Raw genomic sequence first — 56,880 nt, 5'->3', positions numbered from 1 at the left:
GCGGACCACCGGGGCCGTGTCGCCGCGGCCCAGGATGAGGTAGCGGAACAGGTGGCCCAGGGGGTTGCCCTCGGCCCACTCGAAGTACGCGTGCGGCCGCACACCCGTCGCGTCGCGCAGGGCGAGCAGGATCGCGGCGATGGCGTTCGGGGCGGCCGGGCTCTCGGTGCGCAGCACGCGGAAGCCGCCCACGTCGACGCCGTGGACCGTGAGGGTGCCGCTGAACGTCGACGGATCGACCACCGTCACCTCCAGGAACAGCACGTCGGCGCGGCCCGGGACCGGGTTGAGGCCGCGCTGCTCGGCCTCCTTCGTCTCATACTCGGCGGCGTCGCCGGCCTGCCGGCGGTTGGCGACGATGTTCAGCTCGCCGTCGTGCTCGATCGACTCGGTGACGAAGCGGCGCGCCTCGTCGTCGAGCTCGATGCCGTCGGCGCGCAGTTCGGTCGTGCGGGACGCCCGGGAGACGAGGGAGACGAGCACGATGCCGGCGATGAACACCGCCGAGATCGCGATGCCGTCGGGCTTCTCGACGACGTTGGCGCCCAGGGCGTACAGCAGGATCAGCGTCAGGACGGTGAACATCACCGTCGCCAGGCGCTGCTTCGCGCGGGCGGCCGAGATGGTGACCGCGACGGCGCCGGAGACCATCATGGCCAGGATGCCGGTCGCGTAGGCGCCGGCCTGCGCGTTGACGTCGGCGCCGAACGCGATCGTGATGCCGATGCTGATGGCCGTGTAGACGATGACGATCGGGCGGACGGCGCGGCCCCACTCCGGCGCCATGCCGTAGCTCGGGAGGTAGCGCGGAATGATGTTGATCAGTCCGGCCATCGCCGACGCGCCGGCGAACCAGAGGATCAGCACGCTGCTGATGTCGTAGACCGTGCCGAACATCTCGCCGAGCTTCTCGTGCGCCAGGTACGCCAGCGCGCGCCCGTTCGCCTCGCCGCCCGCCTCGAACTTCTCGTGCGGGATGAGCACGGTCGTGATGAAGCTCGTCGCCACGAGGTACACGGACATGATGGCGGCGGCCACGGTGAGCAGCTTCTTGGTGTTGCGCAGCCGGGAGGCGCGGCGCTCCTCGTCGGTCCGGCCGTCGGCGGCGACGAGCGGCATCATGCTGACCCCGGTCTCGAACCCGGACAGGCCCAGCACCAGCGACGGGAACGCGATCAGCGCGGGCAGGATCAGCGACCCCACGCCGCTGCCGTGCTCGGTGGTGAGCGCGTGCTGCCAGTTCGACAGCGCGCCGGCCGTGGTGAACACGTCGACGAACCCGACGACCACGATGACCGCGTTGAGCAGCAGGAACACCGCGACGAGCGGGATCGCGACGGCGACCGCCTCGCTGAAGCCGAGCAGGAACACGAAGCCGAGGATGAGCAGCAGCACGACCGTGACGAGCACCTCGTGGCCGTGCAGGAAGTGCGGGAACACCGGGTTCTCGATCATGTGGACCGAGGCGTCGGCGGCCGACAGGGTGATCGTGATGATCCACGAGGTGGCCACGAACCCGAGCAGGACCAGCACGAACAGCTTGCCGCGCCAGAACGGCAGCAGGTTCTCCAGCATCGCCACCGAGCCCTGGCCGTGCGGGCTCTCCTTGGCGACGCGGCGGTACATCGGGAGCATCCCGAGCAGCGTCAGCGCGACGATGAGCAGCGTCGCGAGCGGCGACAGCGCGCCGGCGGCCAGCGCGGCGATGGCCGGCAGGTAGGACAGGGTGGAGAAGTAGTCGACGCCGGTCAGCGTCATGACCTTCCACCAGGCCTGCGGCTTGGCGTGCGACTCGTCGCTCTCCGGGCCGACCGGTGCCACCCGGTTGGCCAGCAGCCAGCGGCCGACCGGCCCGCCGGGCCGTTCGCGGGGGGCCGGGCTGGGCAGCTTCGCCGGCAGCAGGTACTCGGGCGTCGTCGTCATCGCAGCGTCCTTACAGCCAGCCGGACCGGCGGAACAGCCGGTGGAGCACGAGCGCGCCGGTGAGCATCACCAGCAGTACCGTGGCAAACCCCCACTGCCAGTTCAGCCCGGGGATGTTGCCGAAGTTCATGCCGTAGATGCCGGCAATGGCAGTCTGCATGGCGGCGATGGCGGCCCACGCCGCGATCTTGCGCATGTCGTTGTTCTGGTCGAGGCCGACCTGGGCCAGCCGGGCCTGCAGGATCGAGTCGAGCAGCTCGTTGTACGACCCGACGCGCTCCACGACCTGGAGCAGCCGGCCGTGGACGTCCTGGAAGTACTGCTTGAGGGCGGGCGGCATGTCGACCGGGGTCTCCGTGGCGCGCTTCAGCGGCGGCTGCAGCGGCAGCACCGCGCGCTTGAACTCGACGAGCTCGCGCTTGAGCTGGTAGATCTGCTGGACGTCGCAGCCGCCGACGCGCAGGAACGCGGTCTCCTCGAGCTTCTCGACGTCGCGTTCGACGTGGGTGGCGACGTCGTGGTACAGCTCGACCATGCGCTCGATCACCGCGTAGCCGACCGCCCACGGTCCGTGCACGAGCAGCGCCGGCCGCCCCTGCAGCTGCTCGCGCACGTCGGCGAGCGCGCCGGCCGCGCCGTGCCGCACGCTTACCACGAAGTGCCGCCCGATGATCAGCGTCACCGCGCCGGTGTCGACGACCTCGGAGGTGGCCGTGAGCTCGGCGTGATCGACGTACCGCGCGGTGCGCACGGTCAGCACGGTCACGTCGCCGCGCTGCTCCAGGCCGGGCCGCCGGTCGGCCGCGAGGGTCTGCTCGACGGTCAGCTCGTCGATGCCGAGCAGGTCGGCGACCCCGGCGAACTGTGCCCAGCTCGGCTCGAACAGGCCCAGCCACACGAAGCCGTTGCGGCGGCGCCGGGCCGCCTCGACCGCCTCCGCGAACGTGGGCCGGCCGGGCTGCCGCACGCCGCGCACGTAGAGCGCACAGTCGACGATCGCTCCGTCACGGTCGGGGCTGGGCAGCATCTGCGGCAGGTGCTCCGGCGGCTGAAACGGCCGCAGCATGCGGCCGAGCGCCCGCCCGACCCGCCGGCCGACCCTGACCTGCTCCACGCCGGAACCCCTCTCGCGCCGCTCGTTCCGGCGACACGCTACCGCGTCGGTGCACGGCGGGGTCGAAGTCTATCGGCCATCCGCTTGCAGCGGCTGGTCATCCAGCTGTACCCAGAACAGGAACCCGAGCACCAGCAGTGCCCCGAGGAACACGGCCCAGCCGAGCGCGACGCCGGCGACGGTGACCACGACGCACTGCACGACCAGCGCGACCATGCTCAGCCGCCGGGCCGGCCGGTGGCGCAGCGCGGCCAGCCCGAGGAAGGCGCCGAGCGCGGCGAGGGCCAGGCCCAGGACGACGGCGGTGACCCGGAGCGCGACCTGGGCGTGGGCGGGGTCGGCGCCGTTGAGCGACATCGAGTAGGCGTCGATGACCCCGCCGAGCACGAACAGCAGACCACCGACGACCAGGCCCTCCGCGAGGATCCCGGCCGCCGCGAGGAGCTGGGCGACCATGCGCATCCGGTCAAGTTACTCCCGGGTAGCCGCGTCTTCAAGTCCTTCGATTTTGTCGTACCCCTGGTGCAGGATCGTGGCCACGAGGACGAGCGCGGCGCCCGCCGCCCCTGCCGCGACGAGCAGTGCCGCGCCCGCGCCCCACCACTGCCAGGCGACGCCGAAGAGGACCGAGGAGGCCAGATATGCCAGCGCCTGCCCGCTCTGCACGAGCGCGATGCCCGTCGTGCGCAGCCGCTGCGGGAGCAGCGGCCCGGCCAGGGCCATCAGCACGCCGTCGGTCGCGGCGTAGAACGCGCCGTAGAGCGCCACCGTGACCACGAGCGCGGCCCAGCCGCCGGGCCGCAGCGCCAGCAGCAGGTAGACGGCGGCGAGCGCGCCGAAGCCGCCGAGCCACACCCGCCGGCGGCCGATCCGGTCGGCGAGGGCGCCCATCGGCAGGGCCAGCAGGAGGTAGGCGAGGTTGGTGCCGACGGCGAGCAGCGGGAACCAGCCGGTGGCCAGGTCGTGGTGCTGCTGGAGCACCAGGTAGACGAAGCCGTCGCCGATCGTGGCCAGGCCCATGACGACGGCCGCGGCGACGACGAGCCGCACCTCGCGGCGGCGCAGCAGCCCGGCGGCGTCACGCACCGAGACGGGCGGCCGGCCGGTCGCGGCCGTGACGGGCGCCGGCATCGGTCGCGGGGCCTGTGGGGGTGCGGGCTCCGCTGTGGTCGGCGCGGGCTGCGGGGCCGGCGGAGGCGGTGCGGGCGGGGCCGGGGTGTGGCGGGGCTCGTGGACGAACAGGACCAGGACCAGGACGCCGAGGAGGGCGATGCAGAAGCTGGTGACGAAGACCGCGTCGAAGGCCTGACCGCCGGCCGCGGCCAGGACGGCGATCGCGACCAGCGGGCCGGCGAACGCGCCGACGCTGTCCATCGTGCGGTGGACGCCGAACGCGCGGCCCAGCCGGTCCGGCGGGGTCGACAGGGTGATCAGGGCGTCTCGCGGCGCGGTGCGCAGGCCCTTGCCGGCCCGGTCGGCGACGATCGCGGCGCCGATGCCGGGCACCGACGAGCCGGCGGCCAGCAGGCCGAGCTTCGCCACCGCCGACAGGGCGTAGCCGGCCCCGGCGACCGTCTTGCGGCGGCCGGCCCGGTCGGCGAGGTAGCCGCCGGCGAGGCGCAGCAGGGCCGTCGCGCCGGTGTACAGGCCGTCGACCACGCCGAACGCGGCCGGGCCCAGGTGCAGGCCGAGCACGAGGTACAGGGGGAGGACCGCGGTGACCATCTCGGACGACACGTCGGTGATCAGGCTGACCGCGCCGAGCGCGACGACCGTGCCGGCGATGCGGCCGCGGGCCGCGGACCCGGACGGCCCGCCGGGCTTGTCCACGGTGGACAGGTACACGCGGTGCCTCGTCTCGGAGCGCGGGGAGGGGGCTCCACATCGTGGGCAGCGGCCATGAGGCAGCGTTGACACCCACACGTGCGCGCGGTGAACAGTTCGGTACACATCGATACGCTGGAGTGCCGGGCGAGGTGCCACATCGCCGAGGGCCACCTGGACCTGGACCTTCGCGACATCGGGTACGTGCGGGCGGTGGTTCCGGGGTAGTGCGTCCGGCATGAGCCCCCGCCGGCGCGCGATGTTCGTCGTCCTCGCGGCGATCGCGGTGCTCGTCGCCGGGGCGGGCGGGGTGCGGTGGCTGGTGCTGCACGAGCCGCGGGGGGTGCCCGCGCAGGGCGATCCGGGTGCGGTACTGCTGGTGCCCGGCTACGGCGGCAACGCGGCCGCGCTCGACACGCTGGCCGTGGAGCTGCGCGCCACCGGGCGGGCCGTGCGCGTCGTGGAGCTGCCCGACGGCGGCACGGGCGACCTCAACGGGCAGGCCGACGCCCTCGACGACGCCGTCACCGACGCGCTGCGCCACGCCCCGTCCGTGGACCTGGTCGGGTACTCGGCCGGCGGGGTCGTGGCCCGGCTGTGGTTCGAGCGGTTCGACGGCGAGCACAAGGCCCGCCGCATCGTCACGCTCGGCTCACCCCACCACGGCGCCCGGCTCGCGGCGACGGGCGCCGCCGCGCTGCCGGGCGCCTGCCCGACCGCCTGCCAGCAGCTCGCCCCGGGCAGCGCCCTGCTCGACACGCTGCCCGAGCCGGTCCCGCGCCCGCCGCAGTGGCTGAGCATCTGGTCGGAGCAGGACCAGACGGTCGTCCCGCCGGACTCGGCCCGGCTGGCCGGCGCGGTGGACGCCGACATCCAGCGCCTCTGCCCGGGCCGCCAGGTCAGCCACGCCCAGCTCCCGACGGACGCCTACGTGACCGGCCTGGTCGCCGACGCACTGGGCCCGGCCGGCATCCAGCCGCCGATGCCCTGCTAGGTCGTGACGTCCTTGGTGGCGAAGTTGGCCCAGGCCAGGCCCAGGAAGACGGCCACGTACACGGCCTGGATGCCCAGGCCCCGCTCGATGTCGCGCCACAGGATCGGTTCGCGGAAGAAGTCGATCCAGGCCAGCCAGTAGCGCGTCGGCAGGTACGGGCGGATCGCCGACGCCGCGTCCAGGGCCACGAACAGCTGGCTCGCCACCAGCGCCGCGATCGCGCCCAGGGTCGCGCCCAGGGCCGAGTCGGTCACCGTGGACAGGAACAGCGCGATGGTGCCCACGCCGAGCATGGACAGCGCGATGTAGCCCGTCGCCGCGCAGATCCGCAGCGCCACCTGGCCGCCGCTCAGGGCCGGGCCGGAGACCGAGGTGACCACGTCGCCGCCGGGGCCGGTGGGGAGCAGCAGGACGCCGACGAGGTACCCGCTGACCACCACGGCGACGACGGCGGCGACGACGAAGGCGGTCAGCGCCACGAGCTTGGCGACGAGCAGCCGGGTGCGGCCGACCGGGCGCGCCACGAGGTACCGCAGCATCCCCACGCTCGCCTCGCCGGCCACCGAGTCGCCGCCCACGACCGCGACCGCCACCGGCAGGAACAGCGGCAGCACGATCGCGAGCGCCGCCGCGGGGAACAGCGACCCGTTGGCCAGCACGGCGGAGAGGAACGCGGGGCCCTCCCCGGCCGCGGTGCCGACCCGGGTGGTGGCGAGCAGGACGGCGACGGCCGCGGGCAGCAGGCAGAGCAGCCCGACGCTGACCCAGGTGCGCGGCCGCCGAGCGAGCTTCTCCAGCTCGACAAGGATCATTGCGACTCCGTGGCGATGTGGTCGGCGCCGGCGCCCGTGGCGGCCAGGACGACCTGTTCGAGGGTCCGCCGCTCGGGGGCCAGCTCGGTCACCCGCAGCCCCTCGCCGACCAGGTGCGCGTTGAGCGCGGCGGCGTCCGCGTGCCGGACCGCCAGGCGGTCGCCGGCCCGGTGCTCGACCCGGCCGTCGAGGAGCGCGACGACGCGGTCGGCGTCCGGGGTACGCAGGACGACCCGTCCCGTCAAGGCGCGCAGCGTGGCCAGTTCGTCCTGGCGGACCAGGCGGCCGTGGTCCATGATCCCGACCCAGGTGCACAGCTGCTCGACCTCCGCGAGGAGATGGCTGGAGACCAGCAGCGTGGTCCCGGCCGCGTTCACCTCGCGCAGCAGCTCGCGGATCTCGTGGATGCCCTGCGGGTCCAGGCCGTTCGTCGGCTCGTCGAGCACCAGCAGCCGCGGCGCGCGCAGGAGGGCCGCGGCCAGGCCGAGGCGCTGGCGCATGCCGAGCGAGTAGGCGCGGACCGGCCGGTGGTCGATGCCGCCGAGCCCGACCCGGTCGAGCGCCTCGTCGACGCGGCGGCGCCGGGTGGCCCGCGACGAGCGGCCGGCGGCGTCGAGGAGGCGCAGGTTGGCCCGGCCGGAGAGGTGGCCGTACGCGGCCGGGCCCTCGACCAGGGCACCGACGTCGGGCAGCACCTCGCGCAGCCGGCGGGGGACCGGGCGGCCGAGCAGGGTGATCTCGCCGCTGGTCGCGAACACCAGGCCGAGCAGCATCCGGATCAGCGTCGTCTTGCCGGAGCCGTTCGGCCCGAGCAGCCCGAAGCGCGACCCGTCGGGCACCGACAGGGCGACGTCGTCGACCGCCGTGAGGTGCCCGTACCGCTTCGTGAGCCCGCAGGTCTCGATCACCGCAGGTCCGCCTGGGCGCGGGTGAGCAGCGCCGGGGTGACGAACCCGGCGAGCAGGTAGGTCCGGCGGGACGGTCGGGTCACCAGCACCGTCAGCATCCCCGACCGCACGACGTCGCGGGCGGCGGCGAGGGTCCGCTCGCCGAGCCGCCCCGGCACCGCCACGACGACGAACCGGGACAGCCCCGCGCCGTAGACGGCGACCGCCTCGACCGGCCCGGGCACCCGGGCGCGCCCGGCCAGGCTGCCGGGCAGGCTCGCACCGGCGACGGTGTTCAGCGCCGACACGACGTCGGGCTGGGCGGTCGTGACGAACCCGGACGTCGGCGAGCCGCGCGGCCGGAGCACCGACGTGGGCGGCGCCGAGCGGCGCAGGTCCAGGAACCGCGACGTGAACGCCGACGCGACGTCGACCCGCAGCGGCAGCCCGGTCGCCGGGTCGGCCCACACGTCGACCCGCCGGATCGTGGTGTCCGGGTCGGCGGGCGTGAGGCGCAGCCCGGCGGCCGCGACCCCGGCGACCCGCCGCCCCGGCAGGGACCGCATCGGCACGCCGGGCCCGGCGTCGGTGAGCAGCCGCCGCGCGAGCTCCGGCGGCAGCAGGTCGGCCGCGCGGGGCAGCCGCACCACGGGCTCGCCGGTGAGTTCGGTCCACAGGTTCCGGCTGAAGTCCCAGGTGTACGTCCCGTCGGCGGTCCGGTAGGTGTCGCGCTCGCCGACGGGGTCGAGGACGGCGACCCGCCAGGCCTGCGGCGAGGCGTGCCACACGCGCATGCTCGTGGTCCCGCCGAGCAGCCCGGCGACGTCGCTGAGCTGCGGCAGGTCGGGCAGCACGACCGTCCCGCGCGTTTCGACGTACCCCTGGAACGCCGTCCCCGCGGAGTCGAGCATCCGCTGCCGCAGCGCCAGGGGCGGCACCCGTTCGGCCCCGGCGGGCGCGGCGGCGATCCCGGCCGGGACGGCGACGAGCACCGCCAGCGCCACGGCGACGACGATCCACCGCCGCCGCGCCTCGCGCCGGACCACGCTCACCGCTCCAACGGTAGGACGACCTCCGGCGCCGGACGGCGCGCTGGCGCCCGCCTCATCCGCACCCCTCACCCGTCGGCAAGGAGCGCATCGAGAGCACCATCAGCGTCACGAGCGTCTGCGACGAGTGGCCCGACACCGCCGCCACCTACTGGCAGGGTGAGGAGGGCAAGAAGGGCGACGTGCTCTGCCTGGGCGCGAACAGGAAGTAGCCGGCACGGTCAGATCGACCGCATGCACCAGACGGCCTTGCCGTCGGCCGTCGGGCGGGTGCCCCACCGGTCGCACAGCGACGCCACGAGCTGCAGGCCCCGGCCGTGCTCGTCGTCCGGGGCCGGCCGCTGCTTGCGCGGCAGGTAGGGCGCCGTGTCGTGCAGTTCGAGCACCACGTGCGTCGCCGTGCGGCGCAGCCGCAGCTGGATCGGCGGGCGGCCGTGCAGCACGGCGTTCGCCGCCAGCTCGCTCACGACCAGGGTCATGTCGTCGACGACCCGCGGCGGCGCCTCCCAGCGGCGCAGCGTCGTGCCGACCAGGCGCCGGGCGTCGCGCACGGCGCGCTCCTCGGCCGGGATGTGCTGGATGACCGACTGTTCGTCGCCGGGCTCGCCGACGACCCGGGTGAGCAGCAGCGTGATGTCGTCGTCGGGGCCGTCGGGCAGGAGCCGGGCGACGAGCTGGTCGGGCACGTCGCCGAGCGGCCCGGCGATGTCCCCGACGAGCGCGGCCAGGGCGAAGATGCCGCTGTCGAGGTCCCGGTCGCGGTGCTCGACCAGGCCGTCGGTGTACAGCGTGAGCAGCGACCCGACGGGCAGCTCGATCCGCTCCTCGGCCAGGGTGATCGGCCCGGTGCCCAGCGGCGGGCCGGACGACGTGAGGGGCCGCGGCGCCGTGCCCGGCAGGAGCAGCAGCGGCGGCAGGTGGCCGGCGTTGGCGTACGTCAGGCTGCGCTCGCCCGGGTCGTAGACGGCGTAGACGCAGGTGACGATCTGGTCCTCGCCCAGGTCGCGGACGACGCCGTCGAGGTACTCCAGGACGTCGGCCGGCGGCAGGTCGAGTCGCGCGTAGGCGCGCACCGCGGCCCGCAGCTGCCCCATCACCGCGGCGGCCCGCACCCCGCGGCCCATGACGTCGCCCATGACGAGGGCGGTGCGGTCGGCGCCGAGCTCGATGACGTCGTACCAGTCGCCGCCGACCTGCGTGCCGGCCACGCCCGGCCGGTAGTAGGCGGCGAGGTCGAGGTGCTCGGGGTTGAGCCGGACCGGCGGCATGAGGCTGCGCTGGAGCTCGTCGGCGATGCGGTGCTCGCGGGCGGCGGCCTCCTGCGCGGCCGCGGCGGCGGCGATCGCCTGCTCGGCCCGCCGCTGCTCGGTGATGTCCTGGTTGGAGCCGCGCAGGCGGGCCGGGTCGCCGGTGGCGTCGCGCTCCAGCTCGCCGATCGTGCGGAAGATCCGCTGCGACCCGTCCGGCAGGAACACCCGGGCCTCGTAGTCCAGCGGCGCCCCGGTCGCGGCGGCCGCGAGGGCCGCCTCGACGTGGGCCCGGTCGTCCGGGTGCAGGTGGTCGACGAAGAAGTCCCGATCGAGGGCGGTCACCCCGAACTGGCGCCGGAACTCGTCGGAGCCCTCGAGGTCGCCGGTGCGCAGGTCGAGCTCCCAGCTGCCGACCGAGGCCAGCCGCTGCGCCTGGTCGAGCAGCCCGCGGCTGCGCTCCAGCTCGTCGCGGGTGCGGCGGAGCCGGTCGAACTCCAGGTTGGAGCGCACCCGGGCGCGCAGCTCGCGCGGTGAGAACGGCTTGACGAGGTAGTCGTCGGCGCCGGCCTCGAGCCCCTCGACGGTCGCCTCGTCGCCGGCGCGGGCGGAGAGCACGATGACCGGCAGGTGCGCGGCCCCGGACTCGCGCAGCGCCGCGAGGAGGCCGAACCCGTCGAGGTTCGGCATCATCACGTCGGTGAGGACCAGGTCGGGCGGGTCGGCCCGGACCAGGGCCAGGGCCTCCACGCCGTCGGCGGCCTCCAGCACCCGGTAGTCGCCCTCCAGGATGCGCCGGATGTAGTCGCGCATGTCGGTGTTGTCGTCGACGACGAGCACGCGCGGGCCGGTCGCCGCCGGCGACACCGGGGCCGGCAGCGGCGCGCCGACCCAGCGGTCCACCTCGGCGACGTAGCCGCGCAGGTCGGGGGTCAGCGCCGGGTCGTCCGAGGAGGAGCCCACCGCCGGGCCGAACGGGATGCGGACGGTGAACGTGGTGCCCTCGCCGACCGCGGAGCGCACCCCGACCGTGCCGGCGTGCAGCGCGGTCAGCTCGGCGACCAGCGCCAGGCCGATGCCGGAGCCCTCGTGGGTGCGCGAGCGGGTGCCGGTGACCCGGTGGAACCGGTCGAACAGCGCGCCCTGGTCGGCCGGGTCGATGCCGACGCCGGTGTCGGTGACGCTCAGCTGCGCGAACCCGTCGCCGGCGTCGGCGAGCCGGACCGCGATCGTGCCGGTGAACGTGAACTTCAGCGCGTTCGACAGCAGGTTGAGGATGATCTTCGACCACATCTCGCGGTCGGCGGCGACCGGCCGGGGCAGCGGCGGGCAGTCCACCACGAGGGCCAGCCCGGCCCGCTCGGCCGCCGGGCGGAACATGCCGGCCAGCTCGGCGGTGAGCCGCGCCAGGTCGAGCGCCTCCAGCCGCGGTTCGAGCCGGCCCGACTCCAGCTGCGAGAAATCCAGCAGCGTGTTGACGAGCTTCAGCAGCCGCTCGGCGTTGCGGTGCACGACCTCGATCCGGTCCCGCTGGTCGGGGCGCAGCGGGGAGGCCAGCGCGTCCTCGGCCGGCCCGAGCAGCAGCGTCAGCGGGGTCCGGAACTCGTGGCTGACGTTGGTGAAGAACGCCGTCTTGGCCCGGTCGAGCTCGGCGAGCTGCTCGGCGCGCTGCCGCTCGGCGTCGTAGGCGCGCTCGGCGGCGATCCGGGCGGCGATCTGCCCGGCGAGCAGGTCGAGGAAGCCGCTGTACCCCTGGTCGAACGGCCGGTACCGGTTGAGCCCGACGGCGAGAAAGCCGTACGGCCGGCCGCCGCCCTCCCGGGCCAGCGGCACGAGCCGGACCTCGGCCGGCGGCTCCGGCCACGCACCGGCCGGCAGCCCGGTGAACCCGCCCAGGGTCAGCGGGACGGCCCGTTCGAGCTCGCCGAGCGGCCACGTCGCCGGCTCGCGCAGCGGGTGCCCGGCGGGCACGCCGGTGCTGGACGCCAGGTGCGCCCCGCCGTCGTCGTCGAACAGGAAGGTGAGGGTGAACGGCAGGTCGTCGTCGCGGGCGGCGAGGTGCCGCTCGGCGACCGCGAAGACGCCGCCCTCGCCGGCGTCGGAGCCCAGGTCGCGCAGGGTGGCCATGCGCCGCTCGGCGATGACCCGCTCGGTCTCCTCGCTGACGACGCACAGCATGCCGGTGATGGCGCCGTCGTCGTCGGTGAGCGGGCTGTAGGAGAACGTGTGGTACGTCTCCTCGGTGAAGCCGCTGCGGTTGAGGAACAGCCGCAGGGCCTCGTCCCAGGTCGCGACCCCGGTGTCGATGACGGTGCGGATGCGGGGGCCGATCTCGGGCCAGATCTCGGCCCAGACGTCGCTGGCCGGGCGGCCGAGTGCCCAGGGGTACTTCTTGCCGAGGGTGTCGCGCCGGTAGGCGTCGTTGCACAGGAACGTGAGCTGCGGCCCCCACGCCATCCACATGGAGAACCGCGAGCCGAGCAGGATGCGCACGACCGAGCGCAGGCTCTGCGGCCAGCCGCCGGGCGGGCCGAGCGGGGTGGCGGCCCAGTCGACGGCCGCCAGGTCACGGCTGACCTCGGTGTCACCGAAGAAGAGGTCAGTCATGACGCCCAGGGTACGGGCACGGGGCCCGGGCCGCCGATGTCCAGGGCGCGCATCCCTGGAGGAGCCGCGGGCCCGGTGGCATCGTGAGTCCATGTCGCTGTCATACGCCGTCGGCCTGGCCGGCGTCCCCCTGCTCGGCGAGACCATCGGCGCCAACCTCGACCGCACCGCCGCCCGCGTGCCCGGCGCCGACGCGCTGGTCGACGTGCCCACCGGCCGCCGCTGGACATACGCCGGGCTGCACGCCGACGTGGAGGCCGCCGCGCGCGGGCTGCTCGCCCGCGGGGTCGCGAAGGGCGACCGGGTCGGCATCTGGGCGCCGAACTGTCCGGAGTGGACCATCCTGCAGTACGCCACCGCCAAGATCGGCGCCATCCTGGTCAACATCAATCCCGCGTACCGCACCCACGAGCTGCGATACGTGCTCGAGCAGTCCGGCGCCGGCCTGCTGGTGGCCGCGGAGCGGCTGAAGACCTCCGACTACCGGGCGATGGTCACCGAGGTCCGCCCGTCGCTCGACGACGTGATCTTCATCGGTGACGGGCCGCTGTTCACCGACCTGGCCCCGGAGGCGGCCCTGCGGGAGCGCGAGGCGACGCTCACCTTCGACGACCCGATCAACCTCCAGTACACCTCGGGCACGACCGGCTTCCCCAAGGGAGCGACCCTGTCGCACCACAATATATTGAACAACGGCTATTTCGTCGCCGAGGCGCAGGGCTGGACCGAGCACGACCGGGTCTGCCTGCCGGTGCCGTTCTACCACTGCTTCGGCATGGTGATGGGCAACCTCGGCGCCACCACGCACGGCGCCTGCATGGTGATCCCTGAGCGCTCGTTCGACCCGGCCCCCACGCTGCGCGCGGTGCAGCAGGAGCGCTGCACCGTCCTGTACGGCGTGCCCACCATGTTCATCGCCGAGCTGGCGCTGCCCGACTTCGCCGGCTACGACCTGTCGAGCCTGCGCACCGGCGTGATGGCCGGCTCGCCGTGCCCCGTGCACGTGATGCAGCAGGTCATCGCCGACATGGGCATGGCCGAGGTGACGATCTGCTACGGGATGACCGAGACGTCGCCGGTGTCCACCCAGACCGGCCGCGACGACGACCTCGACCGGCGGGTGTCGACGGTCGGCCGGGTCGGGCCGCACCTCGAGGTCAAGGTGATCGACCCCGAGACCGGCCTGGTCGTACCGCGCGGCACCCCGGGCGAGCTGTGCACCCGCGGGTACAGCGTGATGCTGGGGTACTGGCGGCAGCCCGCCGAGACGGCCGAGGCGATCGACAGCGCCCGCTGGATGCACACCGGCGACCTCGCGACGATGGACGACGAGGGCTACCTGAACATCGTCGGCCGGATCAAGGACCTGGTCATCCGGGGCGGCGAGAACGTCTACCCGCGCGAGATCGAGGAGTTCCTCTACACCCACCCGGACATTGTCGACGTGCAGGTGATCGGCGTGCCCGACGCGCGCTACGGCGAGGAGCTGATGGCGTGGGTGCGGCTGCGGGAGGGCGCGGCGGCGCTCACCGCGCAGGCCGTGCGCGAGTTCTGCGCCGGGCGGCTGGCACACTACAAGATCCCACGGTACGTGAAGGTCGTGGACGGCTTCCCGATGACCGTCACCGGCAAGGTTCGGAAGGTGGAGATGCGTGAGACATCCATGCGTGAGCTGGGCCTGAGCACCGAACGGACCGCCTGACTTTCGCCATTCGCGGCGCGGTTGCCCCCGTCGACTCAGCCGCACCACGGATGGCGAACGTCCGATCGTATATGATTGTGGGGAGCCTCCGCCGATGTCAAGAGCGGAATTCGCACGTGCAACTTGAGCCTTCCAAGCCTTCTGAGCCCCCCGCGGCTTCCGTGCCCGCCAAGCCCTCCGCGGGGTCCGTGCCGTCCAAGCACGAGCTGGCCTACCGGGAGATCCGCGAGCGGATCCTCGACGGCCGCTACGGGCCGGGGCACCGGCTCGTCCTGAGCAGCCTCGCCCGCGAGCTCGACGTGAGCCCCGTGCCGGTCCGCGAGGCGATCCGCCGGCTGGAGGCGGAGGGCCTGGTCAGCTTCGCCCGCAACGTCGGGGCCCGGGTCGCCACGCTCGCGGACGAGCAGTGGGAGCAGCTGGTCGAGATGCTCGCACTGCTCGACGGCTACGCGTTCGCGGCGGCGGCCCGGCGCGTGACGAGCGCGCAGATCGCCGAGGCCCGGCAGCTCAACGCCGCACTGCGCACCGGCGCGGCGGCGAGCCGGCTCGACCACGGCGAGATCATGGCGCTGCACCGGCGGTTCCACCGCGCGCTGTACTGCCGCTGCGGCAACCAGTACATGATCGACGCCCTCGACGGGATCTGGGACCGCATCGACGCGTCGCGGGTGCTCGCCTCGCTCTACCCGCAGGTGCGCCTGAGCGCCGCCGTGGACGAGCACGACCGCCTGCTCGACCTGCTGGAGGCGGCGGAGGACCACCCGGAGGTGCTGGAGACGGCGGCGCGGGAGCACAACCTGAACGCGATCCGCACGATCCGCGGGAGCGTCGGGCGGGAGTCCGCCAAATAAGAAGACCGGCATCCACGGGGGAAGATGCCGGTCTCGCGTTCAACTATACGACGCCAATCCGTTTCCCGCCAGAGGCAGTTGCGCGATCAGCCGGTCACCGAGCGCCGACGGGGACCTTGGGGTCGCGCAGCCCGCGGGGCAGGGTCGGCTCGTGCGCGGCGATCTCGACCTCGAGCAGGCTGGTCTCGTGCCGCTCGGCCGCGTACGCGGCGTGCCCGCCGCGCAGCCCGAACAACCGCTTCGACAGCAGGATGTACAGCACGGCGGCGATGTTCACCACCAGCGCGCCGACACGCAGCCAGGTCACCTTCTCGGTGAGCTCGTAGATCTCGACCGGCAGGCCGAGCGAGGTGGCGACCACGGCGAAGTACTCACCCCAGCGCTTGAGCATCCACAGGCCGACGCCCTCGACGAGCTGGAGCACCCCGTACAGCGCGAGGCCGGCGGCGACCCACAGCAGCGTGCGCGACTCGGCCTCGATGACGGTCCGGATCGTGTGGATCATGGCGGAGTCCTCGAACCGCCAGCCGATCTTGTCGGCGAACGGCCGCAGCAGCGGCAGGTCCTCGTTGAACGCCCGCTCGACGCCGTCGCGGTGGCTGCGGAAGTGGAACACGCCGTACGCCGCGGCCAGCACGAGCAGGCCTTTCACGAACCGCTCGACCGACAGCACGCGCAGGATGAGCGCGTCGCGCAGGGCCCGGCCGCGCAGCACGATCGGCGCGTCCTCGGCCGGCCCCCTCGCCTGCGGCTCGCCGACGACGAAGTCGCCGCAGCGCAGGCACCGCCAGGCCGGGCCGACCGGCGTTGTCGCCTCCAGGCGCTCGCGGTAGGCGTCCTCGGCGGGAACGTACGTGACGTGTCCGCGCCGGGCGCAGGTGCGAAGGTTCCAGTCCACGTGACCTTGATAGCGCAGCCGCGCTCGTTGCGCGCGGGTCAGGTCGGCTTTCCGGCGCTGTGTGCCGTCTCGGCACGCTGCAGCTGCAGCGGTACTGCCGGAAGCTCAAGCTCGCGCTTGGCGGTCGCGGCCAGCAGGCCGGCCACCAGGCCCCCGGCGACGGCCCCGTCGAGCCAGTAGTGGTTGGCGGTGCCCACGACGACGATCATGGTCAGCACCGGGTGCGCCACCCACAGCCAGCGCCACTTCGTCCTCGTGGCCACGATGAGCCCGGCCGCGACGACGATGGCCCACCCGACGTGCAGCGACGGCATCGCCGCGTACTGGTTGCTGAGCGTGTCGGTCTCCGGCGGCCCGTACACCGAGGGCCCGTAGACGGCGGCGGTGTCGACCAGGCCGAGCCCACCCAGCATCCGCGGCGGTGCGAGGGGGAACGCGAAGTGGATCAGCAGCCCCATCGCGGTGAGCCAGGCGAGCATCCGCCGGAACCGCAGGTAGTGTTCGGGCCGGAAGAAGTACATGAACAGCAGGAACGCGATGGTCGCCGGGAAGTGCACGACCGCGTAGTAGAGGTTCGCGCCGCGCACGAGCGCCTCGGCGCTGAGCAGCAGGTGCTGGACGTCGGCCTCGCCGGGCAGGCGCAGCGCCCGCTCGAAGTCCCAGACCAGATCCGCGTTGGCGTAGGCGGCGCTCACCCGCCCGTCGACGACCAGGCGCCCCACCTTGTAGGCCAGGAACAGCCCGACGACCAGTAACAGCTCGGTCCATGCACGTGGTCGTATCCTCGTGGCGCTCTGGCGTTCACCCGATACGACCCCCGTGTTCATCAGCAGAACGTACCTGATGTTGCCAAGCAGGCAATATTGCTGATCGGGCAGTCTCCCCGAGTCGTGCGTCACAAGAATGTTTATGCTTCAAGTTGTTCCCCGTCTTGAGGAGTGCCATGACCACGCGAGCCGATCAAGCGATCGCCGCTCTCCGTAAGGGCCACGACGAGCTGACGGCGCTGGTGCGCGGGCTCACACCGGAGCAGCTGCGCGGCCCGTCCGCCGCCGCCGAGTGGGACGTCTCCCAGGTGGTCAGCCACCTGGGCAGCGGCGCCGAGATCAACCTGGAGGTCGTCCGCCGGTCCCTGGCCGGCGACCCGCCGCCGGACTTCGAGTTCAACAAGGGCGTGTGGGCCCGCTGGGACGGGATGACCCCGGAGGAGCGGCAGGCGTCGTTCCCGGTCGCGAACCAGCGCCTGGTCGAGGCGTACGAGGCGTTCACCCCGGAGCAGCGCGGGTCGCACCGCATCGACGTGGGCTGGATGCCGGAGCCGGTCGACGTGGCCACGTCGGCCGTGCTGCGCCTGACCGAGTTCGGGTACCACCAGTGGGACGTCCGGGTGGCGTTCGACCCGGCGGCGGCCCTGGACCCGGCCGCGGCCGCGCTGATGAACGACCGCATCGAGGGCATGTTCAACTGGATCGCCAAGCCGGACCGCCTCGACGGCCGCACCGGGACCCTGCTCGTGACCCTGACCGACCTTGACGAGCGGTTCGCGCTGCGCGTCGACGCCGACAAGGTCTCCCTCGTACCGTCGGACGCTGACGCTGACGCTGACGCTGACGCGGAGCTCTCGCTGCCGCTGGAGGCCTGGCTGCGCCTGGCCGCGGGGCGCCTCGGCGCGCCGTACACGCCCTCGTCGGTGAAGGCGACGGGCGTGTTCTCGCTCGACGACCTGCGGGCGCTGTTCCCCGGCTACTGACCGCTGCGGGCCACGGGGCAGCACGCGCCCCGGCGGTTCGCTAGGGTGCGCTCTCATGTTCTGGAGGATCTTCGGCAATCGATATGGCGCCGTCGCGATCGGCGTCCTGCTCCTGGTGTTGGTGTTCAGCCCCTGGGGCTCGGGCGGCAAGGCGCTCTGCGGCGGCGTCGAGATGCGGACGACCGACACGTGCGAGGAGACCCGCAACGGCAAGACCACGGTCTCCTCGTACGACGAGGAGAAGCGCAGCCAGAGCCTGGCCCGCTACGGCTTCATGGCCGCGGGCTTCCTGCTCGTGCTGGGCGGCGCGACGATGATCGTCGTCCGCGCCGTCCGCAAGCCCGCCGCCGCCTAGGTTGGCGTAAGCCGCAGCGCCATGAGCGGGCAGTGCTCCACGGCCAGCTTCGCGTGGCGCAGGACGGCGTCCGGGATCTCCCGGGCGCCGTCCCGGCTCAGGGGGTAGCCCCACTCGTCGGCGACGAGGACCTCGGGCAGGAGCTCCGAGCAGTGTCCCCGCCCGTCGCAGCGGGTCCAGTCGACGTGCAGGACGCTCATCCTTCGATGCACCAGCCTTCCCGGTGGGCCTCGATGTCGTCGGCGAAGGCGGCGAGCGCGCTGCGGACCAGCCGCACGGTGCCGTCCGGATGTGCGCAGGCGCCACGCCCGCTGACGATCCGCGCGATCCGCGCCACCTCCGCGGCCTGCGGGACGGCCTGCTCGGCGGCCTGCGGGACGGTTTGCTCGGCGGCCTGCTGGACGGCCTGGGCCAGGGCGGCCGCGAGGCGCGGCAGGCCGTTGCGGCACGGGCCGCACTGCCCGGCCGACTCCCGGGCCAGGTACGCCACGATCCGCGCCGTCTCGGCGAGCCCGCACCGGCCCGCCGCGAGCACCGCGACGACCCCGGCCCCGGGCGACGCCCCGAACGGCGCCAGCCCGGCGCGGCTGATCGGCAGCCCGGCCCGGGCCGGCACCCACGCACCGTGGAAGCCCCCGATCAGGACATGCCGCGCCGGTACCGCCAGGCCGCCCGCCCGCTCGATCGCGAGCCCCAGCGGGGCACCGCACGGCAGCTCGTACACGCCGGGCGACCGGACCGCGCCGGTGACGGTCGCCAGGAACGTTCCCGGCTCGTCGGCGGTGCCCACCGCGCGGAACCAGCGCGGCCCGTGGCGGGCCACGAGCGCCAGGTGCGCGAGCGTTTCGACGTTCTGCACCAGCGTGGGCGCGCCCCTGACGCCGGCCTCGGTGATCCGGCGGAACTTGTCGCGGGGAACCGCCCGGCGGCCCTCGATCGCGGCGACGACGGCCGACTCCTCGCCGGCCAGGAACGTCGGCGCGGCCGCCTGGAGGGTCACGGGCACCGGGTCCCGGCGCGCGGCCAGGAGCCGTTCCAGCCGCGGTACCGCCTGGTGCGCGACGTGCAGGTAGGCACGCGACGCGCCGACGGCGCCGGCGGCCAGCTGCAGGCCGTCGAGGACGAGCCCCGGGGACCGCTCCAGCAGGACCGCGTCCTTGGCGCTGGCCGGCTCACCCTCGGCGCCGTTACCGACGACCACCGCGTCCCGGCGCGCCTTGCCTTCCCGCCGCGCGTTGCGGACCGCTTCGAGCTTCCGGTACGTCGGGAATCCGGCGCCGCCGCGCCCGGTGAGGCCGGCGTCGCGGACGAGCTCGATGAGCCGCTCCGACGGCGCGTACGGCGGCGCGTCGTGCATGCCGTCGTGGGTTGCGAGCAGCCGCGCGGTCATCGCACACCGCTGCCGGCTCGGACCGACACGGGGATGCCGTTTCCCCGGGTGTCCGGTCGGGGCGTGCCGGGCGCGTCTCCCTGGGTCGCCCGGGTCGTTCCAGGCCCGTTTCCCCGGGCGGCTGGTCGGGTCGTTCCAGGTGCGTTTCCTTGGGCGGCTGGTCGGGGCGTTCCAGGTGCGTTTCCTTGGGCGGCGGGTCGGGGCGTGCCGAATGCGCGGACCGCGACGGCGGCCAGGACCGCAAGGAGGCTCACTCCGGCGACGGCCTGCAGCCACCAGGTGCCGGCGTCGGAGCCGGCGCCGAGCGCGTGCAGCCAGGCGGCGGGCCAGCAGGCGTAGGCGAGCCAGTGCACCGCGCGCCAGGCGCGGACCCCGAGCCGCTGCCGCAGCAGGCTGGTCACGACCACGGCGGCAAGGAGGTCGACGCCGAGCGTGCCCAGTCCGGTCCACAGTGGACGGTATTCGGCACCGAACGGCAGGACCAGGTCGGCCAGGCGCAGCTGCGCGTACGGGTCGAAGAACAGCGTCACGACGTGGACACCGACGAACGCGACCGCCAGCAGCGACGCGTTGCGGTGCACGAGCGCCACCCCGAACCGGGGCAGCCCGAATGCGGGCCGGCTGCGCCGGTTCGCGACGCCGAGCACGACGACCACGGTGAGCAGGACGAGCGCGGTGACGCCGGTGCCGCGGGCCAGGTACCACAGCGCGTCGCTCATGCGGGCCACCCGACCGTGGTCAGGACCGAGCCGTCGGCGGCGACGAGCCGCGCCGGGGCGCCCTGCCGGGCGAGCCAGCCGTGCCCGGCGACCCCGCGCACGACGGCGGCGGTGCTGAGCGTGTTGGCGAGCAGGCAGGTGCGGGCCGACACGGTCACCGTGCGCCACACCGGCTCGGCCGGCCGCGCGGTGCGCGGGTCGATGATGTGGTGCAGCCGCCGGCCACCGGCGCCGGCCCATCGCCGGCTGATCGTGCTGGACGTCGCGATCGCCGCTCCGCCCGGCAGCCGTACCGTGCACGCCGGCTGCCCCGGCCGGTCCTGCACGAGGACCCGCCAGCCCCCGGCGGGCGCGGCGCCGGCGGTGGCGATGTCACCGCCGAGCGAGACGAGCACCCCGCACCCGAGCATGTCGGCGACGAGCCGCGCGCACCGGTCGGCGGTCCAGGCCTTGGCCGTGGCCCCGAGGTCGAGCCGCACCCCGGGAGGCACCGTCAGCCGCCGCCCGTCGAGCCGGACGTGCCGCCAGTCGGCGGTCGGGTACACGATCAGCCGCACGGTCCCGGACCGCTCGTCCCCTTCCGTGCCCGGCCCGAGGTCAACGGGCCGCGCGGCGGCCATGCCGAAGTCGGTGGGGCCGGGCGGATCGACCCGGCGCCGGGCGAGCTCGAACGGCGCCGGCCCGAGCACGGTGGGCCAGCCGGCCCGCACCGCGATGGACCCGTTCCCGGCCGTCGGCGGGTTCCCGGATCGCGTGTTCCGGTGTCCGGCGGCGTTCCCGGCGGTTGGCTCGTTTCCGGATCGTGTGTTCCCGCGTGCGGCGGCGTTCCCGGTGGCCGGCCGGGGCGAGCTGGACAGCGCGGCGAAGTCGCGGTCATAGCCGAGGTCGGCCAGGGTCGCGGCCACGGTCGGGTCCACGTCGCCGTCGGTGTCCCGGGCCGCGCGCAGGGCGGCGCCGACGAGGTCGGCCAGCAGTGGGCTCACCATGACCGGGCGGCCGGCGGCGCGGTACACCCGCTCCAATTCGGTGTCCCGGCGGAACCGGCTGCACGCCACGTCGACCGCGGCGAGTTCCTGCCGGACGAGCCCGGCGGCGTCCTCGAGCGCGGCCGGGTCAGTGACCACGACCCGGACGGTCGTTCCCCAGGCCTGCCACTGCGCACAGCCGTCGCCGGTGGGGAGATGCTCCACAGTGGACATCACGAGCCCCCCGTCGTCGCGTGCCCGCCGGAGGTGCCGGTGTCACTGCTCGAATCGTCGGTGAGCTGCGGCCACGACGAGCCGCCGGAGGCGTCGTCCGTGGAGGTGACGGCCTGCTCGTTCCCGGTCTCCTGGTCCTCGGGGCGCGCCGCGTACGCCACCGTGGCCACCGCCAGCGTCCCGGCCACTCCCAGTGCTGCGAGCAGCCCCGTAATTCCCGTCGCGCGTCGTAGTCCGTGTTCCCGATCCACCCTGCGCCCCTTTCACTCGGCACGACCGAGTGTTCCGGCGCCGGCTCCGCGACCCTTGGCAACGGACTGGGAGACTCCTGGAAAGAGGGGTGCCCGAACGCAAGGAACCCGGGCGCCGAGGGGCGCCCGGGTCACCACCACCAGCAGAGGATCAGGGTTCCACGGGTCGGCGCAGGGAGTACGTGACCGCGTGCAGGCGGTGCGGCTGTCCGATGATCATCGCGGCCCGGTCGTAGGCCTGCCAGCCCTCGGCGCCGGCCCGGTTGAGGTGCCGGAGGTCGTTGAACCGCTCGTCCGTGCCCCAGCGCTGCACCCCGCCCGGGTGGTGGAACACGGCGTCCCAGTCTTCGAACTTGTCCGTGCCGAGCGTTCCCGCCGCACGGTACTCCAGTCGCGCGTACTCCCATTGCGTCACGCGTCCCATCATGCCGGACATCGAGCGCTGCCACCGTCCGGGGGCCTGCCGATGTGAGGAGCTCGTGACGTAGCGTGGGGAACGTGGAACGGGACCGGGATCTGAGCGGGAACGGCCGGGAGACGCGGGATCCGGACGAGCGCGGGCAGGCGGGGAACGGCTCGGAAATGCGCGATCGGGACGAGTTCGGGCGGGCGCGGAACGCACGGCCGCGGGACGGGCTCGGGCGGCCGTTGCCGCGGGGTGCCGCCGGGGTGCCCACCATGCCCGACGACCTCGGCGTGACCCCGGCGGAGGCGCTGGAGCAGGCCCAGCGGCTGCTCGACGCGGACCGGCCGTTCCACGCGCACGAGGTGTTGGAGGCGGCGTGGAAGGCCGCCCCGGAGCCCGAGCGGGAGCTGTGGCGCGGCCTCGCCCAGATCGCCGTCGGCGTGACCCACGCCCGGCGGGGCAACCCGACCGGCGCCGCGCGGCTGCTCGGGCGGGCGGCGGAGCGGCTGCGCGCGTACGCCGCCGACCCCCCGCACGGCATCGACATCGCCGGCCTGGTCCGCTTCTGTGCGACCGGCGAGGGCACGCCCCGCCTGCGGCTGGGGGAGAGCGCTCACCCGGCGGGCTAGGGCACCGCGCGAGCGCTGACACCGAAGCAAGCGGCGTCTGTCGATCACCCGGCGCATCCTGCCCACCGATCGGTCCACGCACCTCGCGGGCGCTGGCACCGGGGTCAGTGGCGTTCGTCGATCACTCGGCGCATCTTGCCCATCGAGCGTTCCACGCCGCCCGGGTTCAGGACCTGCACCTCCGCCGACACGCCGATCGTGTTCTTCACCAGTGCGCCGAGGCGGTCGGCGGCCGCCTCGGCCGTTTCGGGTGGCGTGTCGGTGCGGCGCTCCGCCAGTACCGTCAAGACATCCAACCGGTCCCGGCGGGACAGCACGCACTGGAAGTGCGGCGCCAGGGCCGGCTCGCGCAGGAGCAGCTCCTCGATCTGGGTTGGGAACACGTTCACCCCGCGCACGATCATCATGTCGTCGCTGCGGCCGGTCACCTTCTCCATCCGGCGCATCGTGCGGGCCGTTCCCGGCAGCAGGCGGGTCAGGTCGCGCGTGCGGTAGCGGATCACCGGCATCGCCTCCTTCGTCAGCGACGTGAAGACCAGCTCGCCGACCTCGCCGTCTGGCAGTGGCGCGCCCGTGAGCGGGTCCACGATCTCCGGGAAGAAGTGGTCCTCCCACACGTGCAGGCCGTCCTTCGTCTCCACGCACTCGTTCGCGACGCCGGGGCCCATCACCTCCGACAGGCCGTAGATGTCCACGGCGTGCATGTCGAGCCGGGCCTCGATCTCCGCGCGCATGTCGTTCGTCCACGGTTCGGCGCCGAGGATCCCGATCTGGAGCGCGCTCTCCCGCGGATCGAGGCCCTGGCGCTCCATCTCGTCGACGATCGCCAGGAGGTACGACGGCGTCACCATGATGACGTCCGGCCGGAAGTCCTGGATGAGCATGACCTGGCGCTCCGTCATGCCGCCGGACACCGGCACGACCGTGCAGCCGAGCCGCTCCGCGCCGTAGTGGGCGCCGAGGCCGCCGGTGAACAGGCCGTACCCGTAGGCGACGTGGACCACGTCGCCGGGCCGGCCGCCGGACGCCCGGATCGAGCGGGCCATGAGATCGGCCCAGGTGTCGACGTCGCGGCGGGTGTACCCGACGACGGTCGGTTTCCCGGTCGTTCCCGAGGAGGCGTGGACCCGGACCACCTCGGCGCGCGGGACCGCGAACATGCCGAACGGGTACCGCCGGCGCAGGTCGTCCTTGGTCGTGAACGGGAACCGCGCCAGGTCGGCCAGGTCGCGGCAGTCGTCGGGATGCACACCGGCGGCGTCGAACGCCTCCCGGTAGTGCGGCACGCTGCGGTACGCGTGCTGCAGGGTCTGGCGGAGGCGGGCGAGCTGCAGGGCGGTCAGCTCGTCGCGGGAGGCGGTCTCGATCGGCTCCAGGCCGGCGGGGTCAACGGTGACGTCGCGCACCTTTGCATCCTCCACCCCCAGCTCACGGCCTGCGTGCCCCGCGTCACCGCGGAATCAGCGGTGTGGATCTTTCTGAATCGATACAGTAGGGAGCGTCGGAAACACTCGGAAACACTCGGAAACACCAGGAACGAAGGAGCAAAGGAACCATGGAGACCGTTTCCCGCCGCGTGCGCGACGCTCTGACCAGCCGCGCCGGGGCCCGCAAGGCCCGCCGCCGCCTCGCTCGGGAGATCGCCGCGTACCGCACGCCGGCCGAGCGCCTCGAGCTCGACATGATCCTGTCGCGGCACACCGCCGAGCAGATCGCCGAGATCGACGAGATCCTCCGCGAGCAGTCGGCCGCCGAGCGCTCGACCCGCCACCACGCCCTGGTGGTGGATCAGACCTAGCTGTACCAGCGGGGCTGTACCTACTAGTATGTACGCGTGAACGCCGCTGACCGGCTCGTGACGAGCACCCAGGAGCTGCTCTGGGAGCGCGGGTACACCGGCACCAGCCCGCGGGCGATCCAGGAGCGGGCCGGTGCCGGCCAGGGCAGCATGTATCACCACTTCCGCGGCAAGCCCGACCTCGCGGCGGCCGCGATCCGGCGCACGGCCGCCGACCTGCGGGACCGCGCCGAGGCGTCGCTCGACACGCCCGGGACCGGCGTGGAGCGCGTCGCCGCTTACCTGCGCCGGTCCCGCGAGGTGCTCAAGGGCTGCCCGGTCGGCCGGCTCGCCCAGGATCCCGGCGTCGTCGACGACCCGGTGCTGCGCGAGCCGCTCGACGCCACGTTCACCTGGCTGCGCGGCCGGATCGCGGAGCTGCTCGCCGACGACCTGCCGCCCGGCGTCGACGCCGCGGCCACCGCCGCGACCGTGGTCGCGGCCCTGCAGGGCGGGTATGTGCTGGCCCGGGCGGCCGGCACCACCGAGCCGTTCGACCAGGCCGTCGCCGGGGTGCTCGGCCTGCTCACCGCTGTCGCCGGAAGGGCGTGACGAGCATGTATGCCATGCAGTACGAGCTGACGCTGCCGACCGACTACGACATGGCGATCATCCGGCACCGGGTGAAGACCCGCGGCCACGCGCTCGACGACCGGGCCGGGCTCGGCCTGAAGGCGTACCTCATCCGCGAGGCCGGCGTCGACGGCTCACCCGTCAACCAGTACGCGCCGTTCTACCTGTGGACGTCGGTGCCCGCGATGGCGCATTTCCTGGTCGGCGGCGGCGGGTTCGAGAACATCGTGCGCGACTTCGGCCGCCCGCCCGTTCACCACTGGACCGGCCTGACCACGCTCGCCGGCGCCGCGCGGGCACGGCCGCCGCGGTATGCGACCCGCCTGGTCGCCGACTACACGCCCGAGCTGACGCACCTCGCGAGCCACCCGCAGCTGCACACCGCCGCCGTCGCCGTCGACCCGCGCGACTGGCGCCTGGTCCGGTTCGCGCTGTGGGGCGACGAGATCCCCGACGGTGAACCGTTCACCGAGCGCTACGAGGTGCTGCACCTCTCGGCGCCGGAGCTGGCCGCGCTGCCGACGCCGTGAGCCAGGGCCTAACCCAGGGCCTCCGCCGCCGACTCGACCGTGTCGCACAGGCGGAACACCTGGTCGAGGCCGGTGATGCGGAACACCCGCCGGATGCGGTCCGGGCACACCACGGCGAGCGAGCCGCCCGTGTCGCGCACCCGGTTGTACGCGCCGATGAGCACGCCCAGCGTGGTGGAGTCCATGAACGTCACCGCCGAGAGGTCGATGACGAGCGTGCCGTCGCCCTCGTCGAGGGCGGTGTTGACGGTGCGGCGGAACTCCGCCGACGTGCTCACGTCGAGCTCCCCGTCGGCCGTGACGAGGCCGTGCCCGCCGACGGTCGAGATCGAGAACGCCATGCCCGCTCCGCTCCGGAAACGCTCGGATGCTCGGAAAACCAGTAGCACGGTAGCGTGCCGCTGCTGAGGGCGGGTGGCCGGGACACGTTACTGTGGGCGCTGACCTGGTAGCGGGAGGGCGACGATGAGCGAGACGGCCGGCGACGATCCGGCGGTGCCGATCGAGATCCTGCTCGTCGAGGACGATCCCGGTGACGTGCTCATCACGCGCGAGGCGTTCGAGGAGCACAAGGTCCGCAACCGGATCTCGGTGTGCACCGACGGCGCCGACGCGCTGCGGTTCCTGCGCCGGGAGCCGCCCCACGCCGCCGCGCCCCGGCCCGACATCCTGCTGCTCGACCTCAACCTGCCCGGCGTCGACGGCCGGGCCGTGCTCGCGGCGGTCCACGCCGACCCGCAGCTCAACGCCATCCCGGTGGTGGTGCTGACCAGCTCCACCGCCGAGGAGGACGTGCTGCGCAGCCAGGAGCTGCGGGTCGACACGTACATCCGCAAGCCCGTCGACTTCGCGAGCCTCATGCACGTGGTGCGCCGGATCGAGACGTTCTACATCAGCGTCCGGCGCAGCCTCAGCGCTTAGACCGCCTACACAGCCTCGATCGCGCCGCGGGCGATCGCCGCGCGGTACCAGTGACCGCTCGCCTTGACGGTCCGCTCGAGCGTGTCGTAGTCGACGTGGATCAGCCCGAAGCGGCGGCTGAACCCGAACGCCCACTCGAAGTTGTCGAGCAGCGACCACACGAAGTACCCCCGGAGATCCACCCCCGTCGAAATCGCCTCGTGGACCGCGGCAAGGTGCCCGCGCAGGTACGCGATGCGCTCCGGGTCGTCGATGCCGCCGTCGGGCCCGACCCGGTCCTCGTAGGCGGCGCCGTTCTCGGTGACGTACAGCGGCCGGTCGCCGTAGTCGCGGCGGATGCGCAGCAGCAGGTCCCGCAGCCCGGTCGGGTCGACCGACCAGCCCATGTGCGTGACGGGCCCGGGCGTCGGGTGGAACCGCACGCCCTGCGCGGTCGGGTACGGGGTGCCGTGGTCGAGCTCGCCGGCGGGGGCCGCGCTGACCAGGTCCGGCTGGTAGTAGTTCACGCAGATCGCGTCGACCGGCGCGGAGATCGCGGCCAGGTCGCCGGGGCGGACGAAGTGCCAGTCGGTGAGCTGTTCGGTGTCGCGCAGCACGTCGGCCGGGTAGGCCCCGCGCAGGATCGGGTCGAAGAAGATCCGGTTCAGCAGGCCGTCGATCCGGCGGGCGGCGTCCACGTCGCCCGGATCGTCGGTCAGCGGGCGTACCGCGCCGGCGTTGAGCGCCACCGACACCTGCCCGGTCACGCCCGCGTCGCGCAGCGCGGCGACGGCCAGGCCGTGACCGAGCAGCAGGTGGTGGGTCGCGGTGAGCGCGCCGACGTGGCCGCGCCGGCCGGGCGCGTGCCCGCCGGTGCCGTAGCCGAGGAACGCCGAGCACCAGGGCTCGTTCAGCGTGTTCCACAGCGCCACCCGGTCGCCGAGCCGCGCCGCGACGACGGCGGCGTAGTCGGCGAAGCGCAGCGCGGTGTCCCGGTTCGTCCAGCCGCCGGCGTCCTCGAGCTCCTGCGGCAGGTCCCAGTGGTACAGCGTCGCGACCGGCCGGACGCCCGCGCCGAGGAGCTCGTCGACGAGCCGGTCGTAGAACCCGAGGCCGGCCTCGTTGACGCCGTGCCCGCCGGCCGGGCGGATCCGCGGCCAGGCGATCGAGAAGCGGTACGCCGACAGGCCGAGCGAGGCCATCAGCCCGACGTCCTCGCGGTAGCGCGTGTAGTGGCCGGTCGTGTGCGTGCCGGTGTCGCCGTTGTCGATCCGGCCGGGCTGGGCCGAGAACGTGTCCCAGATCGACGGGGTGCGACCGTCGGCGTCCACGGACCCCTCGATCTGGTACGCCGCCGTCGCCGCGCCCCACCAGAAGGTCGACGGAAAGGTCAGCAGACCCTCCGTGGTCCGTACCGCCGTCGTGCTCACAACCACCACTCCCCGTGCCCCTGAAGGTGAACCGGACAATAAGAACGGCTGGAGAGCGCTCTCCGAGCCGTGTGACCAGACTGCGGCGTCGCGGGCCGGGGTGTCAAGGTCCAGGGTCGCGCAGATCCCCAGGTACCAGATGAAAATGGGTCAAAAGATCTTGCCAAAGACATCGGCACTCTTGACATGCGGGAAACGGCGGAGCAAGACTGCGACCAATTGGAGAGCGCTCTCCAACTCCCGCCAGCCGCGCTCTCCCACACCCCTCAGCTAGGAGCCCCCGAGTGCAACCGGCCCTTCATCTCCGCGGGCGGCCCGCCGCCTGGCGCGGACCGACCAAGTGGCGGATCCTCCTGCTCGCCGCCATCGCCCTCGCCGTCGTCGCCGCCGTGGCCGTCGTGGTCGCGCCGCTCGCCCGCGCCGCCGACAGCCTGATCTCGCAAGGCAAGCCCGTCACCGCATCCTCGATCCAGGCCGACGACGTCGCCGCCAGCTTCGTCAACGACGGCAACGCGGGCACCCGCTGGGGCAGCCAGTGGAGCGACCCGCAATGGATCCGCATCGACCTCGGCGCGCCCGCCACCATCAGCCAGGTCGAACTGCAGTGGGAGGGCGCGTACGGCAAGTCGTTCCAGATCCAGACGTCCACCGATGACCAGAACTGGACGAACGTCTATTCCACCACCACCGGCACCGGTGGCACGCAGACGATCAACGTGACCGGCAGCGGCCGCTACGTGCGCATGTACGGCACGGTGCGCGGCTCCGGCTACGGCTACTCCCTCTACGAGTTCAAGGTCTACGGCTCGTTCGACGGCGGCACCGGGAACCCGGGCACCTGCGGTACCACCAATGCCGCCCAGGGCAGGACGGCCACGGCGTCGTCGGCGGAGGGCGCGGACACCGTCGCCGCCAACGCGGTCGACGGCAACGCGGGCACCCGCTGGGGCAGCCAGTTCTCCGACCCCCAGTGGATCCAGGTCGACCTCGGCAGCACCCAGTCGATCTGCCAGGTCGTGCTGCAGTGGGAGGCCGCCTACGGCAAGTCGTTCCAGATTCAGACGTCGACCAATGGCACGTCATGGACGGACATCTACTCCACCAGCAGCGGCACCGGCGGCACGCAGACGCTGAACATCACCGGCAGCGGCCGCTACGTGCGCATGTACGGCACCGCGCGGCCCGGCGGCTACGGGTACTCGCTGTGGGAGTTCAAGGTCTTCACCGGAGGCGGCCCGACGGGCTCGCCGAGCGCCAGCGTCTCGCCGAGCACGTCCACCCCGCCGACGCAGGAGCCCGGCTGGACCACGGTCTGGAGCGAGAACTTCGACGGCGCGGCGAACACCTCGCCGTCCGCCGCCAACTGGATCATGCGCACGGGAACGCAGTTCCCGGGCGGCGCGGCGAACTGGGGGACCGGCGAGGTCGAGACCGCCAGCAACTCGACCGCCAACGTGTACCTCGACGGTGCCGGCAAGCTGAACATCAAGGCGATCCGTGACGGCGCTGGAAACTGGACCTCCGGCCGGTTGGAGACGCAGCGCACCGATTTCCAGGCCGCTCCCGGCGAGCAGGTGAGGTTCACCGCGCTCATCAAGCAGCCCGACGTCGCCAACGCCGACGGGTACTGGCCGGCGTTCCGGGCCACCGGCGCCGCGTACCGCAACAACTGGAACAACTGGCCGGGCGTCGGCGAGACCGACATCATGATGGACGTCAACGGCCGCAGCCAGCTGTCGCAGACCCTGCACTGCGGCACCGCGCCCGACGGGCCGTGCGGCGAGTACAACGGCCGCACCTCCGGCCTCGCGTCGTGCGTCGGCTGCCAGACCGGCTACCACGAGTACACCCAGGTCATCGACCGCACCAAGACCGACGAGGAGATCCGCTTCTACCTCGACGGCAAGCAGTCGTGGGTCGTGCGGGAGAGCCAGGTCGGCGTCACCGCCTGGCAGGCGGCCGTCCAGCACGGCTTCTACCTGCGCTTCGACCTTTCGATGGGCGGCTCGCTGCCCAACGCGATCGCCGGCTACACCACGCCGACGCCGGACACGACGTCGGGCGGCGTGCTCTCCGTCGACTCCGTCACCGTTTCCAAGGCCACGGGAACCGTTCCCGCCGCGATGACCGACCCGGCGACGCCGACCGGTCCGAGCGTGGTGCGCGTCACCGGATCGCAGGGCAACTGGCAGTTGCAGGTCAACGGGGCCAACTGGGAGGTCAAGGGCCTGACCTACGGCCCGCCGCAGGCCGCCGCCGACGGGTACATGCGCGACCTGAAGAACATGGGCGTCAACACGATCCGCACGTGGGGCGTCGACGACGCCAACACGCCGACGCTGCTCAACCGGGCCGCGCAGCAGGGGATGAAGGTGATCGTCGGGCACTGGCTGAACCAGGGCGCCGACTACGTCAACGACACCACCTACAAGAACAACACCAAGACCGAGATCGTGAACCGGGTCAACACCCTGAAGAACCACCCGGGCGTGCTCATGTGGGACGTCGGCAACGAGGTCATCCTCACGATGCAGGACCACGGCCTGTCCGCGGCCGACGTCGAGGCGCGGCGCGTCGCCTACGCCAAGTACGTCAACGAGCTGGCGATCGCGATCCACGCCGCCGACCCGAACCACCCGGTGACATCGACGGACGCCTACACCGGCGCCTGGCCGTACTACAAGAACAACGCCCCGGCCCTGGACCTGCTCGCCGTCAACTCCTACGGCGCGATCGGCAACATCAAGCAGGACTGGATCAACGGCGGGTACACCAAGCCGTACGTGGTCACCGAGGCCGGCCCGTCCGGCGAGTGGGAGGTCCCCAACGACGTCAACGGGGTGCCGAACGAGCCGACCGACCTGCAGAAGCGCGACGGCTACACGGCCAGCTGGAACGCGATCAAGTCGCACCCGGGCGTCGCCCTCGGCGCGACCGAGTTCCACTACGGCCTGGAGAACGACTTCGGCGGCGTGTGGCTCAACACGTACCCCGGGGGCTGGCGGCGGCTCGGCTACGGTGCGCTGAAGCAGGCGTACACCGGAACCCCCCTCGCCAACACCGCACCGCAGGTCACCAGCATGACGGTCAGCAACCAGACGGCGGTGCCGGCCGGCAGCACGTTCACCGTGAACGTCGCCGCCACCGACCCGAACGGTGACGCGATCCGCTACAACCTGATGTACAGCGACAAGTACATCAGCGGCGGCACCGGCTTCCGCAACGTCGTGTTCACGCAGAACGGCAGCACGTTCACGGCTCGCGCGCCCGAAACGCTCGGCGTGTGGAAGGTCTACGTCTACGCGTTCGACGGCCAGGGCAACGTCGGCATCGAGACCCGCTCGTTCCGGGTCGTCCCGCCGTCGATCCCGGGCACGAACATCGCGCTGAACAAGACGGCGACGGCCTCGTCGTACCAGCCGACCGGGACCAACGGCCCGCAGCTGCCCTCCTACGCCGTGGACGGCAACTACGGCACCCGGTGGGCCAGCGAGTGGCTGGCGACGGCGTGGATCCAGGTCGACCTGGGCTCCAAGCAGACGTTCAACAAGGTGTTCCTGGCCTGGGAGGCGGCGTACGCGACCGGCTACCAGATCCAGACCTCGGACGACGGCAGCAATTGGACCACGATCTGGTCGACGACGACCGGCAACGGCGGCTTCGACGACGTCAACGTCAACGGCAACGCACGCTACGTGAGGATCAACGGTACCGCTCGCGCGACCACGTATGGTTACTCGCTGTGGGAGTTCGGGGTGTACCGCTCGTAGGTTCTGCTGCTGGGAACGCGCTCTCCAGGGTGTTGACGACCTTGGAGAGCGCTTTCCGCGCTCGTGCTATAAACGGCGCGTGATGAACGACAAACGCCGCCCAACCCTCGAAGACGTCGCGGCCGCCGCCGGGGTGTCCCGGGCGACCGTGTCGCGCGTCATCAACGGGGTGCGCAACGTGGACCCGACCCTGCACGAGATCGTGTGGGCGGCCGTCGGCCAGACCGGCTACGTCCCCAACCGTGCGGCCCGCTCGCTGGTCACCCGCCGCAGCGGCACGATCGCGCTGGTCGTCTCCGACGCGGTGACGCACGACGACGACCCGTTCATGGGCCGGTTCTTCGCCGACCCGTACTTCGGCCGCGTGGTCGGCGGGATGATGAGCGTGCTGCGGCCCAAGGGCATCCAGCTCGCCCTGCAGATCGTCGGCACCGACGAGGCCCGCAACCGGCTCGTCGGCGACCTCGGCCAGGGCCAGGCCGACGGCGCCGTGGTGCTCTCGCTGCACCCCGACGACGTCCTGCCGGGCTACATGTTCGAGGCGGGCGTCGCCGCGGCCCTGATCGGCCGCCCCGCCCACCCGCTGCCGATCTGCTACGTCGACGTGGCCAACGACGCCGGCGGCGCGCTCGCCGCCGAGCGCCTGGTCGCCCAGGGCTGCCGCCGCCCGGCGATGATCACCGGCCCCGACCACGTGCCCGCCAGCCAGGACCGCCTCACCGGCTTCCGCCAGGCGCTCGCCCGCCACGGCCACGCCTACTTCCCGACGATCGAGGGGGGTTTCACGTACCGCTCGGGCGAACAGGCCGCCCGCGAGCTGCTCGACCTGCACCCGGAGACCGACGGGGTGTTCGTGGCCAACGACCTCATGGCCCAGGGCGTCCTGGCGATCCTGCAGCACGACGGCCGGCGCGTCCCCGACGACGTGCGGGTGGTCGGCTTCGACGACAGCAGCGCCGCCCTCGACTCCCGCCCGGCCCTGACCACGGTCCGCCACCCCCTGGAGGACATGGCGGCGCGGGCGGCGACGATGGTCCTGGACCGCGTCGACACCCCGTCGATGCGCGTCGAGTCGGTCATCTTCGACCCCGAACTGGTCGTCCGCGAGTCGGGGTGATCACGCCTTCGCTGGTCCGCCGCCTGCTCGCCGCCCAGCACCCGGACCTCGACGGTCCGGTCCGCCTGGTGGCGTCGGGCTGGGACAACGACATCTATCGCCTGGGCTCGTCGCTGAGCGTCCGCCTGCCCCGCCGCATCGAGGCGGTCTCGCTGATGCACAACGAGCAGCGCTGGCTTCCGCTGCTGCGCCCGGTGCTGCCGGTGGCGGTTCCGGATCTGGTACGGCTGGGATCGCCGGACGCCGACTTTCCGTGGCCGTGGAGCGTCAACACCTGGCTGCCGGGCTCGCCGGCGACGACGGTCCCGGTGCCGGCGCGGCTGGCCTTCGCCGCGCAGCTGGCGTCGTTCATGACCGCACTGCACGTGCCGGCCCCGGCCTCCGCGCCGCGGAACCCGGTCCGGGGCGTGCCGCTGTCGACCCGTTCGCCGGCGATGGAGCGCCGCTTCGCGACCGGCCGCGTGCCGCTCGCCTTGCGTCCACTGTGGAACGATCTGGTCCGGGTCCCGGCCTGGGACGGCCCGCCGCTGTGGGTCCACGGCGACCCGCATCCGGCGAACCTGCTGGTCGGCGCCGATGGTCTCCTGTCGGGCGTGGTGGACTTCGGTGACCTGACGGCGGGTGACCCGGCCACGGACCTGGCGGCCGCGTGGCTGGTCTTCGACGCGCCGGCCCGGGCGGTGTTCCGCGGCGGCCTGGACGTCGACGAGGCGACGTGGGAACGGGCGAGGGGCTGGGCGCTGAACATCGGCGCCGCAATAGCGGCCGACGTGGACCCGACGCCTGAGATGGCGGCCATCGCGCACCACGCGCTGCACGAGGTCGAGCTCCCGTAGCCCGCTTCGCGCCGGTCCTCCCACGCTCCTACCTGTGTGCGGCGCCGTTTCCCGGGGCGTGGCCCTGCCCGGCCGCCGCCCGGAGGTCCGCGTCGTCATCGGGATGGGGTTAGGAGAGCGCTCTCCGGACGACCGTTCCCTTGGTGGAGGCTCTGCTTGGGCTTGGTGGAGGCTCTGCATGGGCTCGATCCGTGCGTTTGGGCTGGATGCCTTGTGCCTGAACGGCATCCGGCTTCCCGGCCCGAAGATCAGATTTCCGCATCGCGGGGCCTCCGGACGGTTGACACCCCTTTCGTCAGGCGGGAGACTCTGGTTGCGGAGAGCGCTCTCCAATGGGTCGGGTGCCGGCGGAAAGCGCGATCCGTGGCGGCCGGCCACGCGAAGCAGTGGGATCGACGGGGGCAGGCCGGGCCGCCTGACCGGGTACAACGGGGAACGGTCGCTCGGGTTGGTCGTCCAGGCGGGGGCTGCCCGAGCCGGTCGTCGCGGCGGTCGTTTCCGCGAGCCGCCGCGGCCGGTCAGGAGCGACATCCGGGCTGAGGAACGGATGTTCCGCCAGTCGCAGTGGCAAGGCGGTGACCGGGTTGGGGTCCCCGCCACCGGGAGCGTCGTCTCCCGTGCGCCGATCCTGCGGTTGCGGGGACGACCTAGCTCTGGGCGCCTGCGTCCCCGCAACCGCCGGACCGGCTCGTCGCCCGGAAGGAGCCCCTCCGTGCACCGTCGACCGCCATCGACGCCACCACCATTCACCGCGTCGCTGCCACCGCCCGCCCACCGGCCAGACACGCCAAGCCCCACCCACGCCACAGCGCAAGCCACGCCGCGCGGCGTGGACGTGTTGCGCGGCCCGCGCGCATTGTGCGTGTTGCGTCCCGTGCAGGTGTTGCGCGCGTTGCGCGGCCCGCACGCATTGCAGGGCCCGCAGGCATTGCAGGGCGTGCAGGCGTTGGGCCCCGTGCGCGCGTTGCGCGGTGTACGCGCATTGCGCGCGTTGCACGGCCCGCAGGCATTGCGCGGCTTGCGCGCGTTGCGCCCCGTGCACGTGTTGCGCGCGTTGCGCGGCCCGCGCGCATTGCAGGGCCCGCGCGCATTGCAGGGCGTGCAGGCGTCGCGCCCCGTGCGCGCGTTGCGCGGCGCGCAGGCGAGGCGCCGTCGGTTGCCGTTGCGCAGCCCGTGGACGACGAGCGGCGCAAACATCACGCGCAGCCCGCGGGCAACGCGCCGCTCGTGGGCGGCGACCGTGTCGCTGGCGCTCGTCGTCGGGTTCGGGCTGTTCCTCGGTGCGGCCGGTTGTGCGGCCGCCCCCGCCGAACCCCCGGCCGCGCCGGCCACGCCGGCCGCCTCGACGGTCGCGGTGACGGAGTTCGGCGGTACCGATCTGGCCTGGATCGAGCTCATGATCCCGATGGACGAGCAGCTCCTGCCGGTCCTGGACCTGTTGACACAGCGCGCCGCCGATCCGGGGCTGGCGCGGGCGGCGGGGGAGCTGCGGGCCGTGTACGACGCCGAGCTCCCCAAGCTTCGCGCCCTCGGCCAGCAGGCCGGCATCCCCGCCGAGAACCCGCACAAGGGCCACAAGATGCCCGGCCTCGTCGACGCGGACCGGCTTGCCGCCATCGGGGCCGCCCGCGGTACCGAATTCGATCAGAAAGCGACTGAGTGCCTCCGCGAGCATCTCGACCAGCTGGCCAGCCTCGCGAAGTCGGAGCTGCAGAACGGCACCAGCCCCGCGGTGAAGGCCCTCGCCCGGTCGGTGGCCGACACCCGCACCGCCTACAGTGCCCGGTTCAGAGCCTGACGGCGCAGCAGGAGGCGGGCCGCGCCCGCGATCACCAGGATCACCGCCGCCGCGAAGCCCAGCAGGGCCACGCGCGGGCTGACCAGCTGCGTCGCGATCCCGAGGCCGAGGACCGGGACGGCCAGCCCGAGGTACCCCCCGAGGAACAGGCCAGCAAGCGCCTCACCGCGCACGGCGGGAGGGGCCAGATCCACCGCTGTCGAGATCGCGCCCTTCAGCAGGGCGCCGGCGCCGCCGCCCGCCACGATGCCGCCGGCCAGGAACACGGCCAGGCTGGTGCCCCACACGCCCGCCGTGACGGTCACCAGCCCGAGCGCCATCAGCGTCAGGCCGGTCATGAGCTGGCGGCGGATCGGCTGGCGGCGCAGCAGCACCTGCACAACGGCGCCGCTCGCGAACACCAGCGACGCGACCAGACCGGCGAGTGCGCGCGACGGGTGGTGCAGTGTGCCGGAAACGAACGACGGCGCGAGCGACGTGAACAGTCCGAGCACCGACAGCGCCGCGAACGCGCCGGCCGCGGCCGCGAAGTAGCGCGGGCGGGTCGCCGCGGGAACGTTGACACGCTGCGGGCGGTACCGCCGCGGAAACGCGTCCACCGTCTCGGGAACGAGGGAAACGGCGAGCGCCGCGAGCAGCAGCAGCGCCAGGAAGACGAGGTACGGCGTGCGCAGCGGCGCGCTCACGTACTGCGCGAGCACGCCGGCGACCACCGGGCCGAACGCGAAGCCGCCCAGGTTGGCGACCGTGGACACCAGGTCGGCGCGGGCGCGGCCGGCGCCGGGACGCGCGGCGGTGTGCAGTTCGGACAGGTGCGCGGTCGCGGTGGCGGTGATCATGCCGATGCCCAGGCCGGACAGCACGCGGGCGACGATGACGACGCCGAGCGACGTCGACGTGATGAACAGTGTCGCCGCGATCGCCTCCAGCAGTACCGCCGGGAGAAGAATCCGGCGCCGGCCCAGCCAGTCGGAAACGTGTCCCGCGAGGAACAGGCTGGTCACGACGCCGACCGCGTACGCCGCGAACGCGATCGTCACCGCGATCGTGGAGTACCCGTCGTGACGCTGGTAGAGCGCCCAGAGCGGGGTCGGCACGACGGTGAACGCGAGCGACACCGCGAACGCGAACGCGATCGCCCAGAACCCCTGCTCGTGGCTGAGGCCCCGGACGCCGCGGCGCGCGGGAACGGCCCGGTGCCGGGTGGGCCGGGCGACGGACGGCAGTACCGAAGTCATGGCTGCACTGTCCCTCGCGAGCATCAGCACCAACCACGAATCTTCGTGCTGGCCACCATCACGATCTGCGATAGTTCACTGATGGAGCTGAGGCATCTCGTGTACTTCGTGAGCGTCGCGGAGGAGCGCAGTTTCACGCGGGCGGCGGAGCGGCTCCGCGTCGTGCAGTCCGGCGTGTCCGCCGCCGTGCGCGGCCTGGAGCGTGAGCTCGGCGTGCAGCTTTTTGAGCGAAGTTCGCAGCGGGTGGTGCTCACGGACGCGGGAACGGCGCTCCTGCCCGCGGCCAGGGCCACGATCGACGCCGCGCAGGCCGCCCGCGACGCCGTCGACGAGGTGCGCGGTGGGCTGCGTGGCACGCTGCGCATCGGCACGCTGACCTCGGTCGGTTTCGTCGACCTGCCTGCTCTGCTGGGCCGGTTCCACGCCGAGCACCCGCACGTCGACCTGCGACTGCGCACCGCGACCAGAGGCTCCGCCGGCCTGGCCGACGCGCTGCTCGACGGCGAGCTCGACGTCGCGTTCCTGTCCCTCTCCGGTCACCCACCGGCCGGCCTGTCGACGCGCACGCTCGTCGCCGAGCCGATTGTGGCGGTACTGCCGGCGTCCCATCCGCTCGCCGAGCGCGAGACGGTGTCGCTGGCGGACCTGGCCGGCGAGCCGTTCGTGGACTCGCCGCTCGGGTACGGCAACCGCACCGAGGTCGACCGCGGGTTCGCCGCCGCCGGCCTGCAGCGCCGCGTGGCGTTGGAGGTCGCCGACATCGCGACCGTTCCGCACTACGTCGGGCACGGCCTCGGCGTCGCGCTGATCCCGCGTTTCGCGGTCCGGCCCGGCTCGGACCTCGCGCTCCGCCCGGTGGCCGGCACCCGGCTGAACTGGACGTTCGACGTGGCGACCGCGTCCGCCCGCCGCCCGAGCGCCGCGGTCCGGGCGCTGCTCCGCCTCGTCGACGCCCACCGCCGCCCCTGACGAGCGGCGGTCAGCGGCGGCCGCGGAACGTGCGGCGCAGGTCGTCGATCCACGCGTCGGGGGCCTCCCACGGGATGAAATGCCCGCCGCGGTCGTGGGCAGTGAGGTTCACCAGGTTGTACCAAGGTGCGCGATCGCTCGCCAGGAAATGCCGCACCCGCTCATCCGTGGTGACGCCCGGCGGGTTCTCGAAGCCGACGAACGTGATCCCGGTCGGCGCCTCCACGACCGGCTGCCGATCGTGCGAGGGCGTCCACGGGTAGCGGTTGTTGTTCGAGTACGTCCGGATCGACCTGCCGATCGAGTTCCCGGCCCAGAAGATCGTCGCGTGCGTGAGCAGGTCGTCCTTGGTGAACACCGACTCGATGTCGTCGCCGTTGTCGCTCCACGCCACCCACCGCTGGAGGATCCAGGCGAGCATCCCGGCGGGGGAGTCCGACAGCCCGTAGGAGACCGTGCTCGGGTCGAGCACGTGCGCCGCCAGGTGCACCGCGAACCGCTTGTCCAGCGCCATGACCTGCGCGTGTACCTCAGCCGGCAGGCCGTCGGGGATCGGCCGGCCGCCGCTCAGGTCCCAGGCGCGGTCCCCGGTGAACAGCGTGAGCTTCTGGCCGGAGCCGATGTGGATGCCGTACAGCCGGTCCGCGTACTTGTGCCCGAGCTGCCCGGTCACCAGTGCACCGACGTCACATCCGGCCGCCGCGTACCGTTCGTTTCCGAGCGTTTCCGTCATCAGCGTGTGCAGTACGTCGGCGACTTTCCAGAAGTTCATGTCCGGTTGGCGCAGCGGCGTGGAGAAGCCGAACCCGGGAAACGACGGGACGATGACGTCGAACGCCTCCGCCGGGTCCTGTCCGAACGCGCCCGGGTCGGCGAGCCGGTCGACGACTTTCGACCAGTGCCAGAACGTCCACGGCCAGCCGTGCGTCAGGATCAGCGGCGTCGGCGCCGGCCCCACGCCGGCCCGGCGCATGAAGTGGACCGGAACGCCGTCGACGTCAACACGGTAGTGCTCGTACGCGTTGATCGCCGCCTCGGCCTTGCGCCAGTCGTAGGCGGTGTGCCAGTACCGGACGAGCTCCCGCAGGTAGTCACCGTTGACGCCGTAGTACCAGTCGTCGTTCCCGGCGTCGTCCGGGAACCGAGTCAGTTCGAGCCGCCGCCGCAGATCACTCAGGACCTCGTCGGAAACGTGGATCGGCGTGGGAACCAACGGAAACGCGCCGTCGCTCACGGCTTCAACTCCTTGGCGTCGATGTGGTCAGTTCGATGCGTGCAGAGGGCGGGCATTCCACGACGCCGGCGGCGGCCGTGGGCGGCGATGGCCGTGGGCGGCGATGGCCGTGGGCGGCGATGGCCGTGGGCGGCAGCGGCTGCGGTGGCGCTGGGTGGGAGCGGCCAGCGGTGGCCATCGGTGGCGAAGTCGCGGGTGACAGCGGTGGCTGTGGATGGCTGTGTCCGTGGGCGGCGGTCGCACTGGTTGGCAGCGGCGGCGATGGCGCTGGGCGGCAGCGGCCGGCGGTGGCCGTGGGCGGCGATGGCCGCGGGTGGGAGCGGCTGCGGTGGCACTGGGTGGGAGCGGTGGCGGTGGCACTGGGTGGGAGCGGTGGCGGTGGCGGTGGCACTGGGTGGCGATGGTCGTTGGTGGCAGCGGCCGTCGGTGGCAGCGGCCGTGGGTGGCAGCGGCGGCGATGGCGGAGGGTGGCATTGGCGTCAGCGGCCACGGGGCCAGGGGCGCGGTCGTGGCCTACGGGGCGGGCGGTGCGGAGCGGTGCGTGGTGGGCGGTGCGCTGAGCTCGACCAGGTGGGCCAGGGCTGGCAGGGCGGCCGCGATGGCTTCCTGTTCGGCCGGGGTGAGTCGCTCGGCGAGCGCGGTGAGGCGGCGGATGCGTTCGTCGCGGCGGCCGTCGATGACCGCGGTGCCGGCCGGGGTCGGGTGGACCAGGATCGCGCGGCCGTCGGTGGGGTCGGGCTCGCGGCGTACCAGGCCCTCGCGCTCCAGCTTGGTGACGATCTGCGTGATCGCGGACTGGGTGACCTGCTCGGTGGCGGTCAGCTCGGTCAGGCGCTTCGGGCCGCGGGTGGACAGGGTGTGCAGGACCGACAGGGTGGTGAAGCTCAGGCGCTGGGCCGCGGGGAGCCGGATCGACATCCGGGTGAACTCCTCCAGGACCCGCGTCAGCTCAGTGATGCGCAGTGTCACGCGATGAAGTATGACAGAAACTTAAGTAAGTTTCTCAAGTAAATTCCGGGGCAGGCCACCGCCGGCGGGCTTGCGGCGGGGGAGGCCAGTTCGAGGCGTGCGGCTGCTTGCGGAGCCTGGGCCGCGGTCAGGACGGCGGTGGAGCCCGGGCCGCGGTGAGAGGTGGCCGCGGGCAAGGCCGGCTCGCGAGGCATGACGGCGGCCGCGGAGCCCAGGCCGCGGTGGGGGAGGCCGGCTCGACGTGCGAGGGCGGCCGCGGTGAGGGCGGCCGCAGAGAGCGGGCCGCGGTGAGAGTGGCCGCAGCGAGCGGCCCGCGGCGAGGGCAGCCGCGGGCCGGGAGTGAGCTGGGAGGAGCGGAAGGCTAGACGCGGAAGCGGGCCACCAGGTCGTCCATCACCTTGTCGAGGCGTTCGTCGACGATCTGGCGGGCGGGGTCCTCGTCGTGCCAGGCCACGATCTCCCGGGCGCCCTGGTGGAACGGGATGGTGGCGACGAAGTCCGGGACCAGCTGGCGGACCTTCGAGTTGTCGAAGACCATCGAGTGGGCCTTGTCGCCGAGCATGCCGGCGCCCCACTCCGGGTCGGCGGCGGCGATCGCGTCCGATGGGACGTGGACCAGCTTGGCCGTCACGCCGAGGGCGGCGGCCAGGTGTTCGGCGATCTGGTTCCAGGTCAGCACGTCGTCGCCGGTGATGTGGAAGACGTCGCCGATCGCGCGGGGGTGGCCCAGCAGCGGGACGAACGCCTTCGCGAAGTCCTCGTGGTGGGTGAGCGTCCACAGCGACGTGCCGTCGCCGTGCACAACCACCTCCTTGCCCTGGCGCATCCGGCCCAGCACGGTCCAGCCGCCGTCGAACGGCACGAGAGTGCGGTCGTACGTGTGCGACGGGCGGATGATCGTCGCCGGGAAGCCCTTGTCGCGGTACACCTTGACGAGGAGGTCCTCGCAGGCGATCTTGTCGCGGCTGTACTGCCAGAAGGGGTTGCGCAGCGGGGACGACTCGACGACCGGGAGGCGGGCCGGCGGCGTCTGGTAGGCCGAGGCCGAGCTGATGAAGACGTACTGCCCGGTGCGCCCGCGGAACAGCTCGATGTCGGTGTGCACGTGCTCGGGCGTGAACGCGACCCAGTCGACGACCGCGTCGAACGTCAGGCCGGCCAGGGCGTCGCGCACCGACTGCGGGTCGCGGATGTCGGCCTGCAGGAGCCGCGCACCCTCGGGGAGCGGGCGGTCGCGGTTGACGCCGCGGTTGAGGACGTAGAGGTCGATGCCGCGCTCGACGGCCAGCCTGGAGCAGGCGGAGCTGATGATGCCGCTGCCGCCGATGAAGAGAACCCGCACGGGGCTAGCTTTCCACCCACCCGTGGCTGCGCGCAAAGGCGACCAGGTGCTGGCGTGCCTGGGCGATCTGGCTGCCGGTCAGCGACGGCACGTGCTGGATGAGCAGCTCCGTCACCTCCTGCGAGAACTCCCGGCTGGACAGCACGTCGCACAGGCCGTCGTCGTCGGCCGTCGACACGGACCGCACGTGGTCGCGGCGCGGCGGCGCCGGCGTGTCGAGGATGCGGACGGTGGCCACCTTGAGGCCGCGCTCGCCCTCCTCCACCTCGTACTCGACGCGCATGCCGGGATGCACGAGGTGCCGCTGGTCACCGAAGTCGTTGGCATGGACGAAGACGTCCTCGCCGCCCGCGTTGGGGGCGATGAAACCGTAGCCGCGCACCTCGTCGAACCGCAGGATCCTGCCCGTCTCCACCACGCACCACCCACCGAACGCAAAACCGACTGCTTTACAGCATAAGCCGGGTCTTCTGCACCTTGCCCATGGCATTGCGGGGCAGTTCAGCGACGAACCGGACCGCTCGCGGGCGTTTGTGCACGGACAGGTGCCCGGCGACGAACTCGATGAGGTCGCGCTCGCCGACGCCGTCCGCGACGACCCACGCGGTGACGATCTCGCCCAGGTCGGCGTCGGGCGTGCCGACGACCGCCGCCTCCCGCACCGCCGGGTGGGCGAGCAGCGCGTCCTCGACCTCACCGGCGCCGATGCGGTAGCCCCCGCTCTTGATGAGGTCGGTCGAGGCGCGCCCGACGATGCGGTGCCACCCGTCGGGGGCGATGGTCGCCAGGTCGCCGGTGCGGAACCACTCGTCGGTGCGGAGGGGCTGTCCGTGGTACCGCTGCAGCAGCATCGGCCCGCGGATCCACAGCTCCCCGATCGTCTCGCCGTCCCGCTCCGCCTCGGCGCCGTCGTCGCGGACCAGGCGCGTCTCGACGCCCCGCAGCGGCAGGCCGACCTGGCCGGGGCGGCGCTCGCCGGCGGCGCGGGCGCTCACGGTGATGAGCGTTTCGGTCATCCCGTACCGCTCGACGGGCCGATGTCCGCTCAGCGCCCACAACCGCTCGAAGACCGGCACGGGTAACGGCGCGCTCCCGGACACGAGCAGCCGCGCGCGGCGCAGCGCCCGGGCGGCGGCCGGCTCGGCGCACACCCGCGACCAGACGGTGGGCACGCCGAAGTAGAGGGTGCCGCCGGCCGCGGCGTACCGGGCCGGGAGCGGCCGCCCGGTGTGCACCAGCGGCGACCCGCGCCGCAGCGCGCCGAGGACCCCGAGGATCAGCCCGTGCACGTGGAACAGTGGCAGCCCGTGCACGAGCGTGTCGCCGGGCGTCCAGTCCCACGCCTCGGCCACCGCGTCGACCCCGGCCTCGACCGCGGCGTGGGTGAGCACGACGCCCTTCGGCGCCCCGGTGGTGCCGCTCGTGTACATGACCAGGGCGGCCTGCTCGGTGTCCGGCGCCGCGAAGGTGGCACCGGAGCGCCGCCCGACATCGACGGGGATGAAGACGGGGAGGCGGGATCCCGCCGCACCACCGGACCCGCCCGGGACGGCGGCCGCAGGGGAGTCGCGGAGGGCGCCTGCGCTGGCGCCGCCGAGGGCGCTTGGGCCGCGGAGGTCGCTTGCGGCGGCGAGGTCGCCTGCTGGGCCGCCCAGCAGGACGGCCGCGGCGGAGTCGCGCAGAATGTGGTCGCGCTCGGCCGGCCCCGCGTCCGGCGGCACCGGCACCACCGCGCAGCCCGCCATCAGCGCGCCCGTGACGGCGACGACCGTCTCCAGCGACGCCGTCGCGTCGACCGCCACCACCGCCGCGCCGTGGACGTCGCCGGCGACGGCGGACGCCGCGCCGAGCAGTTCCGAGGCGGACAGCCCGCGGCCGGCGACGGTCACGACGGCGGGTTGGTCGGCGGCGGCCTTCAGGCCACTGAGCAGGCGCATGGGCACATCGTCGCACCCCGCCGGTGTCACACCGGTGTCACAACGCGGCTGCATCACGATCGCCGTTCCCGGCTTGACGGGTGTACGTGTGAGCGTTAACACTGTGGCAGCAACGCCCCCGCAACACACACGCAACAGCAAACACCCCCACAAACAAACATCCTCGGCCGCGTCGATGGCATCGCTCACACGAGCCCGCCGTCGGTCGCTGCAGGCTGCCCTGAGGGAGACAGCACCATGAAGTTCACACGGATCGCCGCCGCGGCGGCCGGCCTCGTCCTGGCGCTGAGCGCCACCGCCTGCGGGTCCAGCGAGAAGACCGCCGACAAGGGGGCGGGCACGGCCGGCGAGGGCAGCCTCATCGGCGTGACCATGCCGACGAAGTCCTCCGAGCGGTGGATCGCCGACGGCAACAACGTCAAGGCCGCCCTGGAGAAGCTCGGTTACAAGGTCGACCTGCAGTACGCCGAGAACGACATCCCGACGCAGGTCAACCAGATCGAGAACCAGATCACCAAGGGCGCCAAGCTGCTGATCATCGCGTCGATCGACGGTACCGCGATCACGACGCAGCTGCAGGAGGCGGCCGACAAGAAGATCCCGGTCATCGCCTACGACCGGCTGATCCGCAAGTCGCCGAACGTCGACTACTACGCCACGTTCGACAACTACAAGGTCGGCGTGCAGCAGGCGACGTCGCTGCTGGTGGGCCTGGGCCTGAAGAAGGAGGACGGCTCCGACGGCACCGCCACCGGACCGTTCAACGTCGAGTTGTTCGCCGGTTCGCCGGACGACAACAACGCCACCTTCTTCTTCAACGGCGCGATGGACACCCTCAAGCCGTACATCGACAAGGGCACGCTCGTGGTGAAGAGCGGCCAGACCGACTTCAAGACGGTCGCGATCCTGCGCTGGGACCCGGCGACGGCCCAGAAGCGCATGGAGGACATCATCACCAAGACGTACACGGGCGGCGTCAAGGTCCAGGGCGTGCTCTCGCCCTACGACGGCCTGTCGATCGGCATCCTGTCCGCGCTGAAGAGCAGCGGCTACGGTACCGCCGGGCAGCCCTACCCGATCGTGACCGGCCAGGACGCCGAGGTCGCGTCGGTGAAGTCGATCATCGCCGGTGAGCAGTACGCCACCATCTACAAGGACACCCGCAAGCTCGCCGACGTGACCGTGAAGATGGCCGACGCCGTGCTCAAGGGCGGCAAGCCCGAGACCAACAACACCAAGGACTACGACAACGGCGTGAAGGTCGTTCCGTCGTACCTGCTCGAGCCCGTCGTCGTCTACAAGTCGAACTACAAGTCGGTGCTCGTCGACTCCGGCTACTACACCGAGGACAAGCTCAAGTAGCACGCGCGCAGCGGGGACCCCGGTAACGGGGTCCCCGTCGCCGGAGGAGAACACATGACCGACGCGATTCTGCAGATGCGCGGGATCACCAAGACGTTCCCGGGCGTGACCGCGCTCTCGGACGTCAACCTGACCGTGCGGCGCGGCGAGATCCACGCCATCTGCGGCGAGAACGGCGCCGGGAAGTCGACCCTGATGAAGGTCCTTTCCGGCGTGTACCCCCACGGGACGTACGACGGCGACATCCTCTTCGACGCCGAGCCCTGCGTCTTCCACGGGATCCGCGACTCGGAACGCCGCGGGATCGTCATCATCCACCAGGAGCTGGCGCTGATCCCGTACCTGTCGATCGCGGAGAACATCTTCCTCGGTAACGAGCGGGTCCACCGCGGGCTCATCGACTGGAACCGCACGAACGCCGACGCCGGCGCCCTGCTGGCCCGGGTCGGGCTGCGGGAGAACCCGGTGACGCCGGCGATGGACATCGGCGTCGGTAAGCAGCAGCTCGTGGAGATCGCCAAGGCCCTGTCGAAGGAGGTGCGGCTGCTCATCCTCGACGAGCCGACCGCCGCGCTCAACGACGAGGACTCCGCGCACCTGCTCGACCTGCTGCGCGGCCTGCGCGACCAGGGCATCACCTGCGTGATCATCTCGCACAAGCTCAACGAGATCGAGGCGATCGCCGACTCCACCACGATCCTGCGTGACGGGCGCACCATCGAGACGCTCGACATGCGCTCGGGAAACGTCTCCGAGGACCGGATCATCTCCGGCATGGTCGGCCGCGACCTGGAGCACCGGTTCCCGCCGCACGAGCCGCGCATCGGCGAGGAGGTGCTGCGGATCGAGGACTGGACCGTGCACTCGCCGACCCAGCACGGGCGGCGGGTCGTCGACGGCGCCGGGCTCGCGCTGCGGGCCGGTGAGATCGTCGGCCTGGCCGGGCTCATGGGGGCCGGGCGCACCGAGCTCGCGATGAGCGTCTTCGGCCGCAGCTACGGCGTCGACATCAGCGGCCGCGTCTACAAGCGCGGCAGGCCGATCGAGCTGCGCACCGTCGGCGAGGCCATCGCGCACGGGATCGCCTACGCCACCGAGGACCGCAAGCGGTACGGGCTGAACCTCATCGAGGACATCCAGCGCAACGTGTCGGGGGCGGCGCTGGACAAGCTGTCCCGGCGGGGCTGGGTCGACGACAACCGCGAGTACCAGGTGGCGGAGAACTACCGCGGCAGCCTGAACATCAAGGCGCCCGGCGTCGGTGCCGTCACGGGAACGCTCTCCGGCGGCAACCAGCAGAAGGTCGTCCTCGCGAAGTGGATCTTCACCGATCCCGACGTGCTCATCCTCGACGAGCCGACGCGGGGCATCGACATCGGTGCCAAGTACGAGATCTACACGATCATCAACCAGCTCGCCGACCAGGGCAAGGCGATCCTCGTCATCTCCTCGGAGCTGCCCGAGCTGCTCGGCATCTGCGACCGCATCTACGCGCTCTCCGCCGGCCGGATCACGGGGTCCGTCGATCGATCGGAGTTCTCGCCGGAGCGCCTGATGCACCTCATGACCCGGATCAAGGAGTGACCCGTCCGTGACCCCACCCGTGACCACTGTGGCCGAACCCGCGGTCGTGCCGGCCGTCACGCCACCGACCCGGTTCTCCGTGAACCTGCGCCAGAGCGGCATCTACATCGCGTTCGCCGCGATCGTCGTGCTCTTCGAGATCCTCACCGAGGGCTCGCTGCTGGAGCCGCAGAACATCTCGAACATCATCGTGCAGAACTCGTACATCCTGATCCTCGCGATCGGGATGATCCTGATCATCATCGCCGGGCACATCGACCTGTCCGCCGGCTCCGTGGTCGCCGTCACCGGCGCCTTCGCGGCCGTGCTCATGGTCGACCTCGACGTGCCGTGGCCCCTGGCCATCCTGGCCACGCTGGTCGTCGGCGGCCTGATCGGCGCCTGGCAGGGATTCTGGATCGCGTACTTCGGGATTCCCGCGTTCATCGTCACGCTCGCCGGCATGCTGGTGTTCCGCGCGCTGACCATGACGGTGCTGGGCAACCAGGGCATCGGCCCGTTCCCGGACGACGTGCGCACCCTCGCGAACGGCTTCACGCCCGGCTTCCTGAACAACGTCGGCCTCGGCGTGCTCGGCGGCGCCGACCTGTTCACGCTGCTCGTCGGCCTGGCCGCGGTGGCCGGCATCGTCGTCGTGCAGTGGCGGGCCCGCAGCGGCCGCATCGGCTACGGCCAGCAGGTCGACTCGACGCCGGTCTTCGTCGCGAAGGTGACCGGCGCGTCGCTCGTGCTCATGTTCATCATCGTGCAGCTGGCCCGGTTCAAGAACCTGCCCTGGGTGCTGGTGCTGCTCGCGGCGCTCGTCCTGCTGTACACCCTGCTCTCCCAGCGCACCGTGTTCGGCCGCCACATCTACGCGGTCGGCGGCAACCTCCAGGCGGCCAGCCTGTCCGGCGTGAAGGTCAAGTCGGTCACGTTCTGGATCTTCGTGAACATGGGCCTGCTCGCCTCGATCGCCGGCATCATCTTCGCCGGCCGCCTCAACCAGGCCGGCCCCACCGCCGGCAACGCGTTCGAACTGGACGCGATCGCGGCGGCGTTCATCGGCGGCGCCGCGGTCCAGGGCGGCGTCGGCAAGGTGGTCGGCGCGATCACCGGCGGCCTCATCATGGCCGTCATCAACAACGGCATGTCCCTGGTCGGCTCGCCCTCGGAGCGGGTCATGCTGGTCAAGGGCCTGGTCCTGCTGGCAGCGGTGGCGTTCGACGTGTGGGCCAAGCGGAGGGCCGGCCGTTCCCGCTGACACCACTGCCGGCGATCTCGGGGGCGGGCCACGGCACGGCGTGGCCCGCCCCCCGCACTCTGCGTTTCCAGGCCGTTCCGTGTTCCGGCAAGCGGTCGTCCGCGCGCGTGCGGGGCGGGCATTGGCCGCGTGGGCAGTGGCTAGCGGCGGCTGCGGAGCGGCTCCAGCAGGATCGCCACCCGGGCGCCGCGCAGCGGGCTGTGGTCGATGACCAGGCGGCCGCCCGCCGTCTCGGCCACCCGGCGCACGATGTCCAGGCCCAGGCCGGTCGAGCCGGCCCCCGAAGCGCCGCGCCGCGCCGCCCGGGCGGGGTCGCGGATGCCGGGGCCGGCGTCGTCGACGACGAGGCCCCGCGGGGAGACGTTGACCTCGAAGCCGGTGCCCTCGGGGGTGTGCTGGAAGACGTTGCCCAGCATGCAGTCGACCGCCGAGACCAGGTCGGACTCGCTCACCGGCACGAACACCGGCTCCTGGCCGCCGACGACCCGCCACGGGCGGCGCTGGTCCTCGGCCAGGACCGACCAGAACGCCAGGCGGTCGGCGACGACCTCGACCAGGTCGGTGGTCTCCGGGGCCCGGTCGGCCGCCGAGCGCCGGGCGGCCGTGATGATCTGCTCGATCTCGCCGTCGAGGGCGTCGAACGCCTGGCGCATCCGCTCGCCGATCGGGCCGGGCGGCATCGCGTCGGCGTCCAGGCGCAGCGCGGTGAGCGGGGTGCGCAGCCGGTGCGAGAGGTCGGCGGCCAGCTCGCGCTCGGCGTCGGCGAACGCGACCATCTGGTCGGCCATCCGGTTGAACGACCGGGCCGCGTCGCGCAGCTCGGGCGGGCCCTCCGGCTCGACCCGCGCGTGCAGGTCGCCGTCGCCGAACGCGCGGGCGCCCTCGGCCAGCCGCCGGGTGGCCCGGACGATCTGCGCGCCGAGCCGGTCGGCGACCAGGGTCGAGCCGGCGACGAGCACGACCGCGAGCCCGGCGAGCGCGAGCCAGGCGGGGCCGACACCGCGGCTCAGGTCGCCGTCGGACACGTACACCTCGACCACGGCCGTGCGGTCGCCGTCGAGGACGACGGTCTGCAGGTAGGCGAGGCCGCCCGGCGCCTCGACCGTCGCCGAGCGCCCCTGCAGGCCGGCGAGCTGGACGTCCTGGGCCGACGCGTGCGAGGTGCCGACGGTGGGCTCGCCCATCAGGTGTACCGCCAGCCGGCCCGACTGCCCCGCCGGCACGGTGGCGACGGCCCGGTCGAGCGCCCCCGACCCGTTGCCCGACACGGACGCGAGCGCGGCGACCATCGCGTCGGCCTGGTAGCGCGCCTCGGCGAGCGCCCGGTCGTGGGCGATCTGCTTCGTCACGTAGCCGAGCGGGACGAGGAACGCCAGCGCGATCATCGACGTGATTGCGAACGACAGGCGCATCAGCGCGCTTCTCATGCCGGCGGCCGATCCGGGTCGACGAGCATGACCCCGACGCCGCGGAACGTCCGCAGGTACCGCGGCGCCGTCGCGCTCTCGCCGAGCTTGCGCCGCAGCCACGACACGTGGACGTCGATCGTCTGGTCCTCGCCGGAGCTGTCCGGCCGCTGCCACACCTCGGTGAGCAGCTCGCGACGGCTGACGACGCGGCCCGCCCGCTGCGCGAGGTACGAGAGAAGATCGAATTCCTTCTTCGTCAGCTGCATCGGCCGGCCGTCGATCGAGGCGAACCGCTGCTGGGGGTTGACGTGCAGCGCACCGACGGTGACCCCGGTCGGGGGTGCCGCCGGGCCGGGCGTGCCCTGCCCGCGGCGCAGCACGGCGTTGATCCGGGCCGACATCTGTGCGCTGGAGAACGGCTTCGTCACGTAGTCGTCGGCGCCGGCGTCGAGCAGCCGGATGATGTCGCGCTCGGAGCGGCGGGCGGTGGCGACGATGACCGGCGCGTTCGAGATGCCGCGCAGCATCCGCAGCACGTCGAGGCCGTCCATGTCGGGCAGGCCCAGGTCGAGGATGACCAGGTCGGGCGGGTCGGTCGCGATGACCCGCAGCGCCGACCCGGCGTTGCCGACCGGTCGTACCACGTGGCCGGCGTCGGTCAGCGCCCGCGACAGCGCTCCGGACACGGCGACGTCGTCCTCCACGAGCAGGATCAGCGGCATGGCAACACGATAGGTGCAGCCCGTCGGCGGCGGGTGAGGGCACCGGGTGAGAACATCTCACGGTGCGGGTGAGACGAGCGGCGGTGCCGGTGCTGCTGTGGTGCCTGGCGACCGCGGCGAGCATCGCCGTGGCGTCGCTGGCGCTGCGGCCGGTGCTGCGCACGGCCGTCCCGCAGGACACGGTGCCGCTCGAGGCGCTGGAGGACCGCGGGCACGGCGGCGGTCTGATGACCCAGCCGCAGCCGTCGCTGCCGCCGCCCACCTCAGCGTCGCCCCCGGCCTCGGCGCCGCCGACCTCGGCCCGCCCGCCGGCGTCGAGCGGCGCCGCGTCGCCGAAGCCGCCCACGACGACCGCCCCGCCGGCCCGGGTCGTCGACGGCTGGACGGTGACGACGGGCGGCGACGGCGTCGACACGTACCTGCGCTCGTTCCGCACGGACGGCGGCGACGCGGTCATCCGGATCCGCGACGGCGTGGTCTCGCTGGTGACCGCGACGCCCCGCGACGGCTACTCCGTGTCGAAGGCCCAGACCGAGCCGACCCGCCTGGTGGTCCAGTTCGTCGACAACTCCGGCGGCTCGGCCTGGCTGGTCGACGCGATGTGGTGGCAGGGCGCCCCGCACGGCGAGGTCACCCGCATCGGCAACTAGCCAGGCCCGGTCCTGCCGGAATCTTAAGCCGCAGCTAATAGAGCGCGGCGAGAGAGCGCTCTACCGTCGTGGGCGTGCGTGGTGATGCGTGGCGCCGGGCCGGCGCGGTCGGGCTCGTGGCGGTAGCGGCGGTGGTCGCCCTGATCCTGTGGGCCCGGTCGGGCCCGGAGCCGTCCCGCGAACCGTCCCCGCCCGTCGCCGCCGCCTCCGCGCCGGCCGTCACCAGCTCGCTCAGCCCCACCGACCTTGCCTACCTGCAGCTGATGATCTCGCTCGACGACAGCGCGCTGCCGCTGCTGGAGATCCTGGCCGCCGACCCGGCCCAGGCCGCGTTCGCGAAGACCGCCGCCGACGGGCACCGGGCCGAGCTCGCCGAGCTGCGGGCCGCGCTCGTCGCCGGCGGTGGCGTCGAGGACTCGAGCATCCACGCCGGGCACGACCTGCCGGGCATGGTCGTCGACGCCGACCTCGCCGCCGTCCGGGCGGTGCCCGCGGCGCAGCGCACCGCGAAGGCCGTCGAGGTACTGCGCGAGCACCTCACCGGCACCACCGCGCTGTGCACGTCGGAGGGCAGGGCCGGCGCCGACCCGGCGACGAAGGCCGCCGCGGCGCGGATCCTCGACGCGCACGGCAAGCTGCTGGCCGCCCTGCCGGCGATGTAACTTTCGGTTGTCACAACGGCCCTGACCAGCCGGAAGTCCGTTTCGAAAGCGCGCGGACTGGCCCGTACCAGATGCGGCTCTTCTGATGGCGGCATGCGCAAACTCTGGGCCGCCGTCGCGGCCACCAGCATGGCCGTCGTCGGTGCCGTCACCGTCATCGGCCTCAACAGCCAGGCCGTGGCCGCTGTCGGGGGTACCGGCACGGGGTATCTCAGCGCCAGCGGCGCGCAGCTCGTCGACGCCACCGGCGCCAAGGTGCGGCTCACGGGCATCAACTGGTTCGGCATGGAGACCGACAACAAGACGTTCCACGGCCTGTGGGCCCGGCCCTGGCGGGACCACATCGACCAGATGGCCAGCCTGGGGTACAACACGCTGCGCGTGCCCTACTCGGACGACGCGCTGAAGGCCGGCGCGCAGGCCAACAGCGTCGACGGCTACACCAACCCCGACCTGCAGGGGCTGTCGCCGCTGCAGATCCTCGACAAGGTCATCGAGTACGCCGGCACCAAGGGCATGCGCATCCTGCTCGACCGGCACCGGCCGTCCGCCGCCGGCCAGAGCGCGCTGTGGTACGTGAGCGCCACGCCGGAGTCGACGTGGATCAGCAACTGGCAGATGCTCGCCCGCCGGTACGCGAACAACCCGACCGTCATCGGCGCCGATCTGCACAACGAGCCGCACGCCGACGGCACCGACCCGAACGGCACCGGCTCCTGCTGGGGCTGCGGCGACACGACGCGCGACTGGCGGCTGGCCGCCGAGCGGGCCGGCAACGCGATCCTCGAGGCGAACCCGAACTGGCTCATCGTCGTCGAGGGCGTCAGCTGCACCAGCGGCGGCAACGCCAACGCCTGGGACAACATCCCCGACGAGCCGTGCGGCTGGTGGGGCGGCAACCTGTCGAAGGCGGGCCAGTACCCGGTGCGGCTGTCGAAGCCGAACAAGCTCGTCTACTCCGCCCACGAGTACGCGAACTCGGTCTACCACCAGCCGTGGTTCGACGACGCGAACTTCCCCAACAACCTGCCCGCGATCTGGGACTCGATGTGGGGGTACCTCGAGAAGCAGAACATCGCGCCGGTGCTCCTCGGTGAGTTCGGCAGCACCCTGCAGGACCCGAAGGACGCGGTGTGGCTGCGCAAGCTCATGGAGTACATGGGCAGCGGCGTGACCGGCATGGACTTCACGTACTGGTCCTGGAACCCCAACTCCGGCGACACCGGCGGCATCGTCCTCGACGACTGGAAGACGGTCAACCAGGCGAAGCAGTCGATCCTCCAGCCGTACCTCATCCCGCCGGTCGGCGGCGGCACCGGCCCGACGGGCTCCGCGTCGGCGTCTGTGTCGGCCTCGGCCTCTTCGTCGCCCAACCCCGGCACCGGCGCCTGCACCGCGACGGTCAAGATCGACAATGCGTGGCAGGGCGGCTACCAGGCCAGCGTCACGGTGAAGAACACCGGCACGTCGGCCCGCAACCCGTGGTCGGCGACCTGGACCGTGCCGTCGGGCGTGACGCTGCAGAGCGGCTGGAACGCCACCGTCACCCAGTCCGGCACCACGTTCACCGCGGCCGCCCCGAGCTGGGCCACGTCGCTGGCGCCGAACGCGTCGGTGACGATCGGCTACACCGCGAACGGCCCGTCGTCGCCGGCCCCGTCCGGGGTCAAGCTCAACGGCGTCACCTGCACGGCCGCATAGCCCGCACGTCCCGCACGAACGCGGTGAGGCCGGTCAGCCGCTCGGCCGCCGAACGATCCAGGGTCTCCCGGTCGTTCGGGCCGAGCGGCTGCTCGCCGAGGGACATCTGCAGCCGCCCGGCGAGCCGCCCGAGCCGGATCCCGACCCGCCGCACCAGCAGGTCCGGCGTCTGCGGCGGTACCGCGCCGCCGTGCTCCCCGTACGCCCGCAGCGTGCGGTGGAACCCGGCGTGCCGGTCGAAGGCCAGCGCCGCGTGGGCCAGCTCCAGGCCGGCGCTGTCCGGCCCGGCGCCGTCCCAGTCGAGCAGCACCGGCCCGGCCGCGGTCACCCGCACGTTCCACGGCTCGACGTCGCGGTGGGTCAGCACGAAGTCGCCCGCCCGCGCGAACCCGCGCTCGACCCAGGCCGCCGCGGCGAGCACGTCCGGCAGGTGCTGCCGGAGCGCCGGCGCCCACCGCCGCCCGAGCCGCTCACCCTGGTCGAGCCAGGCGCGCCAGCAGGTCTCGTCGTCCAGGTGGTACCACTGGGGCCCCGCACGCTCCGCGGGCTCGACCGCGTGCAGCCGGGCGAGCGTCCCGCCCAGCCACTCGGCGACGTCGTCGCTCCCGTCGAGGGCGCGGCCCGCGAGCCACTCGTAGACCCGGATCAGCCCGGACCCGGCCAGCTCCGCCGCATACTCGAGGCCCGGCAGCACCGGCTCGACCGGCCGGGGCATCGGCAGCCCGGCGGCGAGGGCCCGCCGCTCGAACGCCATCGCCCGCTCGAACGCGTCCCGCCAGCCGTCGGCGGGCACGTGCTTGACGACCACCCGCCCGGCACCGGTGTCGAGCGTCCAGGTCTGCGACGTGCCGTACGCGAGGGGCACCAGCCGACCGTGCGGCCGCCCCAGCCCGAACGCCTCGGTCACCTGGACGGGCTCCGGCGGGCGCATGCGGGCACTGTACCGCCGGGTGGATTCGGCGACCGGCGTACCCGGGGGCCCTCGTGGCCGGCCCCGGTGGTTTACGCTGCGGCCGTGCGGGGGCGGATACTGTTCATGGTGCTCGTCACGGTCCTCGTGCCGGCCCTGCTCCTCGATCCGGTACTGCGGGCGCTGCTGCTGCGCGACCACGCCGCCCTCGTCGACGGGCGCCTGCGCCTCGACACCGGCTCCTGGCTGGTCCACCTCCCGCTGGTCATCGCCTGGTGCTGGGCGGTCACCGCCGGCGCGGCCGTCACCGGCGCGTCGCGGGCGGGTGTGCGGCTGCGCCCGTCCACCGCGGTCCGCCTGGGCCTGCGCGGCCTGCCGCTCGTGCTGCTGGCCCTGGCCATCGCCGGCGCGGCGGTGGCGCTGGAGGTCTGGACCCTGGTCCTGGTGTCCGAGGTGCGGGTGGTCTGGCTGACGCTGCTGGTCGCGTTCCTGCTCGTGATGCCGTTCGTCCTGGTCCGGCTCGCCCTGGTCGCCCCGGCGTCGGTGCTGGGCGGCCTGCCACCGGGCGCGACGTTCTCGTTGCTGCTGCCGCTGGTGTCCGGCGTGGCCCTCGGCCCCGCCGTGCTGCTCGGCGCGGCGGCCGTCCTGCACCACACGGTCCTGCCGCCCCGGGTGCTCCCGGTGGGCGTGAGCGAGCTGCTCTGGCACGTGGTGCTGGTGCTCACCGCCGCCCTGCAGTCGTACACGCTGGGCCGCGCGTTCACGTCCGCGACCGGCGCCGACGAGGTCCGCCGCACGCTGTCGCCCTACGCGCCGCCGCCGGGCTCCGCGACCTCCTCCGTGTCCGCATACCTGGGCCACCTCCGCCTGGCCGCGGTTGCCCTGCCCGCAGTCCTGGTCGCGACGCTGACGCTGGTCAACCCGTACCGCCTCGCACCGATCGGCGAGGGCATCATCGGCGGCTTCGACACGGTCCTGGCGGTGGGCTGGCCGGCGGGCCGCCCGCCGGTCGTGGCCGGCGCCTCCCGGGTGTACGACTGCCTGGACGACGCCTGCCACCGCAGCCGTGGCACGTTCATCTACAACGAGGCCAACCGCCACGCGAACGCCGTGGCCGCGTCGGTGGGCCCGGACGGCACGGTCACCTACCTGCTGCTGGCGGACGACTCCTCCGGCGGTGCCGGCCAGACGCTGCTGAGCCGCTGCGACCCGGCCCGAGGCTGCGACACGGCCCAGGTCAACATCCCGTCCCTGCCACCGGGCAACCCCCCGACCCTGGCCGTGGCGACGGCTCCCGACGGCGCGTTCCTGGTCGCGGTGGCCCGCCCGCTGCCCGGCGGTGCCGCGAGCGAGCTGTCGGTGATCCGCTGCCCCGCCGCTGCCCCGCCCGCGCCCCCGTCGCCCTCGACCCCGCCCCGTTCGGCCCCACCCTCGACCCCGTCCAGCACGGCGCTGCCCGGCTCGGCACAGCCCTCTTCCCAGCCCTCTTCGCAGCCCTCTTCGCAGCCCTCGAGCCCGCCCGGCTCGGCCCCGCCGGCGCCGGGCCCACCGACGCCGGGTGCGGCCACGGCGGACTGCACGAACCCGGGTGTGACGGTGCTCGGGACGGCGGCGACGCAGCCGCCGGGGCTCGCCGGCGAGTACGTGCCGCCGCACCTGCGCCTCCTGACGCTGACCGTCGACGACTCCGGCACACCATGGGTGGCGCTGCGCGAACCGAACGGCCCCCGGGTCTGGCTCGGCACCTGCGCGTCCGGCACCTGCACCGTTACCGAACGTCACGGCCCGCCCGTGCGTGGCGGTCCGTTCACCGCGTTGCCGACCGGCGGCACGGTCCACCTGGGCGCGGGCCGGCTGCGGTACTGCACCGCGGACACCTGCTCCGAGCAGCTCCTCACCGCCGACCCCCGCGACGACGACACGGCGGTCGTGTGGGCCGACGGCGCCGTGTACGCCCTGGTGACCGAGCCGGTGAGCCGCCTCGGCCTGGGCAACGCCGGCCCACTCGCCGACATCCGCCGCCCGGTCGTGGTCCGCTGCGCCGACCCCACCTGCCGCCAGCGCCGCACGGTGGCCCTGGCGATCCCGCCGGAGATCGTGTCCTCGAGCTGGCTGGCGGTGGACCCGACCGGCCGCGTGATGGTCGTCCACGACCGATACGACGCCCTGACGGTCCAGACCCTCCGCCTGCCGTAGACCTACGCCCGGTAGATCTCGACCGACGACAGCTGGCCGGCCGGCTGGACCGAGTTCGCGGTGAAGACCACCCGTACGTACCGCTGCTGGGAACGCGCGAAGGTGGCCGACGTGCTGTTGCCGGACGACGGGGCGAACGCGTACGTCGCCTCGGCCGACAACGTCGTGAAGGAGCTGCCGTCGCGGCTGCCCAGGACCGTGATGCGCTGGGTGCGGGACGGCCAGGCCTCCGTGGGCGGTAATCGGAACACCACGCGACCCACGTCCGTGGCCGGGCCCAGGTCGATCTGGACCCACTGCGGGAAGGCGTTGTTGCGGCTCTCCCAGTACGTCATCGGGTCGGGGTCGGTCACGTGCCGGGCCGGGTACACGTCGGTGTGGCTGCTCTCCGTCACCGGGCGGCGGGTGGCCAGGTTGGGGCCGCTGTCGAGCTCCCCGGTCGGCGGGCTCGCGGACGGTGACGGGGAGACCGGGCCCGAGCGCTGCGGTGACGGGGACGACGAGGTGGACGGCCGGGCCGAGCTCGGCCGGCCCGACGGCGACGCCGGCCCGCTCGACGCCGGCGCCTGCGCGGTCTGGGGCCCGCCGTTCACGGACGCGTCGGCGACGATCCCGCCGGCGTCGTCAGCGCCACCGTCCCGGCCGGGCCAGGCCGCGGCGATGCCCGCCACGAGCAGGACGAGGGCCGCGATCGCCGCCGAGACGACGATCGCCAGGCGCCGCCGCCCCATCCCGCCGACGCGGGCGGGCTCCGGAACCGGTTCGGGAGGCATCTCGACGGGCACGGACGCGAGGAACGGCCGGGCACTCGGTGCGGACGCGACGTTGGGGTTGGCCTCCGCGGCGTCGCCCGGCGGGCCGGCCTCCGGGCCGGCGGACGGCGGGTGGCCGGGATAGCGCTCGGCGAGCTCCTGCGCGGCCGCCAGGCCCCAGGCCGACGCCTCGCCTTCCACGGTGATCTCGACGGCTGCCGGTATGCCGGTGAGGGCCGCCGCGAACAGCGCCGACAGCGGCGGCCACAGCAGGTCGTCGACCGATGTGCCCGCGACCCCGACGACCACCCGGTAGCGCTGACCGGCCGCCGTGGCCACCGCCGGGAGCGACCCCGGCGGCAGGGCGTGCAGGCCCCCGGGCCGGACGTGGACGGTCCAGTCCAGGTCCATGGCATACGTGGCGGCGTCGAGCGGGCGCAGGGCCGCGTGGGGCGAGGCCGACGCGGCAACCTCCTCCGTGCCGTCCGGCAGGACCCGCAGCAGCCAGGCCGGCTCGGCCCACACCGGCCGGAGGGCGCTGTCCAGGACGCAGATACTCCAGGGTGTCGAGCACGGCATCGAGCCGTGCGAACGTGATCTTC

At 73.0% G+C, this 56,880-nt stretch carries 51 protein-coding genes (1 of these 51 only partly in view); 22 read left to right on the top strand and 29 right to left on the bottom strand.

The genetic code is table 11. The features are described from left to right. The 4 genes from ABZS66_RS20060 to ABZS66_RS20045 all read right to left on the bottom strand — a co-directional run. On the bottom strand, positions 1 to 1,923 hold the 5' portion of the coding sequence (locus tag ABZS66_RS20060) for an amino acid transporter (protein WP_354759666.1). The gene continues 63 nt to the left of window position 1, outside the view; 1,923 of the gene's 1,986 nt are visible here — the first part of the coding sequence; its start codon is at positions 1,921 to 1,923; its stop codon lies beyond the left edge, outside the window. Between the two features lie 10 nt (positions 1,924 to 1,933). Further along, positions 1,934 to 3,037, bottom strand: a complete 1,104-nt coding sequence (locus ABZS66_RS20055; protein WP_354759664.1) for a magnesium and cobalt transport protein CorA — start codon at positions 3,035 to 3,037, stop codon at positions 1,934 to 1,936. Between the two features lie 69 nt (positions 3,038 to 3,106). Next, the gene (locus tag ABZS66_RS20050; RefSeq protein WP_354759662.1) at positions 3,107 to 3,499 is read right to left on the bottom strand and encodes a hypothetical protein; all 393 of its coding nucleotides are present in this window, start codon (positions 3,497 to 3,499) and stop codon (positions 3,107 to 3,109) included. A 9-nt stretch (positions 3,500 to 3,508) separates the two neighbouring features. Beyond that, entirely contained in the window at positions 3,509 to 4,882 is a 1,374-nt protein-coding gene (locus ABZS66_RS20045; protein ID WP_354759661.1) for an MFS transporter, read from the bottom strand. Between the two features lie 217 nt (positions 4,883 to 5,099). Here ABZS66_RS20045 and ABZS66_RS20040 point away from each other — a divergent pair, with 217 nt between their 5' ends. Beyond that, on the top strand, positions 5,100 to 5,855 hold the full coding sequence (locus ABZS66_RS20040) for a lipase (protein WP_354759659.1): 756 nt from the start codon (positions 5,100 to 5,102) through the stop codon (positions 5,853 to 5,855). Here ABZS66_RS20040 and ABZS66_RS20035 read toward each other — a convergent pair. From ABZS66_RS20035 to ABZS66_RS20020, 4 genes are all read right to left on the bottom strand, one after another. Further along, positions 5,852 to 6,667 (bottom strand): ABC transporter permease, encoded by an 816-nt coding sequence (locus ABZS66_RS20035; protein WP_354759657.1) that lies wholly within the window; start codon positions 6,665 to 6,667, stop codon positions 5,852 to 5,854. The genes ABZS66_RS20040 and ABZS66_RS20035 overlap by 4 nt on opposite strands. Then, positions 6,664 to 7,575 carry an ATP-binding cassette domain-containing protein gene (locus ABZS66_RS20030; RefSeq protein WP_354759654.1) on the bottom strand — a complete coding sequence of 304 codons (912 nt, stop codon included), beginning with the start codon at positions 7,573 to 7,575 and terminating at the stop codon, positions 6,664 to 6,666. The genes ABZS66_RS20035 and ABZS66_RS20030 overlap by 4 nt, the downstream gene beginning before the upstream one ends. Beyond that, positions 7,572 to 8,606, bottom strand: a complete 1,035-nt coding sequence (locus ABZS66_RS20025) for a hypothetical protein (RefSeq protein ID WP_354759652.1) — start codon at positions 8,604 to 8,606, stop codon at positions 7,572 to 7,574. Before ABZS66_RS20025 ends, ABZS66_RS20030 begins: the two co-directional genes overlap by 4 nt. A gap of 218 nt (positions 8,607 to 8,824) precedes the next feature. Continuing rightward, on the bottom strand, positions 8,825 to 12,457 hold the full coding sequence (locus ABZS66_RS20020; protein ID WP_354759650.1) for a SpoIIE family protein phosphatase: 3,633 nt from the start codon (positions 12,455 to 12,457) through the stop codon (positions 8,825 to 8,827). Between the two features lie 91 nt (positions 12,458 to 12,548). On the opposite strand from ABZS66_RS20020, the gene ABZS66_RS20015 reads away from it, so the two are divergent. Together ABZS66_RS20015 and ABZS66_RS20010 are read left to right on the top strand one after the other, a co-directional pair. Then, on the top strand, positions 12,549 to 14,159 hold the full coding sequence (locus ABZS66_RS20015) for an AMP-binding protein (RefSeq protein WP_354759648.1): 1,611 nt from the start codon (positions 12,549 to 12,551) through the stop codon (positions 14,157 to 14,159). 188 nt (positions 14,160 to 14,347) lie between these two features. Next, the gene (locus tag ABZS66_RS20010; protein ID WP_354759646.1) at positions 14,348 to 15,010 is read left to right on the top strand and encodes a GntR family transcriptional regulator; all 663 of its coding nucleotides are present in this window, start codon (positions 14,348 to 14,350) and stop codon (positions 15,008 to 15,010) included. A gap of 94 nt (positions 15,011 to 15,104) precedes the next feature. On the opposite strand, the gene ABZS66_RS20005 is transcribed toward ABZS66_RS20010, so the two are convergent. After that, the gene (locus tag ABZS66_RS20005; protein ID WP_354759644.1) at positions 15,105 to 15,908 is read right to left on the bottom strand and encodes a DUF2127 domain-containing protein; all 804 of its coding nucleotides are present in this window, start codon (positions 15,906 to 15,908) and stop codon (positions 15,105 to 15,107) included. 38 nt (positions 15,909 to 15,946) lie between these two features. Next, complete coding sequence (locus ABZS66_RS20000; RefSeq protein ID WP_354759642.1) at positions 15,947 to 16,735, bottom strand: phosphatase PAP2 family protein; 789 nt, start codon at positions 16,733 to 16,735, stop codon at positions 15,947 to 15,949. A gap of 116 nt (positions 16,736 to 16,851) precedes the next feature. On the opposite strand from ABZS66_RS20000, the gene ABZS66_RS19995 reads away from it, so the two are divergent. Both ABZS66_RS19995 and ABZS66_RS19990 read left to right on the top strand, forming a co-directional pair. Beyond that, positions 16,852 to 17,658: a maleylpyruvate isomerase N-terminal domain-containing protein gene (locus ABZS66_RS19995; protein WP_354759640.1), complete on the top strand. Its 807-nt coding sequence runs from the start codon at positions 16,852 to 16,854 to the stop codon at positions 17,656 to 17,658. A gap of 55 nt (positions 17,659 to 17,713) precedes the next feature. Beyond that, the gene (locus ABZS66_RS19990; RefSeq protein WP_354759638.1) at positions 17,714 to 18,013 is read left to right on the top strand and encodes a hypothetical protein; all 300 of its coding nucleotides are present in this window, start codon (positions 17,714 to 17,716) and stop codon (positions 18,011 to 18,013) included. Here ABZS66_RS19990 and ABZS66_RS19985 read toward each other — a convergent pair. From ABZS66_RS19985 to ABZS66_RS19960, 6 genes are all read right to left on the bottom strand, one after another. Beyond that, the gene (locus ABZS66_RS19985; RefSeq protein WP_354759636.1) at positions 18,010 to 18,213 is read right to left on the bottom strand and encodes a ferredoxin; all 204 of its coding nucleotides are present in this window, start codon (positions 18,211 to 18,213) and stop codon (positions 18,010 to 18,012) included. The two genes, ABZS66_RS19990 and ABZS66_RS19985, sit on opposite strands and share 4 nt — an antisense overlap. Further along, the gene (locus ABZS66_RS19980) at positions 18,210 to 19,403 is read right to left on the bottom strand and encodes an NADH-ubiquinone oxidoreductase-F iron-sulfur binding region domain-containing protein (protein WP_354759634.1); all 1,194 of its coding nucleotides are present in this window, start codon (positions 19,401 to 19,403) and stop codon (positions 18,210 to 18,212) included. Before ABZS66_RS19980 ends, ABZS66_RS19985 begins: the two co-directional genes overlap by 4 nt. Beyond that, positions 19,400 to 20,122 (bottom strand): ferric reductase-like transmembrane domain-containing protein, encoded by a 723-nt coding sequence (locus tag ABZS66_RS19975; protein ID WP_354759632.1) that lies wholly within the window; start codon positions 20,120 to 20,122, stop codon positions 19,400 to 19,402. Before ABZS66_RS19975 ends, ABZS66_RS19980 begins: the two co-directional genes overlap by 4 nt. Beyond that, positions 20,119 to 21,312 carry an FAD:protein FMN transferase gene (locus ABZS66_RS19970; protein WP_354759630.1) on the bottom strand — a complete coding sequence of 398 codons (1,194 nt, stop codon included), beginning with the start codon at positions 21,310 to 21,312 and terminating at the stop codon, positions 20,119 to 20,121. The genes ABZS66_RS19975 and ABZS66_RS19970 overlap by 4 nt, the downstream gene beginning before the upstream one ends. 8 nt (positions 21,313 to 21,320) lie before the next feature. Then, entirely contained in the window at positions 21,321 to 21,572 is a 252-nt protein-coding gene (locus tag ABZS66_RS19965; RefSeq protein WP_354759628.1) for a hypothetical protein, read from the bottom strand. 151 nt (positions 21,573 to 21,723) lie between these two features. Beyond that, a complete protein-coding gene (locus ABZS66_RS19960) occupies positions 21,724 to 21,987 on the bottom strand; it encodes a hypothetical protein (RefSeq protein WP_259856062.1) in 264 nt (87 codons plus the stop codon). 83 nt (positions 21,988 to 22,070) lie between these two features. On the opposite strand from ABZS66_RS19960, the gene ABZS66_RS19955 reads away from it, so the two are divergent. Next, positions 22,071 to 22,607, top strand: coding sequence for a DUF309 domain-containing protein (locus tag ABZS66_RS19955; RefSeq protein WP_354759625.1), 537 nt, complete (start codon positions 22,071 to 22,073; stop codon positions 22,605 to 22,607). A gap of 104 nt (positions 22,608 to 22,711) precedes the next feature. Here ABZS66_RS19955 and paaK read toward each other — a convergent pair whose 3' ends face one another. Beyond that, entirely contained in the window at positions 22,712 to 24,013 is a 1,302-nt protein-coding gene (gene paaK, locus ABZS66_RS19950) for a phenylacetate--CoA ligase PaaK (RefSeq protein WP_354759623.1), read from the bottom strand. 149 nt (positions 24,014 to 24,162) lie between these two features. Here paaK and ABZS66_RS19945 point away from each other — a divergent pair, with 149 nt between their 5' ends. From ABZS66_RS19945 to ABZS66_RS19935, 3 genes are read left to right on the top strand one after another with little or no spacing between them, the layout of a single operon-like run. After that, a complete protein-coding gene (locus ABZS66_RS19945; protein ID WP_354759621.1) occupies positions 24,163 to 24,405 on the top strand; it encodes a hypothetical protein in 243 nt (80 codons plus the stop codon). Positions 24,406 to 24,441: 36 nt separating this feature from the next. Continuing rightward, the gene (locus tag ABZS66_RS19940) at positions 24,442 to 24,996 is read left to right on the top strand and encodes a TetR/AcrR family transcriptional regulator (protein ID WP_354759619.1); all 555 of its coding nucleotides are present in this window, start codon (positions 24,442 to 24,444) and stop codon (positions 24,994 to 24,996) included. A gap of 14 nt (positions 24,997 to 25,010) precedes the next feature. Further along, positions 25,011 to 25,547 carry a DUF4865 family protein gene (locus ABZS66_RS19935; RefSeq protein ID WP_354759617.1) on the top strand — a complete coding sequence of 179 codons (537 nt, stop codon included), beginning with the start codon at positions 25,011 to 25,013 and terminating at the stop codon, positions 25,545 to 25,547. An 8-nt stretch (positions 25,548 to 25,555) separates the two neighbouring features. On the opposite strand, the gene ABZS66_RS19930 is transcribed toward ABZS66_RS19935, so the two are convergent. Continuing rightward, positions 25,556 to 25,888 (bottom strand): STAS domain-containing protein, encoded by a 333-nt coding sequence (locus ABZS66_RS19930; protein WP_354759615.1) that lies wholly within the window; start codon positions 25,886 to 25,888, stop codon positions 25,556 to 25,558. Positions 25,889 to 26,012: 124 nt separating this feature from the next. Between ABZS66_RS19930 and ABZS66_RS19925 the strand changes: the two genes are divergently transcribed. Further along, the gene (locus ABZS66_RS19925; protein ID WP_354759613.1) at positions 26,013 to 26,468 is read left to right on the top strand and encodes a response regulator; all 456 of its coding nucleotides are present in this window, start codon (positions 26,013 to 26,015) and stop codon (positions 26,466 to 26,468) included. Between the two features lie 5 nt (positions 26,469 to 26,473). Here ABZS66_RS19925 and ABZS66_RS19920 read toward each other — a convergent pair whose 3' ends face one another. Then, positions 26,474 to 27,877 (bottom strand): GH1 family beta-glucosidase, encoded by a 1,404-nt coding sequence (locus tag ABZS66_RS19920; protein ID WP_354759611.1) that lies wholly within the window; start codon positions 27,875 to 27,877, stop codon positions 26,474 to 26,476. A 284-nt stretch (positions 27,878 to 28,161) separates the two neighbouring features. On the opposite strand from ABZS66_RS19920, the gene ABZS66_RS19915 reads away from it, so the two are divergent. The 4 genes from ABZS66_RS19915 (at position 28,162) to ABZS66_RS19900 (ending at position 35,398) form a co-directional block, all read left to right on the top strand. Next, positions 28,162 to 31,647, top strand: coding sequence for a discoidin domain-containing protein (locus tag ABZS66_RS19915; RefSeq protein ID WP_354759609.1), 3,486 nt, complete (start codon positions 28,162 to 28,164; stop codon positions 31,645 to 31,647). Between the two features lie 82 nt (positions 31,648 to 31,729). After that, positions 31,730 to 32,764: a LacI family DNA-binding transcriptional regulator gene (locus ABZS66_RS19910; RefSeq protein ID WP_354759696.1), complete on the top strand. Its 1,035-nt coding sequence runs from the start codon at positions 31,730 to 31,732 to the stop codon at positions 32,762 to 32,764. Further along, positions 32,761 to 33,600 (top strand): aminoglycoside phosphotransferase family protein, encoded by an 840-nt coding sequence (locus ABZS66_RS19905; protein ID WP_354759607.1) that lies wholly within the window; start codon positions 32,761 to 32,763, stop codon positions 33,598 to 33,600. Before ABZS66_RS19910 ends, ABZS66_RS19905 begins: the two co-directional genes overlap by 4 nt. 829 nt (positions 33,601 to 34,429) lie before the next feature. After that, positions 34,430 to 35,398 carry a DUF305 domain-containing protein gene (locus tag ABZS66_RS19900; RefSeq protein WP_354759605.1) on the top strand — a complete coding sequence of 323 codons (969 nt, stop codon included), beginning with the start codon at positions 34,430 to 34,432 and terminating at the stop codon, positions 35,396 to 35,398. Here ABZS66_RS19900 and ABZS66_RS19895 read toward each other — a convergent pair. Next, positions 35,374 to 36,636, bottom strand: coding sequence for an MFS transporter (locus tag ABZS66_RS19895; protein WP_354759603.1), 1,263 nt, complete (start codon positions 36,634 to 36,636; stop codon positions 35,374 to 35,376). The two genes, ABZS66_RS19900 and ABZS66_RS19895, sit on opposite strands and share 25 nt — an antisense overlap. An 81-nt stretch (positions 36,637 to 36,717) precedes the next feature. On the opposite strand from ABZS66_RS19895, the gene ABZS66_RS19890 reads away from it, so the two are divergent. Then, entirely contained in the window at positions 36,718 to 37,605 is an 888-nt protein-coding gene (locus ABZS66_RS19890; protein ID WP_354759601.1) for a LysR family transcriptional regulator, read from the top strand. 10 nt (positions 37,606 to 37,615) lie between these two features. Here the strand turns inward: ABZS66_RS19890 and ABZS66_RS19885 are convergent, their stop codons facing one another. The 5 genes from ABZS66_RS19885 to ABZS66_RS19865 all read right to left on the bottom strand — a co-directional run bounded on the left by ABZS66_RS19885 (position 37,616) and on the right by ABZS66_RS19865 (position 43,087). Further along, a complete protein-coding gene (locus ABZS66_RS19885) occupies positions 37,616 to 38,839 on the bottom strand; it encodes an epoxide hydrolase (protein ID WP_354759599.1) in 1,224 nt (407 codons plus the stop codon). Between the two features lie 513 nt (positions 38,840 to 39,352). Further along, complete coding sequence (locus ABZS66_RS19880) at positions 39,353 to 39,808, bottom strand: MarR family transcriptional regulator (protein ID WP_354759597.1); 456 nt, start codon at positions 39,806 to 39,808, stop codon at positions 39,353 to 39,355. 361 nt (positions 39,809 to 40,169) lie between these two features. Continuing rightward, on the bottom strand, positions 40,170 to 41,150 hold the full coding sequence (locus ABZS66_RS19875; protein WP_354759595.1) for an SDR family oxidoreductase: 981 nt from the start codon (positions 41,148 to 41,150) through the stop codon (positions 40,170 to 40,172). Positions 41,151 to 41,154: 4 nt separating this feature from the next. After that, on the bottom strand, positions 41,155 to 41,568 hold the full coding sequence (locus ABZS66_RS19870) for a cold shock domain-containing protein (protein WP_354759594.1): 414 nt from the start codon (positions 41,566 to 41,568) through the stop codon (positions 41,155 to 41,157). A gap of 31 nt (positions 41,569 to 41,599) precedes the next feature. Further along, positions 41,600 to 43,087 carry an AMP-binding protein gene (locus ABZS66_RS19865; protein ID WP_354759592.1) on the bottom strand — a complete coding sequence of 496 codons (1,488 nt, stop codon included), beginning with the start codon at positions 43,085 to 43,087 and terminating at the stop codon, positions 41,600 to 41,602. Positions 43,088 to 43,324: 237 nt separating this feature from the next. Here ABZS66_RS19865 and chvE point away from each other — a divergent pair, with 237 nt between their 5' ends. The 3 genes from chvE to mmsB are packed head-to-tail and all read left to right on the top strand — an operon-like array spanning position 43,325 to position 47,276. Next, the gene (gene chvE, locus ABZS66_RS19860; RefSeq protein ID WP_354759590.1) at positions 43,325 to 44,449 is read left to right on the top strand and encodes a multiple monosaccharide ABC transporter substrate-binding protein; all 1,125 of its coding nucleotides are present in this window, start codon (positions 43,325 to 43,327) and stop codon (positions 44,447 to 44,449) included. A gap of 54 nt (positions 44,450 to 44,503) precedes the next feature. Next, a complete protein-coding gene (gene mmsA, locus ABZS66_RS19855) occupies positions 44,504 to 46,033 on the top strand; it encodes a multiple monosaccharide ABC transporter ATP-binding protein (RefSeq protein ID WP_354759588.1) in 1,530 nt (509 codons plus the stop codon). 28 nt (positions 46,034 to 46,061) lie between these two features. Then, positions 46,062 to 47,276: a multiple monosaccharide ABC transporter permease gene (gene mmsB, locus ABZS66_RS19850; RefSeq protein ID WP_354759694.1), complete on the top strand. Its 1,215-nt coding sequence runs from the start codon at positions 46,062 to 46,064 to the stop codon at positions 47,274 to 47,276. A gap of 140 nt (positions 47,277 to 47,416) precedes the next feature. Here mmsB and ABZS66_RS19845 read toward each other — a convergent pair whose 3' ends face one another. Further along, entirely contained in the window at positions 47,417 to 48,703 is a 1,287-nt protein-coding gene (locus ABZS66_RS19845; protein ID WP_354759586.1) for a HAMP domain-containing sensor histidine kinase, read from the bottom strand. Beyond that, positions 48,700 to 49,407 (bottom strand): response regulator transcription factor, encoded by a 708-nt coding sequence (locus ABZS66_RS19840; protein ID WP_354759584.1) that lies wholly within the window; start codon positions 49,405 to 49,407, stop codon positions 48,700 to 48,702. Before ABZS66_RS19840 ends, ABZS66_RS19845 begins: the two co-directional genes overlap by 4 nt. 62 nt (positions 49,408 to 49,469) lie before the next feature. On the opposite strand from ABZS66_RS19840, the gene ABZS66_RS19835 reads away from it, so the two are divergent. The 3 genes from ABZS66_RS19835 (at position 49,470) to ABZS66_RS19825 (ending at position 52,420) form a co-directional block, all read left to right on the top strand. After that, entirely contained in the window at positions 49,470 to 50,057 is a 588-nt protein-coding gene (locus ABZS66_RS19835) for a DNA mismatch repair protein MutL (protein ID WP_354759582.1), read from the top strand. A gap of 74 nt (positions 50,058 to 50,131) precedes the next feature. Next, entirely contained in the window at positions 50,132 to 50,719 is a 588-nt protein-coding gene (locus ABZS66_RS19830) for a hypothetical protein (protein WP_354759580.1), read from the top strand. A gap of 129 nt (positions 50,720 to 50,848) precedes the next feature. After that, positions 50,849 to 52,420 carry a cellulase family glycosylhydrolase gene (locus ABZS66_RS19825; protein ID WP_354759692.1) on the top strand — a complete coding sequence of 524 codons (1,572 nt, stop codon included), beginning with the start codon at positions 50,849 to 50,851 and terminating at the stop codon, positions 52,418 to 52,420. Here the strand turns inward: ABZS66_RS19825 and ABZS66_RS19820 are convergent. Continuing rightward, entirely contained in the window at positions 52,401 to 53,351 is a 951-nt protein-coding gene (locus ABZS66_RS19820; RefSeq protein WP_354759578.1) for an aminoglycoside phosphotransferase family protein, read from the bottom strand. The genes ABZS66_RS19825 and ABZS66_RS19820 overlap by 20 nt on opposite strands. Positions 53,352 to 53,435: 84 nt before the next feature. Here ABZS66_RS19820 and ABZS66_RS19815 point away from each other — a divergent pair, with 84 nt between their 5' ends. Next, complete coding sequence (locus ABZS66_RS19815; protein WP_354759576.1) at positions 53,436 to 55,526, top strand: hypothetical protein; 2,091 nt, start codon at positions 53,436 to 53,438, stop codon at positions 55,524 to 55,526. 2 nt (positions 55,527 to 55,528) lie between these two features. On the opposite strand, the gene ABZS66_RS19810 is transcribed toward ABZS66_RS19815, so the two are convergent. Continuing rightward, positions 55,529 to 56,880 (bottom strand): discoidin domain-containing protein (locus tag ABZS66_RS19810; protein ID WP_354759574.1); only part of this gene is annotated, 1,352 nt, incomplete at its 5' end.

The organism is Dactylosporangium sp. NPDC005572, assembly GCF_040605515.1.
Classification (GTDB): Bacteria; Actinomycetota; Actinomycetes; order Mycobacteriales; family Micromonosporaceae; genus Dactylosporangium.
Note: the sequence above shows the minus strand (reverse complement) of the source record. Positions and strands in the feature narration are given on the sequence as shown.

Bases quoted from the DNA above. Each gene is read 5' to 3' on its own strand.
- ABZS66_RS20050 (WP_354759662.1), bottom strand. From the start codon at position 3,499: ATGCGCATGGTCGCCCAGCTCCTCGCGGCGGCCGGGATCCTCGCGGAG.
- ABZS66_RS20040 (WP_354759659.1), top strand. From the start codon at position 5,100: ATGAGCCCCCGCCGGCGCGCGATGTTCGTCGTCCTCGCGGCGATCGCG.
- ABZS66_RS20035 (WP_354759657.1), bottom strand. From the start codon at position 6,667: ATGATCCTTGTCGAGCTGGAGAAGCTCGCTCGGCGGCCGCGCACCTGG.
- ABZS66_RS20020 (WP_354759650.1), bottom strand. From the start codon at position 12,457: ATGACTGACCTCTTCTTCGGTGACACCGAGGTCAGCCGTGACCTGGCG.
- ABZS66_RS20015 (WP_354759648.1), top strand. From the start codon at position 12,549: ATGTCGCTGTCATACGCCGTCGGCCTGGCCGGCGTCCCCCTGCTCGGC.
- ABZS66_RS20000 (WP_354759642.1), bottom strand. From the start codon at position 16,735: ATGAACACGGGGGTCGTATCGGGTGAACGCCAGAGCGCCACGAGGATA.
- ABZS66_RS19995 (WP_354759640.1), top strand. From the start codon at position 16,852: ATGACCACGCGAGCCGATCAAGCGATCGCCGCTCTCCGTAAGGGCCAC.
- ABZS66_RS19990 (WP_354759638.1), top strand. From the start codon at position 17,714: ATGTTCTGGAGGATCTTCGGCAATCGATATGGCGCCGTCGCGATCGGC.
- ABZS66_RS19985 (WP_354759636.1), bottom strand. From the start codon at position 18,213: ATGAGCGTCCTGCACGTCGACTGGACCCGCTGCGACGGGCGGGGACAC.
- ABZS66_RS19980 (WP_354759634.1), bottom strand. From the start codon at position 19,403: ATGACCGCGCGGCTGCTCGCAACCCACGACGGCATGCACGACGCGCCG.
- ABZS66_RS19975 (WP_354759632.1), bottom strand. From the start codon at position 20,122: ATGAGCGACGCGCTGTGGTACCTGGCCCGCGGCACCGGCGTCACCGCG.
- ABZS66_RS19945 (WP_354759621.1), top strand. From the start codon at position 24,163: ATGGAGACCGTTTCCCGCCGCGTGCGCGACGCTCTGACCAGCCGCGCC.
- ABZS66_RS19935 (WP_354759617.1), top strand. From the start codon at position 25,011: ATGCAGTACGAGCTGACGCTGCCGACCGACTACGACATGGCGATCATC.
- ABZS66_RS19930 (WP_354759615.1), bottom strand. From the start codon at position 25,888: ATGGCGTTCTCGATCTCGACCGTCGGCGGGCACGGCCTCGTCACGGCC.
- ABZS66_RS19925 (WP_354759613.1), top strand. From the start codon at position 26,013: ATGAGCGAGACGGCCGGCGACGATCCGGCGGTGCCGATCGAGATCCTG.
- ABZS66_RS19910 (WP_354759696.1), top strand. From the start codon at position 31,730: ATGAACGACAAACGCCGCCCAACCCTCGAAGACGTCGCGGCCGCCGCC.
- ABZS66_RS19895 (WP_354759603.1), bottom strand. From the start codon at position 36,636: ATGACTTCGGTACTGCCGTCCGTCGCCCGGCCCACCCGGCACCGGGCC.
- ABZS66_RS19890 (WP_354759601.1), top strand. From the start codon at position 36,718: ATGGAGCTGAGGCATCTCGTGTACTTCGTGAGCGTCGCGGAGGAGCGC.
- ABZS66_RS19865 (WP_354759592.1), bottom strand. From the start codon at position 43,087: ATGCGCCTGCTCAGTGGCCTGAAGGCCGCCGCCGACCAACCCGCCGTC.
- chvE (WP_354759590.1), top strand. From the start codon at position 43,325: ATGAAGTTCACACGGATCGCCGCCGCGGCGGCCGGCCTCGTCCTGGCG.
- mmsA (WP_354759588.1), top strand. From the start codon at position 44,504: ATGACCGACGCGATTCTGCAGATGCGCGGGATCACCAAGACGTTCCCG.
- ABZS66_RS19845 (WP_354759586.1), bottom strand. From the start codon at position 48,703: ATGAGAAGCGCGCTGATGCGCCTGTCGTTCGCAATCACGTCGATGATC.
- ABZS66_RS19840 (WP_354759584.1), bottom strand. From the start codon at position 49,407: ATGCCGCTGATCCTGCTCGTGGAGGACGACGTCGCCGTGTCCGGAGCG.
- ABZS66_RS19825 (WP_354759692.1), top strand. From the start codon at position 50,849: ATGGCCGTCGTCGGTGCCGTCACCGTCATCGGCCTCAACAGCCAGGCC.
- ABZS66_RS19820 (WP_354759578.1), bottom strand. From the start codon at position 53,351: ATGCGCCCGCCGGAGCCCGTCCAGGTGACCGAGGCGTTCGGGCTGGGG.